At 57.4% G+C, this 57,671-nt stretch carries 47 protein-coding genes (1 of these 47 running past the window's edge); 14 read left to right on the top strand and 33 right to left on the bottom strand.

Features of this window, described 5'->3' with window-relative positions; all coding sequences use genetic code 11:
* Positions 1-146 precede the first annotated feature (146 nt).
* Together envZ and ompR are read right to left on the bottom strand one after the other, a co-directional pair.
* Positions 147-1,493, bottom strand: coding sequence for a two-component system sensor histidine kinase EnvZ (gene envZ / locus ACNQ0T_RS16310; protein WP_003861615.1), 1,347 nt, complete (start codon positions 1,491-1,493; stop codon positions 147-149).
* Positions 1,490-2,209 (bottom strand): two-component system response regulator OmpR, encoded by a 720-nt coding sequence (gene ompR / locus ACNQ0T_RS16315; RefSeq protein WP_001157751.1) that lies wholly within the window; start codon positions 2,207-2,209, stop codon positions 1,490-1,492. The genes envZ and ompR overlap by 4 nt, the downstream gene beginning before the upstream one ends.
* Before the next feature lie 228 nt (positions 2,210-2,437).
* On the opposite strand from ompR, the gene greB reads away from it, so the two are divergent.
* The 5 genes from greB (at position 2,438) to feoC (ending at position 8,489) form a co-directional block, all read left to right on the top strand.
* Positions 2,438-2,911 carry a transcription elongation factor GreB gene (gene greB, locus ACNQ0T_RS16320; RefSeq protein ID WP_022649631.1) on the top strand — a complete coding sequence of 158 codons (474 nt, stop codon included), beginning with the start codon at positions 2,438-2,440 and terminating at the stop codon, positions 2,909-2,911.
* Positions 2,912-2,998: 87 nt separating this feature from the next.
* Complete coding sequence (locus ACNQ0T_RS16325) at positions 2,999-5,329, top strand: Tex family protein (protein WP_022649632.1); 2,331 nt, start codon at positions 2,999-3,001, stop codon at positions 5,327-5,329.
* Positions 5,330-5,665: 336 nt separating this feature from the next.
* The gene (gene feoA, locus ACNQ0T_RS16330) at positions 5,666-5,893 is read left to right on the top strand and encodes a ferrous iron transporter A (RefSeq protein ID WP_022649633.1); all 228 of its coding nucleotides are present in this window, start codon (positions 5,666-5,668) and stop codon (positions 5,891-5,893) included.
* A 30-nt stretch (positions 5,894-5,923) separates the two neighbouring features.
* Positions 5,924-8,242: a Fe(2+) transporter permease subunit FeoB gene (gene feoB / locus ACNQ0T_RS16335; RefSeq protein ID WP_022649634.1), complete on the top strand. Its 2,319-nt coding sequence runs from the start codon at positions 5,924-5,926 to the stop codon at positions 8,240-8,242.
* A 10-nt stretch (positions 8,243-8,252) separates the two neighbouring features.
* Entirely contained in the window at positions 8,253-8,489 is a 237-nt protein-coding gene (gene feoC, locus ACNQ0T_RS16340) for a [Fe-S]-dependent transcriptional repressor FeoC (RefSeq protein ID WP_063138080.1), read from the top strand.
* On the opposite strand, the gene bioH is transcribed toward feoC, so the two are convergent.
* A complete protein-coding gene (gene bioH / locus ACNQ0T_RS16345) occupies positions 8,464-9,246 on the bottom strand; it encodes a pimeloyl-ACP methyl ester esterase BioH (protein ID WP_280005253.1) in 783 nt (260 codons plus the stop codon). The two genes, feoC and bioH, sit on opposite strands and share 26 nt — an antisense overlap.
* Positions 9,247-9,282: 36 nt before the next feature.
* Here bioH and gntX point away from each other — a divergent pair, with 36 nt between their 5' ends.
* The 3 genes from gntX (at position 9,283) to gntT (ending at position 12,222) form a co-directional block, all read left to right on the top strand.
* Positions 9,283-9,963: a DNA utilization protein GntX gene (gene gntX, locus ACNQ0T_RS16350; protein ID WP_023298787.1), complete on the top strand. Its 681-nt coding sequence runs from the start codon at positions 9,283-9,285 to the stop codon at positions 9,961-9,963.
* Between the two features lie 61 nt (positions 9,964-10,024).
* Positions 10,025-10,600 (top strand): Fe-S biogenesis protein NfuA, encoded by a 576-nt coding sequence (nfuA, locus tag ACNQ0T_RS16355; protein ID WP_003861601.1) that lies wholly within the window; start codon positions 10,025-10,027, stop codon positions 10,598-10,600.
* Between the two features lie 305 nt (positions 10,601-10,905).
* Positions 10,906-12,222 (top strand): gluconate transporter, encoded by a 1,317-nt coding sequence (gntT, locus tag ACNQ0T_RS16360; RefSeq protein WP_022649637.1) that lies wholly within the window; start codon positions 10,906-10,908, stop codon positions 12,220-12,222.
* A gap of 87 nt (positions 12,223-12,309) precedes the next feature.
* Here the strand turns inward: gntT and malQ are convergent, their stop codons facing one another.
* Positions 12,310-14,388: a 4-alpha-glucanotransferase gene (gene malQ / locus ACNQ0T_RS16365; RefSeq protein ID WP_417930242.1), complete on the bottom strand. Its 2,079-nt coding sequence runs from the start codon at positions 14,386-14,388 to the stop codon at positions 12,310-12,312.
* A 9-nt stretch (positions 14,389-14,397) separates the two neighbouring features.
* Entirely contained in the window at positions 14,398-16,791 is a 2,394-nt protein-coding gene (malP, locus tag ACNQ0T_RS16370) for a maltodextrin phosphorylase (RefSeq protein WP_417930243.1), read from the bottom strand.
* A 573-nt stretch (positions 16,792-17,364) separates the two neighbouring features.
* Here malP and malT point away from each other — a divergent pair.
* Positions 17,365-20,070, top strand: coding sequence for an HTH-type transcriptional regulator MalT (gene malT / locus ACNQ0T_RS16375; RefSeq protein WP_022649640.1), 2,706 nt, complete (start codon positions 17,365-17,367; stop codon positions 20,068-20,070).
* 97 nt (positions 20,071-20,167) lie between these two features.
* Here malT and ACNQ0T_RS16380 read toward each other — a convergent pair whose 3' ends face one another.
* Genes ACNQ0T_RS16380 through glpE form a run of 3 tightly spaced genes read right to left on the bottom strand, consistent with a single transcriptional unit; the run spans position 20,168 to position 22,153 of the window.
* Positions 20,168-20,926, bottom strand: a complete 759-nt coding sequence (locus tag ACNQ0T_RS16380; protein ID WP_022649641.1) for a DeoR/GlpR family transcriptional regulator — start codon at positions 20,924-20,926, stop codon at positions 20,168-20,170.
* Positions 20,927-20,942: 16 nt separating this feature from the next.
* Positions 20,943-21,773 carry a rhomboid family intramembrane serine protease GlpG gene (glpG, locus tag ACNQ0T_RS16385; RefSeq protein ID WP_022649642.1) on the bottom strand — a complete coding sequence of 277 codons (831 nt, stop codon included), beginning with the start codon at positions 21,771-21,773 and terminating at the stop codon, positions 20,943-20,945.
* A gap of 47 nt (positions 21,774-21,820) precedes the next feature.
* Positions 21,821-22,153, bottom strand: a complete 333-nt coding sequence (gene glpE / locus ACNQ0T_RS16390) for a thiosulfate sulfurtransferase GlpE (protein ID WP_022649643.1) — start codon at positions 22,151-22,153, stop codon at positions 21,821-21,823.
* A 285-nt stretch (positions 22,154-22,438) separates the two neighbouring features.
* On the opposite strand from glpE, the gene glpD reads away from it, so the two are divergent.
* A complete protein-coding gene (gene glpD / locus ACNQ0T_RS16395) occupies positions 22,439-23,947 on the top strand; it encodes a glycerol-3-phosphate dehydrogenase (RefSeq protein ID WP_023298790.1) in 1,509 nt (502 codons plus the stop codon).
* A gap of 90 nt (positions 23,948-24,037) precedes the next feature.
* Here glpD and glgP read toward each other — a convergent pair whose 3' ends face one another.
* From glgP to asd, 6 genes are all read right to left on the bottom strand, one after another.
* A complete protein-coding gene (gene glgP, locus ACNQ0T_RS16400) occupies positions 24,038-26,485 on the bottom strand; it encodes a glycogen phosphorylase (RefSeq protein WP_023307123.1) in 2,448 nt (815 codons plus the stop codon).
* A gap of 18 nt (positions 26,486-26,503) precedes the next feature.
* Positions 26,504-27,937 carry a glycogen synthase GlgA gene (gene glgA / locus ACNQ0T_RS16405; RefSeq protein ID WP_022649646.1) on the bottom strand — a complete coding sequence of 478 codons (1,434 nt, stop codon included), beginning with the start codon at positions 27,935-27,937 and terminating at the stop codon, positions 26,504-26,506.
* On the bottom strand, positions 27,937-29,232 hold the full coding sequence (gene glgC, locus ACNQ0T_RS16410; RefSeq protein WP_003861582.1) for a glucose-1-phosphate adenylyltransferase: 1,296 nt from the start codon (positions 29,230-29,232) through the stop codon (positions 27,937-27,939). Before glgC ends, glgA begins: the two co-directional genes overlap by 1 nt.
* Positions 29,233-29,249: 17 nt before the next feature.
* A complete protein-coding gene (glgX, locus tag ACNQ0T_RS16415; protein WP_155024854.1) occupies positions 29,250-31,223 on the bottom strand; it encodes a glycogen debranching protein GlgX in 1,974 nt (657 codons plus the stop codon).
* Positions 31,220-33,406 (bottom strand): 1,4-alpha-glucan branching enzyme, encoded by a 2,187-nt coding sequence (gene glgB, locus ACNQ0T_RS16420; protein ID WP_023298793.1) that lies wholly within the window; start codon positions 33,404-33,406, stop codon positions 31,220-31,222. Before glgB ends, glgX begins: the two co-directional genes overlap by 4 nt.
* Positions 33,407-33,645: 239 nt before the next feature.
* Positions 33,646-34,749 carry an aspartate-semialdehyde dehydrogenase gene (gene asd / locus ACNQ0T_RS16425; RefSeq protein WP_038416860.1) on the bottom strand — a complete coding sequence of 368 codons (1,104 nt, stop codon included), beginning with the start codon at positions 34,747-34,749 and terminating at the stop codon, positions 33,646-33,648.
* 178 nt (positions 34,750-34,927) lie between these two features.
* Between asd and yhgN the strand changes: the two genes are divergently transcribed.
* Positions 34,928-35,521: an NAAT family transporter YhgN gene (gene yhgN, locus ACNQ0T_RS16430; protein ID WP_003861574.1), complete on the top strand. Its 594-nt coding sequence runs from the start codon at positions 34,928-34,930 to the stop codon at positions 35,519-35,521.
* A 105-nt stretch (positions 35,522-35,626) separates the two neighbouring features.
* On the opposite strand, the gene gntU is transcribed toward yhgN, so the two are convergent.
* From gntU to ACNQ0T_RS16455, 5 genes are all read right to left on the bottom strand, one after another.
* Positions 35,627-36,967: a gluconate transporter gene (gene gntU / locus ACNQ0T_RS16435; protein ID WP_017693851.1), complete on the bottom strand. Its 1,341-nt coding sequence runs from the start codon at positions 36,965-36,967 to the stop codon at positions 35,627-35,629.
* Positions 36,968-36,970: 3 nt separating this feature from the next.
* Positions 36,971-37,498 carry a gluconokinase gene (gene gntK, locus ACNQ0T_RS16440; protein ID WP_003861569.1) on the bottom strand — a complete coding sequence of 176 codons (528 nt, stop codon included), beginning with the start codon at positions 37,496-37,498 and terminating at the stop codon, positions 36,971-36,973.
* A 126-nt stretch (positions 37,499-37,624) separates the two neighbouring features.
* Positions 37,625-38,620: a gluconate operon transcriptional repressor GntR gene (gene gntR, locus ACNQ0T_RS16445; protein ID WP_003861567.1), complete on the bottom strand. Its 996-nt coding sequence runs from the start codon at positions 38,618-38,620 to the stop codon at positions 37,625-37,627.
* A gap of 91 nt (positions 38,621-38,711) precedes the next feature.
* Complete coding sequence (locus ACNQ0T_RS16450; protein WP_003861565.1) at positions 38,712-39,407, bottom strand: pirin family protein; 696 nt, start codon at positions 39,405-39,407, stop codon at positions 38,712-38,714.
* 123 nt (positions 39,408-39,530) lie between these two features.
* A complete protein-coding gene (locus ACNQ0T_RS16455; protein ID WP_417930244.1) occupies positions 39,531-40,568 on the bottom strand; it encodes an oxidoreductase in 1,038 nt (345 codons plus the stop codon).
* Between the two features lie 257 nt (positions 40,569-40,825).
* On the opposite strand from ACNQ0T_RS16455, the gene yhhY reads away from it, so the two are divergent.
* Positions 40,826-41,314 (top strand): N-acetyltransferase, encoded by a 489-nt coding sequence (gene yhhY, locus ACNQ0T_RS16460; RefSeq protein ID WP_023298796.1) that lies wholly within the window; start codon positions 40,826-40,828, stop codon positions 41,312-41,314.
* Positions 41,315-41,401: 87 nt separating this feature from the next.
* Here yhhY and ggt read toward each other — a convergent pair whose 3' ends face one another.
* Entirely contained in the window at positions 41,402-43,147 is a 1,746-nt protein-coding gene (ggt, locus tag ACNQ0T_RS16465) for a gamma-glutamyltransferase (RefSeq protein ID WP_072201895.1), read from the bottom strand.
* A gap of 122 nt (positions 43,148-43,269) precedes the next feature.
* On the opposite strand from ggt, the gene ACNQ0T_RS16470 reads away from it, so the two are divergent.
* Positions 43,270-43,641: a DUF2756 family protein gene (locus ACNQ0T_RS16470; protein WP_069597024.1), complete on the top strand. Its 372-nt coding sequence runs from the start codon at positions 43,270-43,272 to the stop codon at positions 43,639-43,641.
* Here ACNQ0T_RS16470 and ugpQ read toward each other — a convergent pair.
* The 10 genes from ugpQ to livK all read right to left on the bottom strand — a co-directional run bounded on the left by ugpQ (position 43,631) and on the right by livK (position 53,674).
* The gene (ugpQ, locus tag ACNQ0T_RS16475; RefSeq protein ID WP_038416862.1) at positions 43,631-44,371 is read right to left on the bottom strand and encodes a glycerophosphodiester phosphodiesterase; all 741 of its coding nucleotides are present in this window, start codon (positions 44,369-44,371) and stop codon (positions 43,631-43,633) included. The genes ACNQ0T_RS16470 and ugpQ overlap by 11 nt on opposite strands.
* Positions 44,368-45,438 carry a sn-glycerol-3-phosphate import ATP-binding protein UgpC gene (locus ACNQ0T_RS16480; protein ID WP_022649656.1) on the bottom strand — a complete coding sequence of 357 codons (1,071 nt, stop codon included), beginning with the start codon at positions 45,436-45,438 and terminating at the stop codon, positions 44,368-44,370. The genes ugpQ and ACNQ0T_RS16480 overlap by 4 nt, the downstream gene beginning before the upstream one ends.
* A gap of 1 nt (position 45,439) precedes the next feature.
* Positions 45,440-46,285 carry a sn-glycerol-3-phosphate ABC transporter permease UgpE gene (gene ugpE / locus ACNQ0T_RS16485; protein WP_023298800.1) on the bottom strand — a complete coding sequence of 282 codons (846 nt, stop codon included), beginning with the start codon at positions 46,283-46,285 and terminating at the stop codon, positions 45,440-45,442.
* A complete protein-coding gene (gene ugpA / locus ACNQ0T_RS16490) occupies positions 46,282-47,169 on the bottom strand; it encodes a sn-glycerol-3-phosphate ABC transporter permease UgpA (RefSeq protein ID WP_003861551.1) in 888 nt (295 codons plus the stop codon). Before ugpA ends, ugpE begins: the two co-directional genes overlap by 4 nt.
* Positions 47,170-47,275: 106 nt before the next feature.
* Entirely contained in the window at positions 47,276-48,592 is a 1,317-nt protein-coding gene (ugpB, locus tag ACNQ0T_RS16495; RefSeq protein WP_155024856.1) for a sn-glycerol-3-phosphate ABC transporter substrate-binding protein UgpB, read from the bottom strand.
* 246 nt (positions 48,593-48,838) lie between these two features.
* On the bottom strand, positions 48,839-49,552 hold the full coding sequence (gene livF / locus ACNQ0T_RS16500) for a high-affinity branched-chain amino acid ABC transporter ATP-binding protein LivF (RefSeq protein ID WP_023298801.1): 714 nt from the start codon (positions 49,550-49,552) through the stop codon (positions 48,839-48,841).
* Between the two features lies 1 nt (position 49,553).
* On the bottom strand, positions 49,554-50,321 hold the full coding sequence (gene livG / locus ACNQ0T_RS16505; protein ID WP_022649661.1) for a high-affinity branched-chain amino acid ABC transporter ATP-binding protein LivG: 768 nt from the start codon (positions 50,319-50,321) through the stop codon (positions 49,554-49,556).
* Positions 50,318-51,595 (bottom strand): high-affinity branched-chain amino acid ABC transporter permease LivM, encoded by a 1,278-nt coding sequence (locus tag ACNQ0T_RS16510; protein ID WP_006812275.1) that lies wholly within the window; start codon positions 51,593-51,595, stop codon positions 50,318-50,320. The genes livG and ACNQ0T_RS16510 overlap by 4 nt, the downstream gene beginning before the upstream one ends.
* The gene (livH, locus tag ACNQ0T_RS16515) at positions 51,592-52,518 is read right to left on the bottom strand and encodes a high-affinity branched-chain amino acid ABC transporter permease LivH (protein ID WP_417930245.1); all 927 of its coding nucleotides are present in this window, start codon (positions 52,516-52,518) and stop codon (positions 51,592-51,594) included. The genes ACNQ0T_RS16510 and livH overlap by 4 nt, the downstream gene beginning before the upstream one ends.
* Before the next feature lie 46 nt (positions 52,519-52,564).
* Entirely contained in the window at positions 52,565-53,674 is a 1,110-nt protein-coding gene (livK, locus tag ACNQ0T_RS16520) for a high-affinity branched-chain amino acid ABC transporter substrate-binding protein LivK (RefSeq protein WP_022649663.1), read from the bottom strand.
* Positions 53,675-54,098: 424 nt separating this feature from the next.
* Here livK and panM point away from each other — a divergent pair, with 424 nt between their 5' ends.
* Entirely contained in the window at positions 54,099-54,482 is a 384-nt protein-coding gene (gene panM, locus ACNQ0T_RS16525; RefSeq protein WP_022649664.1) for an aspartate 1-decarboxylase autocleavage activator PanM, read from the top strand.
* Between the two features lie 163 nt (positions 54,483-54,645).
* On the opposite strand, the gene livJ is transcribed toward panM, so the two are convergent.
* The 3 genes from livJ to rpoH all read right to left on the bottom strand — a co-directional run.
* Positions 54,646-55,746, bottom strand: coding sequence for a branched chain amino acid ABC transporter substrate-binding protein LivJ (gene livJ, locus ACNQ0T_RS16530; RefSeq protein WP_015571474.1), 1,101 nt, complete (start codon positions 55,744-55,746; stop codon positions 54,646-54,648).
* Between the two features lie 197 nt (positions 55,747-55,943).
* Entirely contained in the window at positions 55,944-57,209 is a 1,266-nt protein-coding gene (locus ACNQ0T_RS16535) for a 4-aminobutyrate--2-oxoglutarate transaminase (RefSeq protein ID WP_063150760.1), read from the bottom strand.
* Positions 57,210-57,345: 136 nt separating this feature from the next.
* Positions 57,346-57,671 carry the 3' end of an RNA polymerase sigma factor RpoH gene (rpoH, locus tag ACNQ0T_RS16540; protein WP_000159624.1) on the bottom strand. Its footprint extends 532 nt past the window's final position, so the window shows 326 of its 858 coding nt (coding positions 533-858); the start codon falls outside the window, past its right edge; its stop codon occupies positions 57,346-57,348.

Genomic DNA, 57,671 nt, shown 5'->3' on the forward strand with positions numbered 1-57,671 from the left:
TCAGCGATTTACAGCCGGACCAGGGCATCGCTGACAGCCCTCAGTCATTTAGAAAGCAACTTTATTGCTTCTGCATAAAAAAATTACTGGGGATCCCTCTCCCCGTGGGAGAGGGCCGGGGTGAGGGCATCAGGCCCCACCCTTTTTTAACTCTCTTTCACCTGCCCCCGTAAAACCGGCACCGGTAACCATGCGCGAATGCTCAAACCACCCCGTTCGCTGGTGCCAATTTCCAACAGTCCGTTATGGTTATCAACAATACGCTGCACAATCGCCAGGCCTAAGCCGGTTCCGCTGGTGCTGCGCGCGCTGTCGCCGCGCACAAACGGCTGGAACAAGTGCTTACGCTGCTCAGGCTTGATGCCCGGGCCATCGTCTTCCACCTGGAACCAGGCGCGGTTGAGTTCCGTACCGCTGCTGACTTTGATCCAACCGTTGCCGTAGCGCGCCGCGTTGACCACCATATTCGCCACCGCGCGTTTGATGGAGAGCGGGTGCATACGTACCTGAATCTCGCCCGCCTGAAGGTCGGTCGCAATTTCACGTTCATAACCGCTTTCGGCGGCAACAACTTCGCCCAGAACCGCGTTCAGATCCGCCATCTCCATCGGCATCTCCTGCCCGGTGCGCAGGTAGTCGATAAACTGCTCGATGATGGCGTTACACTCTTCGATATCCTTGTTGATGGACTCTGCAAGATAACCATCCTGCTCGCCCATCATCTCTGTTGCCAGCCGGATACGTGTCAGCGGGGTGCGAAGGTCATGGCTAACCCCCGCCATCAGCAGCGTACGGTCGTCAGCCAGCTGTTTAACGCCTGCCGCCATGTGGTTAAAAGCACGCGTTACCGAGCGCACTTCCGATGCGCCATACTCGCGCAGCGGCGGTGGGATAATACCTTTACCAACCTGCAATGCCGCATGCTCCAGGTCGACCAGCGGTCGGTTCTGGATACGAATAAACAGCCATGCGCCACCGATGGCCAGCAGCATGATCGCCAGGGTGTATCGGAACAGCGGTGAGAAGTCGCCCTGATGAATCTCGGTGAGCGGAACACGCACCCAGATGTTGGGTGACAGCCAGGTTTTCAGCCAGACAACCGGCGAGCTTTTATTGACCTCAACGCGCACTTCCGTCGGGCCGCCAAGCTGCTGCGCCATCTGCTGGCTAAGGAATTCATAGTGCTGCGCCCAGCGCAGGCCGGCATCTTCCGCCGCTTCGTTCGAATAGAGAGAAATGCCCAACTCACGGTAGATTTCCCGACGGAATGCCGGGGGAACAACCAACTGCGTGCCGTCCTCCAGTTGCAGTTTGTCGGTCATCAGCATACGCACTTCGTATGCCAGCACCTTATTAAACTGCTGAAGGCTCGGCAGGATCGCAAAGTTCAGCACCACCAGGTAGGTCGTCACCAGGCTGACAAACAGCAGGGTGACGATCAATAACAGCGTGCGGGCAAACGAACTTCGCGGCGAGAAGCGCATTCGCCTCATGCTTTAGAGCCGTCCGGGACAAACACGTAGCCCAGACCCCACACGGTCTGAATATAACGAGGATGCGCCGGATCTTCTTCCACCATGCGGCGCAGACGAGAGATCTGCACGTCGATAGAACGTTCCATTGCGGAGTATTCACGGCCGCGCGCCAGGTTCATCAGCTTGTCACGTGAAAGCGGTTCACGCGGGTGGCTGACCAGCGCTTTCAGTACCGCAAACTCGCCGCTGGTGAGCGGCATTGGCTCATCTTCACGGAACATTTCACGGGTGCCGAGGTTCAGCTTGAACTTACCGAATGCAATGACGGCCTCTTCCTGAGACGGCGCGCCCGGCAGCTCGTTCGCCTGACGACGCAGCACGGCGCGAATACGCGCCAGCAGTTCACGCGGGTTAAACGGCTTAGGAATGTAGTCATCAGCGCCAATCTCAAGGCCGACGATACGGTCAACTTCTTCACCCTTCGCCGTCACCATGATGATTGGCATCGGGTTGCTCTGGCTACGCAGACGACGGCAAATAGAGAGCCCATCTTCGCCAGGCAGCATCAGGTCCAACACCATCAGGTGGAAGGATTCACGCGTCAGCAGACGATCCATCTGTTCCGCGTTCGCGACGCTACGAACCTGGAAGCCCTGCTCGGTCAGATAACGTTCCAGCAGCGCACGCAGGCGCATGTCGTCATCTACGACCAGAATTTTGTAGTTCTCTTGCATTGTGTGTACTCCCAAAGGTTCGGATAAGCCTGGAACAGCGTATTCTAAAAAAGTGCACGGGTTCGACCAGCAAATTCTGGTATAAATTCTAGACGAAATTGTTACAAAGCATATTTAACAGCAGCTTATCTGTTCATTTCATCACATAAATCATTATTAATCTTGTCTGTTACACTGTGCGCTACGTATTGTGCGCAAAGACAGTTAACCGGCATTAAAGGCAGCACCATGAAAACGCCTCTGATCACCCGCGAAGGGTACGAGAAACTCAAAAAAGAGATGGATTACCTGTGGCGCGAAGAGCGTCCAGAAGTGACCAAAAAAGTCACCTGGGCCGCAAGTCTGGGCGACCGCAGCGAGAATGCGGACTATCAGTACAATAAAAAGCGACTGCGCGAAATCGATCGCCGGGTACGCTACCTGACGAAATGCCTCGAGAATCTCAAAATTGTCGATTACTCCCCGCAGCAGGAAGGTAAAGTGTTTTTCGGCGCGTGGGTCGAAATTGAAAACGACAACGGCGACACCCTGCGTTTTCGTATCGTTGGCTATGATGAAATTTTCGGTCGTAAGGATTACATTTCTATCGATTCACCCATGGCCCGCGCCCTGCTGAAAAAAGAGGTGGGCGATTTAGCCGTTGTCCAGACGCCCGCGGGTGAAGCAAGCTGGTACGTCAACGAAATCGAGTATGTTAAATAGTCCGAGAGCGCCCTCCCCGGCTGGCTTTTTTTGGTGTCAGCCCGTATAACTATCCCCCTGATTTTCGATCCACAAGATGAACTGACCATGATGAAAGAGTCGCTCTGCCGCATTATTGCGGGTGATATTCAGGCCAGAGCCGAACAGGTAGAAGCTGCCGTTCGTCTGCTTGATGAAGGGAACACCGTGCCGTTTATTGCACGTTATCGTAAGGAAGTCACCGGCGGTCTGGATGACACGCAGCTGCGTAACCTTGAGACCCGTCTGGGCTATCTGCGCGAGCTGGAAGACCGACGTCAGGCGATCCTCAAATCTATCGGCGAGCAGGGCAAGCTGACCAGTGACCTGGAAAAAGCCATTAACGGTACCCTGAGCAAAACCGAACTTGAAGATCTCTATCTGCCGTACAAACCGAAGCGCCGCACGCGCGGGCAGATTGCGATCGAAGCCGGCCTTGAGCCGCTGGCCGACCTGCTGTGGAACGAGCCGTCTCACGATCCGGAAACCGAAGCCGCCAGATTTATCGACGCCGAAAAAGGCGTAGCGGACACCAAAGCCGCGCTGGACGGCGCTCGCTACATTCTGATGGAGCGCTTCGCCGAAGACGCGGCGCTGCTGGCCAAAGTGCGTGATTACCTGTGGAAGAACGCCCATATCGTCTCCACCGTGGTGTCCGGCAAAGAGGACGAAGGCGCGAAATTCCGCGACTACTTCGATCACCACGAACCCATTTCTACCGCGCCGTCTCACCGCGCGCTGGCGATGTTCCGCGGTCGTAACGAAGGCGTGCTGCAACTCTCCCTGAATGCCGATCCGCAGTTTGACGAGCCGCCTAAAGAGAGCCACTGTGAGCAGATCATAATCGACCATCTGGGCCTGCGCCTGAACAACGCCCCGGCGGACAGCTGGCGCAAAGGCGTGGTGAGCTGGACCTGGCGCATCAAGGTGCTCATGCACCTCGAAACCGAGCTGATGGGCACCGTGCGCGAGCGCGCCGAAGACGAAGCGATCAACGTCTTCGCCCGTAACCTGCACGACCTGCTGATGGCTGCGCCGGCTGGCCTGCGCGCCACCATGGGTCTCGATCCGGGTCTGCGCACCGGCGTGAAGGTGGCCGTGGTTGACGGCACCGGCAAGCTGGTTGCCACCGACACCATTTACCCGCACACCGGTCAGGCAGCGAAAGCGGCTGTCGTGGTCGCCGCGCTGTGCGAGAAGTACAACGTTGAGCTGGTTGCCATCGGTAACGGTACGGCGTCCCGCGAAACCGAACGTTTCTATCTCGACGTGCAGAAGCAGTTCCCGAAAGTGACGGCGCAGAAAGTGATCGTCAGCGAAGCGGGGGCATCTGTCTATTCCGCCTCTGAGCTGGCAGCGCAGGAGTTCCCGGAACTGGACGTTTCCCTGCGCGGTGCGGTCTCTATCGCCCGTCGTTTGCAGGATCCGCTGGCGGAGCTGGTGAAAATTGACCCGAAATCCATCGGCGTGGGCCAGTATCAGCACGACGTGAGCCAGACGCAGCTGGCGCGCAAGCTGGATGCGGTGGTGGAAGACTGCGTTAACGCCGTCGGCGTGGACCTGAATACCGCTTCCGTTCCGCTGTTGACCCGCGTAGCAGGCCTGACCCGTATGATGGCGCAGAATATCGTCGCCTGGCGTGATGAGAACGGTCAGTTCCAGAACCGCCAGCAGCTGCTGAAGGTGAGCCGTCTGGGGCCGAAAGCTTTTGAGCAGTGCGCGGGCTTCCTGCGCATCAACCACGGCGATAACCCGCTGGATGCCTCTACCGTTCACCCGGAAGCCTATCCGGTTGTCGAGCGTATCCTGGCCGCCACCCAGCAGGCGCTGAAAGACCTGATGGGCGACAGCAGCGCGCTGCGTAACCTGAAAGCGGTGGATTTTACCGACGAACAGTTCGGCGTGCCGACGGTCACTGACATCATCAAAGAGCTGGAAAAACCGGGCCGCGATCCGCGTCCTGAGTTTAAAACCGCGACCTTTGCTGACGGCGTGGAAACCATGAACGACCTGCTGCCGGGCATGGTGCTGGAAGGGGCGGTAACCAACGTCACCAACTTTGGCGCGTTTGTGGATATCGGCGTGCATCAGGACGGTCTGGTGCATATCTCTTCCCTCGCCGACAAGTTCGTTGAAGATCCGCACACCGTGGTCAAAGCGGGCGACATCGTGAAGGTGAAAGTGCTGGAAGTGGATCTTCAGCGTAAGCGTATCGCCCTGACCATGCGTCTGGACGAGCAGCCGGGCGACACTAACGCGCGCCGTGGCGGTAATGGCGGTGGCCGTGAACAGCAGCGTCCGGCAGCGAAAGCCGCGAAGCCACGCGGACGTGACGCACAGCCAGCAGGCAACAGCGCGATGATGGATGCGCTGGCAGCGGCGATGGGTAAGAAACGCTAATCCTGTAAATGCCCCTCACCCTAACCCTCTCCCCAAAGGGGAGAGGGAACTTGAACACCCTCGCCCCTTTGGGGAGAGGGCCGGGGTGAGGGGAAAAATTATATCGTAAAATATGAAACCGATTGCATATCCATATTTAAACCGCTATTTATCACTCCATTAACAAATACGCTTTTTATTCCTTCCCGGGTATTCCCGCAAATATTGAGCAAGGTCAAGCAGACCGCAAATTAATACGATTAACAACATCCCGTCACATTTTTATTATTGCTGATAAAAACTATTCTCATTATCATCGCAGTGTTGATTATTTAACCTCTCGTGGAATCAGGCGCTATGCAATTCACTCCAGAAAGTGCGTGGAAAATTATCGGTTTTACCCGTGAGATAAGCCCGGCCTATCGGCAGAAGCTACTGTCACTGGGCATGCTACCCGGCTCATCATTCCAGGTGGTGCGCGTGGCGCCGTTGGGCGATCCTGTTCATATCGAAACCCGACGCGTTAATCTGGTTCTGCGTAAAAAAGACCTCGCATTAATTGAAGTTGAATCTTTATCCCGTTAACAAGCCAGCGGTTTCAGTGAGTCTAAAACAATGAAAAAATTAACTATTGGCTTAATTGGCAATCCTAATTCCGGCAAGACAACCTTATTTAATCAGTTAACCGGCGCACGCCAGCGTGTGGGAAATTGGGCAGGCGTAACGGTTGAACGCAAAGAAGGCCAGTTCACAACGACAGATAATCAGGTCACGCTGGTTGATTTACCGGGGACCTATTCACTCACCACAATTTCATCTCAGACCTCTCTCGATGAGCAAATTGCCTGCCACTATATTCTGAGCGGCGACGCGGATCTGCTCATCAATGTGGTGGATGCCTCCAATCTCGAACGAAATCTTTACCTCACGCTACAGCTGCTGGAGCTGGGGATCCCCTGCATCGTAGCGCTTAACATGCTCGACATTGCCGAGAAGCAAAAGCTGCGCATCGACGTCGACGCCCTCTCCGCCCGTCTGGGCTGCCCGGTGGTTCCGCTGGTTTCTACCCGCGCGCGCGGCATTGACGCCCTGAAGCTGGCAATTGACCGCCACACGGGCAATGCCGACGTCGAACTGGTGCACTACGCCCAGCCGCTGCTGCGCGAGGCCGGGCAGCTGGCGCAGGAGATGGACAACGCCATGCCCGCCAGACAGCGCCTGTGGCTTGGCCTGCAAATGCTGGAAGGCGATATCTACAGCCGCGCCTACGCAGGCGATGCGGCGGATAAGCTGAGCGTTGCACAGGCTCGCCTGAGCGACGAGCTGGATGACCCGGCCCTGCACATTGCGGATGCGCGCTATCAGGCCATCGCCGCTATCTGTGACGTGGTCAGCAATGCATTAACCGCTGAACCCAGCCGCTTCACCGCCGCCGTGGATAAGATTGTGCTCAACCGCTTCCTCGGTTTGCCAATCTTTTTACTGGTGATGTACGTAATGTTCCTGCTCGCTATAAACATCGGCGGTGCATTACAACCCATCTTTGATGGCGGCTCTGTCGCTATCTTCGTGCACGGTATTCAGTGGCTGGGCTACACCCTCCACTTCCCGGAATGGTTGACCATCTTCCTTGCGCAGGGGATCGGCGGCGGGATCAATACCGTCCTGCCGCTGGTACCGCAGATCGGCATGATGTACCTGTTCCTCTCCTTCCTTGAAGATTCCGGTTACATGGCACGCGCCGCCTTCGTGATGGACCGCCTGATGCAGGCGCTGGGGCTGCCGGGGAAATCCTTCGTGCCGCTGATTGTCGGTTTTGGCTGTAACGTGCCGTCAGTCATGGGCGCGCGTACGCTGGACGCACCGCGCGAACGCCTGATGACCATCATGATGGCGCCGTTCATGTCCTGCGGCGCACGTCTGGCGATCTTCGCGGTCTTTGCCGCGGCGTTCTTTGGTCAGGAAGGGGCGCTGGCCGTCTTCTCCCTGTATGTGCTGGGTATCGTGATGGCTATTCTCACCGGCCTGATGCTGAAGCACACCATCATGCGTGGCGAAGCGTCGCCGTTCGTGATGGAACTGCCGGTTTATCACGTTCCGCATCTGAAAAGCCTGATTATTCAAACCTGGCAGCGCCTGAAGGGCTTTGTTCTGCGCGCCGGTAAGGTGATTGTAGTGGTCAGCATTTTCCTGAGCGCCCTGAACAGCTTCACCCTGAGCGGCCAGGCAGCGGACAACATTAATGACTCTGCCCTTGCCTCCGTCAGCCGGATCATTACGCCGGTCTTCAAACCGATTGGCGTACAGGAAGACAACTGGCAGGCAACCGTGGGCCTGTTCACCGGCGCGATGGCAAAAGAGGTGGTTGTCGGCACCCTGAACACGCTCTACACCGCGGAAAACATCCAGGAAGAGGAGTTCAACCCGGCAGAGTTCAGCCTCGGTGACGAACTTCTGGGTGCAGTAGAAGAGACCTGGCAGAGCCTGAAAGACACCTTCAGCCTGAGCGTGCTGGCGAACCCGATTGAAGCCAGCAAAGGCGACGGCGTAATGGCGACCGGAGCAATGGGCGTGATGGGTCAGAAATTTGGCAGCGCGTCGGCGGCCTACAGCTACCTGATCTTCGTCCTGCTCTATATTCCGTGCATCTCGGTCATGGGCGCCATTGCCCGTGAGTCCAGCCGCGGCTGGATGGGCTTCTCCATTCTGTGGGGGCTGAACATTGCCTACTCGCTGGCGACCGTGTTTTATCAAACCGTCAATTACAGCCAGCATCCGCGCTACAGCCTGGTCTGTATCCTCGCGGTGATCCTGTTTAACGTGATGGTGATTGGCCTGCTGCGCCGGGCACGTAGCCGCGTTGACGTTAACCTGCTGGCAACGCGCAAAACCCCAACGACCTGCTGTAGTAGCCCTGCGGGCGACTGTCACTGAGGGGAAAAAGATGGCATCGTTGATTCAGGTCCGTGACTTACTGGCGTTACAGGGACGAATGGAGGCGAAGCAGCTCAGCCTCAGCCTGCATACGCCGCAGCCGATGATCGATGCTATGCTGGAAAGGCTGGAGGCGATGGGGAAAGCCGTGCGCATTCAGGAAGAGCCGGACAGTTGTCTGTCCGGCAGTTGTAAAAGTTGTCCGGAAGGTAAAGCCTGCCTCAGGGAGTGGTGGGCGCTTCGCTGATAAAATTGGACAGCGCCGAACAAAACTCAGCAGGATGAGAGATGAACGGCGCATGTGCCGCTTTGGCAACCACCATTGATTCACTCTCCGGCCACAGCGCATCCAGCAGCGGAACCACCTTGCGCGGGACCAGCCCATCCAGATAGCCATAAATACGCAGATGCGGCACCGTCAGTGACGCCAGCGGCTCACGCAAATCGGCCGTTTTCAGGATCTCCAGTCCACCGTTCAGCACCTCAACCTCCGGCATCGGCAGGGAAAGCACCGTCTGCTTCAGCATTCGCGCGTCCTGACGGGCGGTTTCTGTTCCCATCGTCTGCAACGCCAGGAAACGCTCCACCGTCCGCTGGAAATCTTCGCTCAACTGGTGCTGGAACCCGGCCAGCACCTCAGGTTTGATGCCCGGCCACGCCTCGCGGGCGCTGAAACAGGGTGATGAGGCAACGGTGATCAGCGCCTGGACCCGCTCAGGATGGCGCAGCGCAATCTGGCTTGCCACCAGCCCGCCCAGGCTCCAGCCGAGCCAGACGGCTTTTTGCGGCGCCGCTTCCAGAACCTGCTCCGCTATGTCGTCGAGCGTCATCGCGCCGTAGCCGTGGCTGCGGCCATACCCCGGCAGATCCACCAGGTGTACCGTAAATTGCGAGGCCAGTTCCTCACTTATGCAACGCCACACTTCGGCGTTCAGTCCCCATCCGTGCAGCAGCACAAGATGACAATTTCCCGTTCCAACGGTCTGCCACCACAGCGTCTTCATCAGTTAACGTTCTCTTTTTTCACATGGAGGTTGCGTATGCTAACAGTGCCGGGCTTGTGCTGGCTATGCCGAATGCCACTTGCGCTGAGCGCGTGGGGCGTCTGTTCCGTTTGCACGGGAGCGCTGGGTTACCTGAAGGGCTGTCCGCAATGCGGCTTGCCTGCCGTAAGCCAGACGCTCCCCTGTGGTCGATGCCTGAAAAAAGCGCCGCCGTGGAGCGCGCTGGTGGCGGTGGATGATTACGTTTTGCCGCTGAGTCGTCTGGTTCATCAGTTTAAGTTTTCCAGCCAGTTCGCGCTGGCGCAGCCACTGGCACGCCTGTTATTACTGGCGGTATTGCAGGCGCGAAGAACGCGTGGGCTACCGTCGGTCGACACGCTCGTGAACGTGCCACTCTTTCAGCGTCGGCACTGGCGGCGGGGATACAATCAGAGCGACCTGCTGTGCCGTCCGCTCGCCCGCTGGCTGGGTTGCCGGTACCCCGCCTCTGCGCTGAAACGTATTCATGCCACTGCCGTTCAGCACCGGCTCAACGCCCGGTCGCGCAAAAGAAACCTGAAAAACGCCTTTCGCCTTGAATTGCCGGTCAACGGTCTCCATATCGCGATTGTGGATGATGTCGTCACCACGGGCAGTACCGTGGCTGAACTTTCCCGACTGCTTTTGCAAAGCGGCGCCGCGTCAGTTCAGGTATGGTGTCTGTGCCGTACCTTGTAGCCCTTCTTCAATGGGCGTATGATTATACCCAGGTAATTTAGTCAACTATTAGGCCAAAGCTATGATCCGTATTTCCGATTCTGCACAAGCGCACTTTGCCAAACTGCTGGCAAATCAGGAAGAAGGGACGCAGATCCGCGTGTTTGTGATCAATCCAGGCACTCCGAATGCAGAATGTGGTGTCTCTTATTGTCCTCCGGATGCTGTGGAAGCAACTGACACTGCCCTTAAATTTGAACAGCTCACCGCGTACGTTGACGAGCTGAGCGCGCCGTATCTTGAAGATGCGGAGATTGATTTCGTCACCGACCAGCTGGGTTCTCAGCTGACGCTGAAGGCGCCAAACGCGAAGATGCGTAAAGTCTCTGACGATGCCCCGCTGATGGAGCGTGTGGAATATCTGCTGCAATCGCAGATCAACCCGCAGCTGGCCGGCCACGGTGGACGTGTTTCCCTGATGGAAATCACCGAAGATGGTCTGGCGATCCTGCAATTCGGCGGCGGCTGTAACGGCTGCTCCATGGTCGATGTAACCCTGAAAGAAGGGATCGAGAAGCAGCTGCTGAACGAATTCCCGGAACTGAAAGGCGTGCGCGATCTGACCGAACACCAGCGCGGCGAGCACTCTTACTACTAATTCAGTGCCCGTCTGTATTGCCCGGTGGCGCTGCGCTTACCGGGCCTGCTTTTTCTTGCCTCCCCCTCTATATGTTGACCTGCGTCTCATAATTCAAATTTTGCCTCCCTGGGTGATTCTCAATCACGCCATGTTACCCGTATCATTCCCATGGGCACTCAACACCCTTATAACAGCCGACTAAACTTATCGTTTTCGCAGGCATCAGTATGAGTGCCGTTAATACTCTGTTCCCAGTTGGGACAACCGGAATTTGTCGTTGAAACAATGACGTTACCCATAACAATTCAAAGGCCAGGTCAATCATGCCATTAGTCATCGTCGCTATCGGTGTTGTGTTATTACTGCTCTTGATGATCCGCTTCAAAATGAACGGATTTATCGCTCTGGTTCTGGTGGCACTTGCAGTCGGTCTGATGCAGGGAATGCCGCTGGTTAAAGTTATCAGCTCCATTAAAGCCGGTGTCGGCGGTACGCTCGGCAGCCTGGCGCTGATCATGGGCTTCGGCGCCATGCTCGGTAAAATGCTCGCGGACTGCGGTGGCGCGCAGCGTATTGCCACTACCCTTATCGATAAATTTGGCAAGCAGCACATCCAGTGGGCGGTGGTGTTAACCGGTTTTACCGTCGGTTTCGCACTGTTCTATGAAGTGGGCTTCGTCCTGATGCTGCCGCTGGTGTTCACCATCGCCGCTGCCGCCAACATCCCGCTGCTGTTCGTAGGCGTACCGATGGCTGCGGCGCTGTCCGTCACCCACGGCTTCCTGCCGCCGCATCCGGGTCCAACGGCTATCGCCACCATCTTCCATGCCGACATGGGTAAAACCCTGCTGTTCGGTACGATTCTGGCGATCCCAACGGTTATCCTGGCCGGTCCTGTTTATGCGCGCTTCCTGAAAGGCATTGATAAGCCCATCCCGGAAGGCCTGTACAGCGCCAAAACCTTCACAGATGCAGAGATGCCTGGCTTTGGCGTCAGCGTCTGGACCTCTCTGGTGCCGGTGATCCTGATGGCAATGCGTGCCGTAGCAGAGATGGTTCTGCCGAAAGGTCACGCGTTCCTGTCCGTTGCGGAGTTCCTGGGCGACCCGGTGATGGCAACGCTGATTGCGGTCCTGATCGCCATGTTCACCTTCGGTCTTAACCGTGGTCGTTCCATGGATCAGATCAACGACACGCTGACCTCTTCCATCAAAATCATTGCCATGATGCTGCTGATCATCGGCGGTGGCGGCGCGTTTAAGCAGGTGCTGGTCGACAGCGGCGTGGATAAATACATTGCTGCCATGATGCATGAAACCAACGTATCGCCGCTCCTGATGGCATGGTCTATTGCCGCGGTGCTGCGTATCGCGCTGGGCTCTGCAACCGTTGCGGCGATTACCGCGGGTGGTATCGTTGCGCCGCTGATTGCCACGACGGGCGTCAGCCCTGAGCTGATGGTTATCGCGGTCGGTTCCGGTAGCGTGATTTTCTCCCACGTGAACGATCCGGGCTTCTGGCTGTTCAAGGAGTACTTCAACCTGACCATCGGTGAAACCATCAAGTCCTGGTCCGCGCTGGAGACCATTATTTCGGTGTGTGGCCTGGTCGGGGTGCTGCTGTTGAATATGGTGGTCTGATGCCCTAAGTCGGGTGGCGGCTACGCCTTACCCGACCTACATGAGCACGACCTGATAATAAAAAACCCGCCACTGGCGGGTTTTTTATTACTTCTTACCGGCTGCTTTTCGCCGTTTATCCAAATCCTTAATCAACCTATTCACGCCGTCATCCGCAAACATCTTCTCAAGCGTAGTGGACAGCTTGCGACGCCAGTTTTTGTACTGATAGCTGGTGCCGGGAATGTTTACCGGCTCCGCCATATCAATCCAGTCTTCCGGTTGCAGACCGAGCAACGCGCTGTTGCTGTCGGCAATATAGCGCTGTAAGCCACGGTTAAGCGTTGGCGTCATCGACATCAGCGACGCCTTATGCCCGGCGCGCTTCGGCAGACAGCCATGCTTATGCAGCGCATCCAGCAGCCCCTGTTTCGCCAGCTCGCGATCCTGATACAACCCACGCAGAACCTCTTCATCCGGGTAGAGGCCCAGCGTTTTGCCGAGCGTCAGGTCGCCGCTTTCCCAGTAGCCTCTGAGCGTAGGAAGATCATGCGTCGTCGCGACTGCCATTGACTGTTCAGGGTACGCTTTCGGCGCGCGGAAGGTTTTCTCATGGTCGTTTTCAAAATAGAGCACTTTGTAGGAGTAAACCCCGCTGTCGCGGAGCTTGCTGACAATCTCAACCGGCACGGTACCGAGATCTTCGCCAATCACCATGCACTGATGACGTTTACTCTCCAGCGCGAGGATTGAGAGCAGATCGTCCACCGGATACTGCACGTACGCCCCGTGATCGGCCGTTTCACCGTACGGGATCCACCACAGACGCAGCACAGACATGACATGGTCGATACGCAACGCGCCGCAGTTCTGCATGTTAGCGCGCAGCAGATCGATAAACGGCTCGTAGGCACGCGCCGCCATCACGTGTGGATCCATCGGCGGCAAGCCCCAGTTCTGACCAAGCGGGCCCAGAATATCCGGCGGCGCACCGACGGAGGCTTTCAGACAGTAAAGTTCACGGTCACACCAGGTCTCCGCCCCACCTTCCGCCACGCCGACGGCCAGATCGCGATACAGACCGATCGGCATGTTATAGCCCTGGCTCACCTGCCAGCAGGCAGCAAACTGGCTGTACGCCAGCCACTGCAACCAGAGATAGAAATCCACCTCGTCGGCATGCGTCTCACAAAACGCCTTCACTTCCGGGGTATCCACGGACTGATACGCTTCCGGCCACACCGGCCAGCCCCAGCGCATCTCATCCTCCTGGACCTGATACGCATGCAGCGCATCAAACGCCGCCTGCCAGTAAAGGCTCTCGCCTTCCTGCATCACAAACTGGCGGAAGGCTGCCATCTGCTCGTCGTCACGCTTCGCAAAGCCCTTCCAGGCCAGACGCAGCGCCGCCATTTTCAGCGCGGTCACGGAGGCATAATCGACCCAGTCCGCATCGCGGGCCTGTTTCAGCATCTGTTGGGTGGTCTCAAGCTTCCACCACGCCTGCGCCTCTTTGCTGTTTTTGAAATCGTCTAACGCGTTAACGTCGATGTAGATCACGTTCAGCCAGCGGCGGGAAGACGGGCTGTACGGGCTGGCGCTTTCCGGATTCGCCGGATAGAGGGCGTGGATCGGGTTGAGACCGATAAATGCCCCGCCGCGCTCACCAACAGATGCCAGCATCTTTTTCAGGTCGCCAAAATCGCCAATGCCCCAGTTGCTGTCTGAACGCAAGGTGTAAAGCTGCACACAGGCGCCCCACAGCTTTTTGCCTTCGAGTAGCGCCTGCGGCTCATAGCAGCGCTTCGGCGCGACGATCACCCGACAGTGGAAGCGGCTGTCATTCTGGGTGAGCGTCAGGCTGTGATAGCCCTCCGGCAGCTTCGCCGGAAGGGTGAGGGTTTTGCCGCCGGTGGCATGGCCTTTATGCTGATGCCCCTCTTCGGTGGTGAGCAGCCAGCTGAACTCGCCGCGTCCTTCCACCGCCAGCGGCATCTTTTTGCCCGCGGTAAAGACCTTCACGTTCGGCACCGGCGCTCCCGACGCTTTCGCGTCGGTTTTGTGCATGGCATCCAGCAAACGTCTTTTGGTGTCCGCACCAATAGACTGCGGTTTGCCGTGCGCATTGATGTAACTGAGGCTAATTCCCGCCGCCTGCGCGGCACTGTCCAGACGTTTACTCTCCATCGCGCTTCCTTAGCGTTTTGCCTGCCAGATACGAGCCTGATAATCACGGATTGAGCGGTCAGAGCTGAACATACCGCAGCGCGCGGTGTTCAGGATACACGCGCGGGTCCAGGCATCCTGGTCACGGTACAGCACGTCGACCTGCTTCTGCGCTTCAACGTAAGCGGTGAAGTCCGCCATCACCAGGTACGGGTCGCCGCCCTGTTTGTCCATGCTGTGCAGCATCTGGTCAAACGCGTGCTTGTCGCCGTCGCTGTACTTTCCGCTTTCCAGCTCTTTCAACACCGCATCCAGCACTTTGTCTTTTTTACGCCATTTCACCGGGTCGTACCCTTTGGCTTTGATGGCTTTCACTTCTTCAACAGTATGGCCGAAGATAAAGATATTCTCTTCACCGACCTTCTCGGCGATTTCAACGTTCGCACCGTCCAGCGTGCCGACGGTCAGCGCGCCGTTCAGGGCCAGCTTCATGTTGCCGGTGCCGGACGCTTCTTTACCGGCGGTAGAGATCTGCTCGGAAATATCCGCCGCCGGGATCAGCATTTCAGCCGCAGAGACGCAGTAGTCCGGCAGGAACACCACCTTCAGCTTGTCGCCCACTTTCGGATCGTTGTTGACCGCCGCCGCCACTTTATTAATGGCAAGGATAATGTTTTTCGCCAGGTAGTAGCCCGGCGCCGCTTTCGCACCGAACAGGAACACGCGCGGGACGCGGTCGGCCTGAGGGTTCTCGCGGATCTCTTTGTACAGCGCCAGAATGTGCAGCAGGTTCAGGTGCTGACGTTTGTACTCGTGCAGGCGTTTGATCTGGATATCGAAAATCGCATTTGGGTTAATTTCAATTCCGGTACGCATTTTCACGAACTCGGCCAGACGTACCTTGTTCTCCAGCTTAATGGCGCGGTACTGCTCGCGGAACTTCGCGTCTTCAGCGTATTTTTCCAGGTTGATGAGCTGGTCCAGATCGTTGGCCCACTCTTTCTTCAGGGTCTTGTCCAGCAGGCCGGCCAGCAGCGGGTTGCACTGTTTGATCCAGCGACGCGGCGTAATGCCGTTGGTCACGTTGTGGAATTTGGTCGGCCACAGCTGGTGGTATTCCGGGAAGAGATCTTTCACCACCAGATCCGAGTGCAGCGCGGCCACGCCGTTCACCGCAAAGCCGCTTACCACGCACATGTTCGCCATGCGCACCTGTTTGTTGTGTACCACGGCCAGCTTCGCCCAAACGGCCTTATCGCCCGGCCAGGTTTTCTCCACCAGCGTTTTGAACTGGTCGTTAATCTTATTGATGATCTGCATATGGCGCGGCAGCAGCGTTTTCACCAGCTTCTCATCCCAGCATTCCAGCGCTTCCGGCATCAGGGTGTGGTTGGTGTAGGCGAAGGTGCGGCTGGTGATGGCCCAGGCGTCGTCCCAGCTCAGCTGATGCTCGTCGATCAGCACGCGCAGAAGTTCCGGGATGGCAATGGTTGGGTGCGTGTCGTTGAGCTGAATAACTTCGAAGTCCGGCAGCTGCGCCAGCTTGCGGCCCGCCAGGTGGTGGCGGCGCAGAATGTCCGCCACGGAGCAGGCGCACTGGAAGTATTGCTGCATCAGGCGCAGCTTTTTACCCGCCAGATGGTTGTCGTTCGGGTAGAGCACTTTGGTCAGCTTCTCGGCGTCGATACCCTGCTGCTCGGCGCGCAGGAAATCACCGTCATTGAATTTAGTCAGGTTGAATGGATGCGCGTGCTTCGCCTGCCACAGACGCAGCGGCTGCGCCACGCCGTTACGGTAGCCGAGCACCGGCAGATCCCAGGCTTCACCGGTAATGGTGAACGCTGGTTCCCAGAGCCCCTGCTTCGTGACTTTCCCGCCAATCCCGACCTGCACATCCAGCTGTGCGTTGTGGCGGAACCACGGGTAAGTATTACGATGCCAGTCGTCCGGCGCTTCCATCTGGTGGCCGTCAGCGAACGACTGGCGGAACAGACCGTACTGGTAGTTCAGACCATAGCCAATGGCCGACTGGCCCACGGTTGCCATGGAATCCAGGAAGCAGGCTGCCAGACGTCCCAGACCGCCGTTACCCAGCGCCGGATCAATCTCTTCTTCCAGCAGATCGGTCAGGTTGATGTCGTGTTCTTTCAGCACATCGCCGACGTCCTGATACCAGCCAAGGTTCAGCAGATTGTTACCCGTCAGACGGCCAATCAGGAACTCCATCGAAATGTAGTTGACGTGACGCTGGCCTTTCACAGGCTTCGTCGCGGGCTGAGCGTCCAGCTGCTCTGCGAGCGCCCCGCTCACCGCCTGCCACCACTGGTGAAGCGTCATCTCGTTTGCAGCATGAAGGCCAAAACGCTGCCACTGACGCGTCAGGGCAGCCTGGAATTGAGCTTTGTTGAAAGTAGGCTGTGACATAGGGAATCGGCATCCTGTAGAGAGAAAACACATTTGGCGCTAGTGTGCCTGGCTCATTGCGCCTCTTCCTCCTCCTGTCGGGGATTAGGCAGGGAGGAGTAGCGGGGATGAGCATAAAAGTGTGATCGAGGCCACTGTGTAAGTGTGCGCTTCGCTGAAAAAGCGATCCCGGAAGAGCGTCAAAGAAATGAAATGCAGTTTCGGAGGAAATTAATCATCGCTGAAATGATTACTTACGTAGAATAATATTTCTCACGTACAGCGGCTTTCCAGCAACACTATTAAGCCAGAGCAACTTTCCCCAAAGTTAATTAACTTCACCGTCATTATCTCTTTCTGAAACCAGTTTCAGCGCAACCGCGCGCCATGCAGACAAGCCAGTAACAGCGCGGCATCCAGCCATTTATGAAAAGTTCCACCAATGATGAGAATGTTTTGTGACAGAGTGCAAATTCAGAGCCTCCAAACCCAGACATAACTTGCAATAGTTCCTCTATTGGCCGAACTTATAGATATTAATTACGAAGCGCAAAAAAAATAAATTCTCTCGTTCCCCACAGTGAAGTGAAAACTATGTTGATTCCGTCCAAATTAAGTCGCCCGGTTCGTCTTGACCATACTGTGGTCCGCGAGCGCCTGCTGGCTAAACTTTCCGGTGCGCATAATTTCCGACTGGCGCTGGTTACGAGCCCTGCGGGTTATGGAAAAACAACGCTCATTTCGCAATGGGCGGCAGGTAAAAGCGATCTTGGCTGGTACTCCCTGGATGAAGGTGATAACCAGCAGGAGCGTTTTGCCAGCTATTTAATTGCCGCGATTCAGCAGGCAACCAACGGACACTGCGTCACCAGCGAGGTGATGGTGCAAAAGCGCCAGTACGCCAGCCTGTCCTCTCTGTTCTCCCAGCTGTTTATCGAACTGGCCGAATGGCATCGCCCGCTGTATGTGGTGATTGATGATTATCATCTGATCACCAACCCGGTTATTCACGAGTCCATGCGGTTCTTCCTGCGCCATCAGCCGGAAAACCTGACGCTGGTCGTCCTGTCGCGCAACCTTCCGCAGCTGGGCATTGCCAACCTGCGGGTGCGCGATCAGCTACTGGAAATTGGCAGTCAGCAGCTGGCCTTTACCCATCAGGAAGCGAAACAGTTCTTTGACTGCCGTCTGACTTCTCCGATTGAGGCGTCGGAAAGCAGCCGCCTGTGTGATGACGTTGCAGGCTGGGCCACGGCGCTTCAGCTGATTGCCCTTTCCGCGCGGCAAAACAATAGCCCAACGCACCAGTCCGCGCGCCGCCTGGCGGGCATCAACGCCAGCCACCTGTCGGATTATCTGGTGGATGAGGTACTCAACAGCGTAGACCTCACTACCCGCCATTTCCTGCTGAAAAGCTCCCTGCTACGTTCGATGAACGATGCGCTGATTGTGCGCGTCACCGGTATTGAAAACGGGCAGCTTCAGCTCGAAGAGATTGAACGTCAGGGTTTGTTCCTGACGCGAATGGACGATCCCGGCGAATGGTTTAGCTACCATCCGCTGTTTGGCAGCTTCCTGCGCCAGCGTTGCCAGTGGGAGATGGCCGCAGAGCTGCCAGAAATTCACCGCGCCGCCGCCGAAAGCTGGATGGCGCAAGGTTTCCCGAGCGAGGCTATCCACCATGCGCTGGCCGCCGGAGATGCCGGTATGCTGCGCGATATTCTGCTCAACCACGCGTGGGGACTGTTCAACCACAGCGAACTGACGCTGCTGGAAGAGTCGTTAAAAGCGCTGCCGTGGGAGAGCCTGCTGGAGAATCCGCGTCTGGTGCTGCTCCAGGCCTGGCTGATGCAGAGCCAGCATCGCTACAGCGAAGTGAACACCCTGCTGGCGCGCGCCGAGCAGGAGATGGAAAGCGAGATGGATGCCACCCTGCACGGCGAATTTAACGCCCTGCGTGCGCAGGTGGCGATTAACGACGGCGACCCGGAAGAAGCCGAACGGCTGGCGATGGTCGCGCTGGATGAGCTGCCGCTGGCGAATTTCTACAGCCGTATTGTGGCCACCTCGGTACACGGCGAAGTGCTGCACTGTAAGGGCGACCTCACGCGTTCGCTTTCGCTCATGCAGCAAACCGAACAGATGGCCCGCCGCCACGATGTCTGGCATTACGCCCTCTGGAGCCTGATCCAGCAAAGCGAGATTTTATTTGCTCAGGGGTTCCTGCAGGCCGCCTGGGAAAACCAGGAGAAAGCGTTCCAGCTGATCCGTGAACAGCATCTGGAACAGTTGCCGATGCACGAGTTCCTGTTGCGTATTCGCGCTCAGCTGCTCTGGGCATGGTCGCGTCTGGATGAAGCAGAAAGCTGCGCCCGCCAGGGCCTGAATGTGCTTTCGAGCTTCCAGCCGCAGCAGCAACTCCAGTGCCTGGCCCTGCTGGTGCAGTGCTCGCTGGCACGCGGCGACCTGGATAATGCCCGCAACCACCTTAACCGCCTGGAAAACCTGCTTGGCAACGGACAGTACCATAGCGACTGGGTCTCCAACGCCGATAAGGTCCGGGTGATTTACTGGCAGATGACCGGCGATAAAAAGTCCGCCGCCAACTGGCTGCGTCACACGCCTAAACCAGAATTTGCCAATAACCACTTCCTGCAAAGCCAGTGGCGCAATATTGCCCGCGTGCAGATCCTGCTGGGTGACTTCGAGCCTGCCGAAATCGTGCTGGAAGAGTTAAACGAAAACGCCCGTAGCCTGCGCCTGATGAGCGATTTAAACCGCAACCTGCTGCTGTTAAACCAGCTTTACTGGCAGGCGGGACGTAAAAACGATGCCCAGCGCGTGCTGCTGGAAGCGTTGCAGCTGGCGAACCGCACCGGGTTTATCAGCCACTTTGTGATTGAGGGTGAAGTGATGGCCCAGCAGTTGCGCCAGCTGATTCAGCTCAACACGCTGCCGGAACTCGATCAGCATCGCGCCCAGCGCATTCTGCGCGAGATCAACCAGCACCATCGCCACAAGTTTGCGCACTTCGATGAGAACTTTGTTGAACGTCTGCTGAACCATCCGGAAGTACCGGAGCTTATCCGCACCAGCCCGCTCACACAGCGTGAATGGCAGGTGCTGGGGCTGATCTATTCAGGCTACAGCAACGAGCAGATAGCCGGTGAGCTGGCGGTGGCGGCAACCACCATCAAAACGCACATTCGCAATCTGTATCAGAAGCTGGGCGTGGCGCACCGTCAGGACGCGGTGCAGCATGCGCAGCAGTTGTTGAAGATGATGGGGTACGGAGTTTAGTTTTGTGCGGCCTGATGCCCTCACCCCGGCCCTCTCCCACAGGGAGAGGGAGTACAATTTGTAGGTCGGGTAAGCGCAGCGCCACCCGACACAACCGCTAGCACAACTCCAGCTGCAAATTGTTATCCTTAATCACCTGCAACACGCCCGCCGGCGGCATCTCGTCGGTGTAGACCGCATTCACCATGCTAATGCTGCCCATGTTGACCATCGCATTGCGGCCAAATTTCGAGTGATCCACCACCAGCATCACGTGGCGCGAGTTCTCAATAATCGCGCGCTTGGTGCGCACCTCGTGGTAATCAAACTCCAGCAGCGAGCCGTCGGTGTCGATGCCGCTGATCCCCAGAATGCCGAAATCGAGGCGGAACTGAGAGATAAAATCGAGCGTCGCTTCGCCGATAATGCCCCCGTCGCGGCTGCGCAGTTCGCCGCCCGCGAGGATGATGCGGAAATCGTCTTTCTGCATCAACGTGTTGGCCACGTTCAGGTTGTTGGTCACCACGCGGAGGTTCTCATGGTTCAGCAGCGCATGGGCGACCGCTTCCGGCGTGGTGCCGATATCAATAAACAGCGTCGCGCCGTTCGGGATCTGGCTCGCCACTTTACGGGCGATACGCTCTTTCTCTGCCGTTTGCGTCGCCTTACGGTCATGCCATGAGGTGTTCACCGAGCTGGACGGCAGCGCCGCGCCGCCGTGATGGCGCAGAATACGGTTCTGATCGGCCAGGTCGTTGAGGTCACGACGGATGGTTTGCGGGCTGACGGCAAACTGCTCCACCAGCTCTTCAGTACTGACGTATCCCTGTTTTTTTACCAGTTCGATAATGGCGTCATGACGTTGTGTTTGTTTCATGAAATATCCCTGGGAATTATGTTCGTTTTCGCGCATGGAGCGTATCGGCCAGCGCCATCGCCAGCCCGACCGCCAGGCCGGTAACGTGCGCACCATTGGCGATAGACATACCAAACAGATCAAACCATCCGGCAATAAGCCATATTAACGCAAAGGTTATTAATCCACGTTGTAAATAGATGCCGCTTTCCGGGTCGCGCTCGCCTCTGAGCCAGGCGTAACCCATCAGGGCGTACACCACGCCGGATAACCCGCCAAACCACGGACCGCTGAATTTATGCTGCACATAGCCGCTTAACAGGGCGCTGATAAGGGTGATCACAATCAGCTTGCCGCTGCCGAGCCGCTTCTCCACTGCTCCGCCGAGATACCACCACCACAGCAGGTTAAAGAGGATATGCATCACCGAGAAGTGCATCAGCGCATGCGTGAAGTAGCGCCAGACGTCAAATTGCAGGGAGGGATCGTACGGCCATGCGAGGGCAATCATCACGCTCTGATCGCCCACCACGCTCATAATAATGAAGACGATGATGCAGGCTGCCATCAAAAGCAGCGTAAACGGTCCTGCGCGCTCGCGGAGGGTGGCGAGAAACGGAAAACGTTGATAGTGCAGGCCACTGTCGGTCTGGCCGGATTGCCAGCTTGCTGCCAGATAACGCGGGTCGCCCGGGTTTTCCAGGAAACGCGCCAGCTCGGCGTTCACGCGCCCAGCCTGGCTTTCGTCTGCCAGCCAGACATCCGTCTGTGTATGCTGCTGAATAGTCAGGATAATGCCCTGCGTCGCCATATAGTCGACAAACGCCTGGGCGACGCGCGGGTTGCTAAAAGAGGTGATCATCAACATGGGCAGCGGTCGCTTATTTCCACACAAAAGGGGACAGTATAGCGGGATCAGCGCTCAAACGCGTATTCAACTTCTGCCGGGAAATGACGATGCCATGCATCGAAGCCGCCATCGACGCTGTATACCGCGTCGTAACCCTGCTGGAGCAGATACTGCGCCGCGCCTTTACTGCTGTTGCCGTGATAGCACATCACCATCACCGGCGTGTCGAAGTCGTTATCGCGCATAAACGCGCCCAGCGTGTCGTTGGTGAGATGGAACGCGCCCGGCGTGTGGCCCATCGCAAAGCTCTGCGGATCGCGGATATCCACCAGCACCGCGGTTTTCTGGTGCATCTTCTGATGGGCTTCTTCTACGTTAATACATTCAAACTGATCCATGGTGTTCTCAACTTATATTCAGGTGTGGTGCGGTTTTCCCCTCACCCTACCCTCTCCCGGAGGGAGAAGGAAACGGATCACCCTCTCCCCGTGGGAGAGGGCTGGGGTGAGGGCATCAGACCGCACCATTTTACCCCGTAGTGTACGTCCTGGCGGCGGGTAAACGCCATTATGTTATCCATATCACTCTAAATTGTTTTTTTGATGTTACCAAAAGCGCGTTCCTTTGCTATTATGAGCGATATCGAACATTTTTGAGCTTTAACGAAAGTGCATGAGGGTGTTATGGAAACCAAAGATCTGATTGTGATAGGCGGGGGCATCAACGGTGCCGGTATTGCGGTTGATGCCGCAGGACGCGGTTTATCCGTGCTGATGCTGGAAGCTAACGATCTCGCCTGCGCGACGTCGTCCGCCAGCTCCAAGCTGATCCACGGAGGCCTGCGCTACCTGGAACACTACGAATTCCGCCTGGTCAGCGAAGCGCTGGCCGAACGCGAAGTGCTGCTGAAAATGGCTCCGCATCTGGCGATCCCGATGCGCTTCCGCCTGCCTCACCGCCCGCACCTGCGTCCGGCGTGGATGATCCGCATCGGCCTGTTCATGTACGATCATCTGGGTAAACGCACCAGCCTGCCGGGTTCGACCGGTTTGCGTTTTGGCTCAGAATCGGTCCTTAAGCCTGAAATCGTGCGCGGTTTCGAATATTCTGACTGCTGGGTGGACGATGCGCGTCTGGTGCTGGCTAACGCGCAGATGGTCGAGAAGAAAGGCGGCGAGGTGAAAACCCGTACCCGCGCGACCGCCGCGCGCCGCGAAAACGGCCTGTGGATTGTGGAAGCGGAAGACGTAGATACCGGTGAGAAGTTTAGCTGGAAAGCGCGCGGCCTGGTGAACGCCACCGGCCCGTGGGTGAAACAGTTCTTCGATGACGGTATGCACCTGCCTTCTCCGTACGGCATCCGCCTGATCAAGGGCAGCCACATTGTGGTGCCGCGCGTGCATACCCAGAAGCAGGCTTATATCCTGCAAAACGAAGACAAGCGCATCGTGTTTGTGATCCCGTGGATGGACGAGTTCTCCATCATCGGCACCACTGACGTGGAGTACAAGGGCGATCCGAAAAACGTTGAGATTGAAGAGAGCGAAGTCAGCTACCTGCTGAAAGTGTACAACGCACACTTTAAGAAACAGCTGGCGCGCGATGACGTGGTCTGGACCTACTCCGGCGTGCGTCCGCTGTGTGATGACGAGTCTGACTCACCGCAGGCCATCACCCGTGACTATACGCTTGATATTCATGACGTAGACGGTCAGGCGCCGCTGCTGTCGGTGTTTGGCGGTAAGCTTACCACCTACCGTAAACTGGCGGAGCATGCGCTGGAGAAACTGGCGCCGTATTACAAAGGCATCGGCCCGGCGTGGACGAAAGGCGCCGTGCTGCCTGGCGGCGATATCGGCAATAACCGCGACGATTACGCCGCGAAGCTGCGTCGCCGCTTCCCGTTCATTACCGAAGGAATGGCGCGCCACTACGCCCGCACCTACGGCAGCAATACCGAACTGTTCCTCGGCGACGCAAAAGAGATTGCCGATCTGGGCGAGCATTTTGGCCATGAGCTGTACGAAGCGGAACTGCGCTACTTGGTGGAACACGAATGGGTGCGCCGTCTGGACGATGCCATCTGGCGTCGTACTAAAGAAGGGATGTGGCTGAATGCCGAGCAGCAGTCTCGCGTGGCGCAGTGGTTGCAACAACATGCGGGAAAGCGTGAATTGTCACTGGCGTCCTGAGGGTGACAAAAAATGCCCGGTGGCGCTGCGCTTACCGGGCCTACAGGATCGAGTAGGCCGGGTAAGGCGGAGCCGCCACCCGGCTTTGTTTTACAACCTCACCGGATCAATATGCCAGATATTCTCGGCATACTCTTTGATGGTCCTGTCTGACGAGAAGTATCCCATGTTGGCGATGTTATGCATCGCGGCGCTGGTCCACTTCTCCTGCTGACGGTACAGTTCGTCCACCTTATCCTGACAATCCACGTAGCTGCGGTAATCCGCCAGCACCTGATAGTGATCGCCAAAGTTAATCAGCGAGTCCACCAGGTCACGATAGCGCCCAGGCTCCTCAGGGTTAAACACCCCGGTGGCGATTTGCGTCAGCACCTGGCGTAACTCTTCATCCTCTTCATAATACTCACGCGGCGAGTAGCCCTGCTTGCGAAGCGCCTCCACCTCTTCCGCCGTATTCCCGAAGATAAAGATATTCTCCGCGCCCACATGCTCCAGCATTTCGACATTTGCGCCGTCCAGCGTGCCGATGGTCAGCGCGCCGTTCAGGGCAAACTTCATGTTGCTGGTGCCGGATGCTTCCGTCCCCGCCGTGGAAATCTGCTCTGAGAGATCCGCCGCCGGAATAATCAGCTGCGCCAGGCTTACGCTGTAGTTCGGGATAAACACCACTTTCAGCTTGTCACCAATGTCCGGATCCTGGTTCACTACCTTCGCCACATCGTTGATAAGATGAATGATGTGCTTCGCCATGTAGTACGCGGAGGCCGCCTTACCGGCAAAAATTTTCACGCGCGGCACCCACTCCGCCGTCGGGTCAGCCTTAATGCGGTTGTAGTGAGTGATGACGTGCAGGACGTTCATCAGCTGACGCTTGTACTCGTGGATACGTTTGATCTGCACGTCGAACAGCGCTTTCGGGTTCGCCACCACGTTGAGATGCATCGCCAGCCAGACTGACAGCCGTTTCTTGTTCAGCAGCTTGGCTTCCCGTACGGCTTTGTTCACCGTCGGAAAATCAATGTGTTGCTCAAGCTCGCTCAGCTGGCTCAAATCGGTGCGCCAGGTGCGGCCGATATTTTCGTCCAGCACGTCAGACAGCGGCTGGTTCGCCAGCGCCAGCCAGCGGCGCGGGGTGACGCCGTTGGTCACGTTGCAGAAACGCGTCGGGAAGATCTTCGCAAAGTCTGCAAACAGCGACTGCACCATCAGGTTCGAATGCAGCTCTGAAACCCCGTTAACCTTATGGCTGATCACCACCGCCAGCCAGGCCATGCGTACGCGACGCCCGTTGGATTCATCAATGATCGAGGCGCGGCTCAGCAGACCGGTATCGTTCGGGTACTGCTCCTGCAAGGTCTTGAGGAAGTAGTCGTTGATCTCGAAGATGATTTGCAGGTGGCGCGGCAGAATTTTGCCGAGCATATCCACAGGCCACGTCTCCAGCGCTTCACTCATCAGCGTATGGTTGGTGTACGAGAACACCTGGCAGGTTACTTCAAACGCGTCATCCCAGCTGAACTTATGCTCGTCAATCAGCAGGCGCATCAGCTCAGGGATCGACAGCACCGGATGGGTATCGTTGAGGTGAATAGCGGTTTTTTCCGCCAGATTCGCATAGGTTTTGTGCAGCTGATAGTGACGGCTAAGGATATCCTGAATCGTTGCCGAGACGAGGAAATACTCCTGACGCAGACGCAGCTCGCGGCCCGAGTAGGTCGAGTCATCCGGATACAGGACGCGGGACACGTTCTCAGAGTGGTTTTTATCTTCCACCGCCGCGAAGTAGTCGCCCTGATTGAATTTACCGAGGTTGATTTCGCTACTGGCCTGCGCGTTCCACAGACGCAGCGTGTTGGTCGCATCGGTGTCGTAGCCGGGGATAATCTGGTCATAGGCCACGGCGAGGATCTCTTCGGTTTCCACCCAGCGGGATTTTTTCCCTTCCTGCTGAATACGCCCGCCAAAACGCACCTTGTAGCGCGTGTTGTGGCGCTTGAACTCCCACGGGTTACCGTACTCCAGCCAGTAGTCCGGCGACTCTTTCTGACGGCCATCAACGATGTTCTGCTTGAACATGCCGTAGTCGTAGCGAATACCGTACCCGCGTCCCGGCAGCGCCAGCGTCGCCAGTGAATCGAGGAAGCAGGCGGCAAGACGCCCGAGACCACCGTTACCCAGCCCCGGGTCGTTCTCTTCGTCAATCAGCTCTTCTAAGTCCAGCCCCATCTCTTCCAGTGCGTTTTTGACGTCGTCATAAATCCCGAGCGATAACAGCGCATTGGAGAGGGTGCGACCAATCAAAAACTCCATCGACAGGTAATACACCTGTCGCGTCTCCTGCGAGAGCTGGGCGCGGTTGGAGCGCAGCCAGCGTTCGACCATACGGTCACGCACCGCAAACAGCGTGGCGTTTAGCCACTCATGTTTGTTGGCAATAACGGGATCTTTCCCAATAGTAAACATCAGCTTATAGGCGATGGAGTGTTTCAACGCCTCAACGCTGAGCGTGGGGGAAGAGTAGCTAAATGGAGCATTCATATCAGTAACTTCGCCTCGTTACATCAAGCGTTGATAAAGGTCGCGGTAGGACTGCGCCGCAACGTGCCAGCCAAAGTCCATGGACATCGCCTGACGTTGTACGTAACGCCACAGGGATGGACGGGACCACAAGACGAAAGCACGCCGGATCGCCCGAAGCAGCGACCAGGCATTACTGTCCTCGAAAACAAATCCGCTGGCGATACCATCCGCCAGGTTTTCCAGGGAGCTGTCAGACACCGTATCCGCCAGCCCGCCCGTGCGGCGTACCAGCGGCAGCGTGCCGTATTTCAGACCATAGAGCTGCGTCAGCCCGCAGGGCTCGAAACGGCTCGGCACCAGAATCACGTCCGCGCCGCCCATGATGCGGTGCGAGAACGCTTCGTGATAGCCAATCTGCACGCCCACCTGCCCCGGATGTTCCGCCGCGGCCGCGAGGAAACCTTCCTGCAATACCGGGTCGCCCGCGCCGAGCAGCGCCAGCTGCCCACCCTGCTCCAGTAATCCCGGCAGCGCTTCCAGCACCAGATCCAGCCCTTTCTGGCTGGTCAGGCGGCTGACCACCGCAAACAGCGGTACCTTGTCGTTGACCTTCAGCCCCATCGCAATCTGTAGCTGACGCTTGTTCTCCGCTTTGTCCTCCACGGAGTCGCGACCATAGCGCGCTGCCAGCAGGAGGTCCGTTTCCGGATTCCAGATCTGTTCATCCACGCCGTTCAGAATGCCCGACAGACGACCTTCACGGTGGCGCTGTTGCAGCAGCCCTTCCATACCGTAACCGAACTCCGGCTGGGTAATTTCCCGCGCGTAGGTTGGGCTGACCGCCGTGATGTGGTCGGCGTAGTACAGACCGGCCTTCAGGAACGAAATCTGTCCGTTAAACTCCAGTCCGTGCATGTTAAAGAACGACCATGGCAGATCGATGTCATTCATATGATGCGCGTAATACATGCCCTGATACGCCAGGTTGTGCACCGTAAACACCGATTTCGCCGGGTGTCCTTTCGCCGCCAGATACGCAGGAGCCAGCCCCGCATGCCAGTCGTGCGCGTGCACCACGTTCGGACGCCAGAACGGATCCAGCCCGACGGCCATCTCCGCCCCCACCCAGCCGAGCAGGGCAAAGCGCAGCACGTTATCGGTATAGGCGTACAGGTTGGTATCGTGATACGGGCTGCCGGGTCGGTCGTATAAATGCGGCGCATCAATCAGGTAAATCCCTACGCCATTGTAATGTCCAAACAGCAGGGTGATACGTCCCGCGAAGGTCTCGCGGCGGGTAACAACCTTCGCATCGGGAATACCACGCCGGATATCCGGAAAAGCGGGTAACAACACGCGGGTATCCACCCCTCCGGCAATTTGCGCCGCCGGTAATGCACCAAGAACATCCGCCAGTCCGCCCGTTTTTAACAACGGGAACATCTCAGAACATACGTGTAAAACCTGCATCATCGCTCCTGTTTGATTTGCAGCTTCCGCAACATTTCCCGTGTTACTAACACGATCCCCTCTTCCGATCGGTAGAAACGACGTGCATCTTCTTCCGCGTTTTCCCCAATCACCATCCCTTCGGGAATGACGCAGGCACGGTCGATAACGCAGCGACGCAGACGACATGAGCGCCCTACCCAGACATCCGGCAGCAGGACTGCCGAATCGATATTACAGAATGAGTTTATACGCACGCGCGGGAACAGCACGGACTGCACCACCACCGAACCGGAGATAATGCACCCGCCAGAGACCAGCGAGTTCAGCGTCATACCGTGGCTGCCGGAGCGATCCTGGACGAACTTCGCCGGCGGCAGCGATTCCATATGGGTGCGAATCGGCCAGTTCTGGTCGTACATATCCAGTTCAGGCGTCACGGACGCCAGATCGAGGTTGGCTTTCCAGTAGGCTTCCAGCGTGCCGACGTCGCGCCAGTAAGGTTCCGCATTCGGATCGGACTGCACGCAGGACAACGGGAAAGGATGTGCATACGCCATGCCAGCTTTGGTAATTTTCGGGATGATGTCTTTACCGAAGTCGTGGCTGGAGTTTTCGTCTTTGTCGTCTTCTTCCAGCAGCTCATAAAGATAATCGGCATCAAAGACATAGATCCCCATGCTGGCGAGCGATTTGGTGTCGTCTCCCGGCATGGTTGGCGGATTCGCCGGTTTTTCGACAAAGTCGATAATCTTGTCGTCGCCATCTACATGCATCACGCCAAACGCGGTTGCTTCTGCAACAGGCACCGGCAGACACGCCACGGTGCAGCGCGCACCTTTTTCGACGTGGTCGATCAGCATGTGGGAGTAATCTTGCTTGTAGATGTGGTCCCCGGCGAGGATAACGATGTATTCCGCGTTGTAGCGGCGAATGATGTCGAGGTTCTGGGTCACGGCATCCGCCGTGCCGCGGTACCAGTTCTCCCCGTGAACGCGCTGCTGCGCCGGGAGCAGATCGACAAACTCGTTCATCTCTTCGCTGAAGAATGACCAGCCGCGCTGAATGTGCTGCACCAGCGTGTGCGACTGATACTGGGTAATGACGCCAATACGGCGAATGCCTGAGTTCAGGCAGTTGGAGAGTGCAAAATCGATAATACGGAACTTACCACCAAAGTGAACGGCCGGTTTGGCGCGCTTGATGGTCAAATCTTTCAGACGGGTACCACGCCCGCCCGCGAGGATCAGGGCAACTGTTTTTAATGGTAGCTGGCGCGCCAACATTAACGGATCGTTCTTCTCTAATCTAACCATGACTAACTCCTTTTTTATCATCTTTGGAATACGCACACTCCGTGCGCAGGCCCGTGCCAGACAGCCATAACAACCGGATTATCCGCTCCGGCAAAGGGAGGAATGGCTCGCCATTCCCCGTCAGGTAAAACAATCTCTGCGACGTCATCCGTCGCGTTCAGCGTCACCAGCCACGCATCCGAAAGCAGGATTTGCAGACAGGGTATGCCGTGTTGCCACTCTTGCGCGCTTAACGGTTGCGCGTCTTTATTCAGCCAGCGAACGTTGCCGTCGCCCTCTTCCCACCAGCAGTCGGCGGTGAGCGCGGGGATGTGCTGGCGAAGATGGATCAGCGCCGCGGTGAAATGGGTCAACCCGCTGTTCGCTTCTTCCCAGTTGAGCCAGGTCAGGGTGTTGTCCTGGCAATAGGCGTTGTTGTTGCCGTGCTGGCTGTGACCGTGCTCATCGCCCGCCAGCAGCATCGGCGTGCCCTGCGACAACAAAAGCGTCGTCAGCAGCGCATGAACGCTGGCGCGTCGCCGCTCGATCACATCCAGACTTCCGCCTAACCCTTCTATACCATGGTTAAAGCTATGGTTGTTGTTAGTCCCATCGCGATTCTCTTCGCCGTTTGCCTCATTGTGTTTCTGATTGAAACAAACGCAGTCGCGCAGCGTAAAACCGTCGTGCGCCGTCACCAGATTAATGGTGGCCGACGGACGTTTGCCGTCACGCTTAAAGAGATCGCTGGAGCCGGCAAAGCGACCGGCAAACTCCCCCAGCGACAGATCGCGCGTCAGCCAGAAGCGGCGGACGGCATCGCGGAAGTGGTCGTTCCACTCGGCAAACAGCGGCGGGAAGTTCCCCACCTGATAACCGCCCTCGCCGATGTCCCAGGGCTCCGCAATCAGCTTCACCTTTGAAAGCACCGGACAGTTTTTGATGGCCTCAAACAGCGGCGCCTGCTGGCTGAACGCCGGGGTGCGCCCCATTACCGGCGCCAGGTCGAAACGAAAACCGTCCACGTGGAACGTCTCAACCCAGTATTTCAGGCACGCGTACGCGTAATGCGTAACGGCCGGATGACTGAGGTTGAGGGTGTTACCGCACCCGGTCCAGTTCTCGTAATCGCCGTCGTCCCTGATCCAATAATAGCTACGGTTATCGATTCCGCGCTGTGAGAGCGTCGGGCCATCAAGATCGCTTTCTGCACTGTGGTTCAACACCACGTCCAGAATGACCTCGATACCCGCCGCGTGAAGCGCCTTCACCGCATCGCGAAACTCATCCCGCGCCTTCTCCGGATGCACCGCGTAGCGCGGGTCGAGGGCGAACATCGCCAGCGGGTTGTAGCCCCAGTAGTTGCTTAACCCAAGACGCTGCAGCCGCGGCTCGCTGGCAAAATGCGCCACGGGCAACAGCTCCAGGGCGGTGATCCCTAAGTGCTTCAGGTACGCGACCATCGTCGGATGCCCAAGCGCTTTGTAGGTGCCGCGCATCTCTTTGGGGATTGACGGATGCAGATACGTCAGCCCTTTGACGTGGGCTTCATAAATAACGGTGTTGCCCCACGGCGTGCGCGGCGGGGCATCGTCTTCCCAGTCGTAGAGATCGTGTACCACCACGCTTTTGGGCGCGACGGGTGCGCTGTCGCGGTGGTCTGGTTCGCCGTAGCCAACGTGGAACAGCGGGTCGTCTTTAAACTCGCCGTCCACGCGGTGCGCACATGGGTCAATCAGCAGCTTCGCCGGGTTAAACCAGTGCCCCTGAGAGGGCTCCCAGGGGCCGTGAACGCGAAAACCGTAGTGCATCCCCGACCGTCCTCCGGGCAGGTAGCCATGCCAGGTATCCCCCGTGCGCGCCGGTAAATCGTAACGGTGTTCGTTACCTTCCCCGTCAAACACACAGAGTTCCACCCGCTCAGCGTGGGCAGAAAAGAGCGTAAAGTTCACCCCCTTTCCGTCAAAACTCGCCCCGAGCGGTTCGGGTTTACCTGCCGAGAGCTGCGTCATTCTCCCTCCCGCACCAGCCAGATTGTGCTCAGCGGCGGCAGCGTCAGGCCAAGGGAGTTCGGACGACCGTGGCTTTCGATGGCGTCGCTCTGTACCAGGCCACCGTTACCGGCGTTGCTGCCGTGGTAGTGCATGGAGTCGGTGTTAAGGATTTCGCGCCATTTGCCCGGCTGGTTTATGCCGAAGCGGTAGTGTTCGCGCGGTATCGGCGTGAAGTTGCTGGCGACGATGATCTCGTTACCGGCTTTATCACGTCGTACAAAGACAAACACCGAGCGCTCGTGGTCGTCCACCACCAGCCACTCAAAGCCGTACGGATCGAAGTCCAGCTCGTGCAGCGCTTTGTGGTGACGATAGGTCAGGTTCAGGTCGCGAACCAGACGCTGCACGCCGTGGTGCCAGTTGTCCGCGCCTTCCAGCAGATGCCAGTCAAGGCTGGTGTCGTGGTTCCATTCGCGCCCTTGCGCAAATTCGTTGCCCATAAACAGCAGCTTTTTGCCCGGGAAGGCGAACATCCAGCCGTAATAGGCGCGCAGGTTGGCAAACTTCTGCCACGCGTCCCCCGGCATGCGGTCGAGAACGGATTTCTTGCCGTGTACCACTTCATCGTGCGACAGCGGCAGCATGAAGTTTTCGGTGTAGTTGTAGAGTAGCCCGAAGGTGAGCTTATCGTGGTGATACTGACGATAAACCGGGTCAAGCTTCATGTAGTCGAGCGTGTCGTGCATCCAGCCGAGGTTCCACTTGTACCAGAAGCCCAGGCCGCCCATTGCCGGTGGACGGGAAACGCCCGGGAAGTCTGTTGACTCTTCCGCCATGGTCACGGCGCCTTCCACCTGCTCGCCGATGATGCGGTTGGTGTTGCGCAGAAACTCAATCGCTTCGAGGTTTTCACGCCCGCCATACTCGTTTGGGATCCACTCACCCTCTTTGCGGCTGTAGTCGCGGTAGATCATCGACGCCACCGCATCGACGCGCAGGGCATCAATGCCGAAACGTTCGATCCAGTACAGCGCGTTCCCGACCAGGTAGTTTGACACTTCACGGCGACCGTAGTTGTAGATCAGCGTGTTCCAGTCCTGGTGATAGCCTTCGCGCGGATCGCTGTGCTCGTACAACTTCGTACCGTCAAACTCTGCCAGCGCAAAATCATCCGACGGGAAGTGGCCCGGCACCCAGTCGAGGATCACGTTCAGTCCGGCGGCGTGCGCGGCATCAATGAAATAGCGGAAGTCATCGCGCGTGCCGAAGCGGCGCGTAGGCGCATATAGCCCGGTCGGCTGATAGCCCCAGCTACCGTCGAACGGGTGTTCGTTGATTGGCAGCAGCTCCAGATGGGTAAAGCCCATCCATTTGGCGTACGGCACCAGCTGGTCCGCCAGCTCGCGATAGCTCAGCCAGAAGTTGTTATCGGTGTGGCGACGCCAGGAGCCGAGATGCACTTCATAGACGGAGATCGGCGCATCAAAGCGGTTGGCCTGCTTGCGCTCCTCGCTCTGGACAACCTTCTCCGGCAGGCCGCAAATCAGCGAGGCGGTATTCGGGCGCAGTTCGGCCTCAAAGGCGTACGGGTCGGATTTAATACGCAGCTTGCCGTTGGCATCGATCATCTCGAATTTGTAGAGCTGACCGTTGTGCGCGCCGGGGATAAACAGCTCCCAGATGCCGGTTTCCCGGCGCAGGCGCATGGGGTGACGACGACCGTCCCAGTAGTTGAACTGCCCGACGACGGAGACGCGCTGGGCGTTTGGCGCCCATACGGCAAAGCGCGTGCCGGTGATACCGTCCATGGTATCCGCATGGGCACCCAGCGTTTCGTAGGGGCGTAAATGGGTCCCTTCGGACAGCAGCCAGGCGTCCATCTCTTTTAAGAGCGGGCCGAAGCTATAGGGATCATCAATCAGGTTTTGCTGACCGTGCCAGATAACGGCAAGCTGATAACGAAAAGGATTTTTACGGCGGGGCATGACGCCCGAGAAGAAGCCACGCGAGTCGAGGCATTCCAGATTACCCACCTTGCGGCCGGTTTTGGGTTCGATAACCCACACTTCTGTTGCATCCGGTAACAGCGCCCGAACTTCCAGTCCGGCCTCTGTACGGTGCATCCCTAGCACAGAAAAGGGGTCGGCAAAGTGACCCGCAATAAGCGCATTAATCACGTCTCTCGAAATACGATCGGACATGGTATTCATCCTGTTTTTTTATGTCGCCCTTTTTACGCGCTCCGGGACGACTTTTAATGTGACCTAAACGGTGCAGTTAATCCTCTCTGCTCCGCCCTACCCTCAGGTGAGAAATAAATCTTCCTTAAAGCATAGCCAACGTCGTGGGCCCTCCTGATAAAAAATAAGACATCTGCGTTTTACTCCATGTAGTACGCAAAAAAAGGGGGTGACATTCACCCCCGGTGTTTAACAAATTATTACGCCAGCTGGCGCAGCATGCGGCGCAGCGGCTCGGCGGCACCCCACAGAAGCTGGTCGCCAACGGTGAACGCGGAGAGGTACTCCGGCCCCATGTTCAGCTTGCGCAGGCGGCCAACCGGGGTGGTCAGCGTGCCGGTAACGGCTGCCGGGGTCAGTTCGCGCATGGTGATATCGCGATCGTTTGGCACCACTTTCGCCCACGGGTTGTGCGCGGCCAGCAGCTCTTCCACGGTCGGAATAGACACATCTTTTTTCAGTTTAATGGTGAAAGCCTGGCTGTGACAGCGCAGCGCGCCGATACGCACGCACAGACCGTCAACCGGAATGGTGTTCGCGGTGGCGAGGATTTTGTTGGTCTCAGCCTGGCCCTTCCACTCTTCGCGGGTCTGGCCGTTATCCAGCTGTTTGTCGATCCACGGGATCAGGCCGCCGGCCAGCGGTACGCCAAAGTTATCCATCGGCAATTCGCCACTGCGGGTGAGCTGAGTGACTTTACGCTCGATATCGAGGATCGCGGACGCCGGGTTTGCCAGCTCGGTCGCGACGCTCTGGTGCAGCTGGCCCATCTGGGTCAGCAGCTCGCGCATATGACGCGCGCCGCCGCCGGACGCCGCCTGGTAGGTCGCTACGGAGACCCACTCCACCAGATCCTGTGCGAACAGGCCGCCGAGGGACATCAGCATCAGGCTGACGGTGCAGTTACCGCCAACAAACGTTTTCACGCCGTTGTTCAGGCCGTCGGTGATGACATCCTGGTTAACCGGGTCGAGAATGATGATGGCATCGTCTTTCATACGCAGCGAAGAGGCCGCGTCAATCCAGTAGCCCTGCCAGCCGCTTTCACGCAGCTTCGGATAAATTTCGTTGGTATAATCGCCGCCCTGGCAGGTCACAATAATGTCGAGTGCCTTCAGCGCTTCCAGATCGTAAGCATCCTGCAACGTGCCTGTGGTACCACCAAAGGACGGTGCAGCCTGGCCGAGCTGGGAAGTGGAGAAGAAGACCGGGCGGATGGCGTCGAAATCGCGCTCTTCAACCATGCGTTGCATGAGTACAGAGCCGACCATACCGCGCCAGCCGATAAAACCAACGTTTTTCATAGCATTTTTTTCCTGCAAGGGGTGTGTGCTGATTGTGCAAGCCAGTATTGAACTGGGATATGCTTCACATTACAAAATGCTGCCAAAGTCGCAAGCGAAATTAATCGATGATTGCCCGGCAATCAGTAAAAGTGCTAATCATCGCAATGACCACAATAAGTATCAGGGATAATTTAAGATGAGTGAAATCATTTCCGCAGCGGTTTTATTGATCCTGATTATGGATCCGCTCGGTAATCTGCCGATCTTCATGTCGGTGCTGAAGCACACCGAGCCGAAGCGCCGTCGGGCGATCATGATCCGCGAGCTGCTCATCGCCCTGCTGGTGATGTTTATCTTCCTGTTCGCCGGTGAAAAAATCCTCGCTTTCCTGAACTTACGTGCCGAAACGGTCTCCATTTCCGGCGGGATCATTTTGTTCCTGATTGCCATAAAGATGATTTTCCCGAGCGCGGAAGGCAGCAGCAGCGGCCTGCCTGCGGGTGAAGAACCGTTTATCGTGCCGCTGGCGATTCCGCTGGTCGCCGGGCCAACGATTCTGGCAACGCTGATGCTGTTGTCGCATCAGTATCCGAATCAGATGAGCCATCTGGTCATTGCCCTGCTGATCGCCTGGGGCGGGACATTTATTATCCTGTTGCAGTCGTCGCTGTTCCTGCGCCTGCTGGGCGAGAAAGGGGTGAACGCCCTTGAGCGCCTGATGGGGCTGATTCTGGTGATGATGGCGACGCAGATGTTCCTGGATGGGATCCGGGCATGGATGAAAGGGTGAAGATGTAAAAAAGCCGGGTGGCGCTTACGCTTACCCGGCCTACGGGACCTGATTTTTTTGTAGGTCGGGTAAGGCGAAGCCGCCACCCGACAAAATACGGTCTCGTTAGCTCAGCAGCGTAAACGCAATCATCCCGACAACCGCACCCGTCGTGCCAAGGATGGTTTCCATCAGCGTCCAGGTTTTCAGGGTTTGCGCTTCGGTTGCGCCGGTAAATTTACCGAACAGCCAGAAGCCTGCGTCGTTCACGTGAGATACCACAATCGAGCCGCCCGCGATACAGATAGAGAGCGCCGCCATCTGCGCGCCGGAGTAGTTCAGCTGTTCAATCACCGGCATCACCAGCCCCACCGCGGTTAAGCACGCCACGGTCGCGGAGCCCTGAATGATACGCACCGCCGCGGCCAGCACGAAGCAGGTGACCGCAATCGGCAGGCCCATTCCGGTCAGCGCTTCGCCCAGCGCCGGACCCACACCGGAATCCACCAGCACCTGCTTGAACACGCCGCCCGCCCCGATCACCAGCAGAATAATCCCCGCAGGTTGTAGCGCGGCACCGCATATCTCCATCACGCGATCTTTTGGCATGCCCTGACGCATCGCCAGGCCGTAAATCGCGACCAGACACGCCACCAGGATCGCAGTGAACGGATGACCAATAAATTCGAACCATTCGTAAGCGGTTGACCCCACCGGCACAAAACGCGCAGCGATGGTTTTCAGGCCCACCAGCACCAGCGGCAGCAGGATCAGCGACAGACTGAAGCCGAAGGACGGCATTTTGCCCTCGCCCAGGTGCGGCTCGGAGATGTCATCCGGAATGTGCAGCTCAACGTAACGGCTAATGAAGTTGCCCCACAGCGGACCGGCGATAATCATCCCCGGGATCGCCGCACACAGGCCAATCAGGATCATCCAGCCAAAGTCAGCATGCATCTGGGAAGCCAGCAGCATCGGCGCAGGCCCCGGCAGCAGAAACGCCGCCGCCGCCGCCACGCCCGCAAACAGCGGAATGACCAGCTTCACGAGGTTCGTACCGGTATGGCGTGCCATGGAGAACGCCACGCTAATCAGCAGCACCACCGCCACTTCAAAGAACAGCGGCAGCGCGCAAATCAGACCAGCCAGACCAATCGCGTAGTGCGCACGGCTGTGTCCGAAGGATTTCAGCATCTTGACGGCAATCTGATCGACCGCGCCCGTCTCGTGCAAAATCTTGCCAAACATCGCGCCGAGCGCGACTACGATGGCCAGGAAGCCGAGCGTGCCGCCCATCCCTTTTTCCATCGTCGCCGCAATTTTGTCGAGCGGCATTCCGGAAAAGAGACCGGCACCAATAGAAACCACCATCAAAGCAACGAAGGCGTGCATACGTGCCTTCATCACTAAAAACAGCAGCAGCAATACGGAACCCACTGCTGTCAAAACTAGCGTTAATGTACTCAAAACTTACTGCCTTTTATTAATAACCTCGATGGTGCTGGCAACAACACCTTCCAGCGGCTGATCGATATCAACCACTAAGACATCCTGTTCGTCAGCCCCAGGCTCCTGCAACGCTTCGAACTGCGTTACCAGCATCTGGGTTTTGAAGAAGTGGCCTTTACGCGCCTTCAGGCGACTTTCAATTACCCCGAAATCGCCTTTCAGGTAGATGAAAGAGAGGTTCGGGTTGCCATCGCGCAGCAGGTCGCGATAGGTTTTTTTCAGCGCGGAACAGACTATCAGGGAGACTTTATTGGTGCGCTGCATCGCGAACGCGGCATCATTCAGCGCCTGCAACCAGGGTTTGCGGTCGTCGTCATTCAGCGGCTCGCCGGAAGCCATTTTCATGATGTTGCTGCGCGGATGGAGGAAGTCACCATCAAGAAACGCAGCCTGGAGTTGATGCGCCACTTCGCTCGCCACGGCAGATTTACCGCTACCGGACACGCCCATCAGGACGTAAACGTGGTGATCGTGATTAGTCGTGCTCAAAGGGTGTCCCTCAGTCAATTGTTACGGGTAACAGTTATCGGTAACATTGTCCTGCCGGGGCATAAGAGAAGCAATATCCAAACGTGCGCGAAGTGAATAAGTGTGAGCTACTTCAAATTTGTCGGATTAAATAGATCCACCCGGTGACAAGGTGAAACCTAAATCTAACATTTTAGGGGTAACTGCCTCACCACGAATGCGCGCCAGCAGGCGTTCTGCACCAATGCGGCCCATGCGTTCACGCGGGGTCAGGACGCTTGCCAGACGCGGCTCCATCACCTGGCCAATGTCGTGGCCGTGGAAGCCGGCAATCGCCATATCATCCGGGATTTTTAAACCCAGACGCTGACACTCAAACGCGGCGCCGACCGCAAGGTCATCGTTGGTACAGAAAATACCGTCCAGTTGCGGATACTCGCGTCGCGCCTGACGCATCAGCTCAATACCCGACGTATAAGAGGAAGATTGCTCCACCATCACGCTGTACGGGGTTAAACCGGCGTCGAGCATCGCCTGCTCGTATCCCTTCTGTTTGATGATAGTACGTTCATCCAGACGCGCACCCAGATAGGCCACATGGCGATGACCGCGGGCGATGATCGCCGCCGTCATCTGACGCGCCGCTTCAAAGTTATCGAACCCCACGGCGATGTCGAGGCACGGCGACTGGCTGTCCATCAACTCCACCACCGGAATGCCTGCCACTTCAATCATTTTCAGCGTGCGCGGGGTGTGAGTACGTTCCGTTAAAATCAGGCCGTCGATGTTCCAGGAAAGCATCGATTCAAGACGTTCCTCTTCCAGTTCCGGCTTGTACCCATAGTGGGCGAGCATGGTCTGATAACCAAAGGCATCGGTCACGCTTTCGATGCCACGCAGCACTTCAGCGAAAACCTGGTTGGTTAAGGAAGGAAGCAGGACGCCCACCGCACGGCTGGTCGCATTAGAGAGAATATCGGGCGCGCGGTTGGGGATATAACCCAGTTCATCAAGGGCGGCGGCAATCTTGCCACGCAACGCCACGGAAACCTGCTCCGGGTTACGTAAAAAACGGCTGACCGTCATTTTGGTCACACCGACGCGATCGGCGACATCCTGAAGTACGGGGCGTTTCTTTTTCATCGTCCTGAGAAATCTTGAAGTGAGAGATTTGCTCAGTTTATCACGGACAAAGCTCAACCTTCCCCGTTTAAAGGGAAGGTTGAGAAATTATTTAGACCGGCGGCAGATCAAACAGCAGAATTTCACTTTCGCTGTCGGCATGCACGGAGAGCGCCTGCTCATCCCAGACTGCCAGGCCATCGGCGGTGGTGGCTTTGGTGCCGTTGATGGACACCTCGCCTTTCACCACCTGGATCCACACGCGGCGGTTGGCGGCGATCTGGTGCACAGACTGCTCATCTTTCGCCAGCGCCCAGCGGTACAGCTCCATATCCTGATGCACTTTCAGGGAACCTTCACGCGCATCCGGGGAGAGCACCAGCTGTTTACCCTGTTTCGCATCGAAGCGGCGCTGTTCGTAGCGTGGCGTGATGCCGGTCTCTTCTGGAATGATCCAGATTTGATACAGGTGCAGTTTTTCCGTTTTGCTCGGGTTGTACTCAGAGTGACGCACCCCGGTCCCCGCGCTCATAATCTGGAACTCGCCCGCCGGAACCTGCTCTTTATTGCCCATGCTGTCCTGGTGCTCAACCGCCCCTTCCAGCACATAGGTCAGGATTTCCATGTCCTTGTGCGGGTGGGTACCGAAGCCCTGGCCTGCATCAATCACGTCGTCGTTAATGACGCGCAGCGCGGAGAAGCCCATGAAGTTCGGGTCGTAGTAGTCGGCAAACGAGAATGAATGCCATGAGTCCAGCCAGCCATGATTCGCGTGACCACGTTCGTTTGCTTTGCGTAAGTAGATCATTGTTTTCACCCTCAGTTCGTTTCGATGGAGTAAGTGTGGACGCAAACGCTCAGGGATCATAGAGGGTGAAAATTGACTCCTCTGTTCAAAAATTTAGAACAAGCACAAAGGAGCCATTTTTGCTTATCTGGCGAGGGTTACCGTGGCAGGGGAAGCCTGTTCGAAGGCCCGTTCAAGGATTTCCAGGTTCGTCAGAACGTCAGATTCATTGACGTAATTCGGCGTGCCGCTGGAGAGGGTTTCATACAGCGCATCGTAGACGCGTCCATAATCGCCCGTTTCCGGCTTCAGCTCTTCCCTGACCGTCAGGCCCTCGTCGTTCACGTACTCCAGCACGCCCACGGAATCATCTGCCGCAAAGCCCGGTTCGCCCGGCATGATGTTGGCCTTCAGGCTGGTCTCCTGCTGGTCAATGCCGTACTTGATAAAGGAGCCTTTCTTGCCGTGAACGATAAATTTCGGGTAGTCGATTTTCACCAGATGACTGGTTTTGACTATGGCTTTCAGGTCGCCGTAGAACAGCTGTGCTTCGAAGGTATCGTCCGGATTGGCCTTATTGCGCAGGCTGCGGATGTCGTACGCCACGTGGTCCGGGCGGCCAAACAGGGAGATGATCTGGTCCATGGTGTGTACGCCCAGACCGTAGAACGAACCGTCCTGCGGCAGGCCGGGTTTGGTTTCTGCCACAGGGCGGTAGTAATCGAAGTGGCTTTCGATCTCCACGATCTCGCCGAGCTTGCCGCTTTCGATTGCCTTTTTTGCCGTCAGGAAGCAGCTGTCAAAGCGACGGTTCTGGTAGGGCGTGACTGTCAGCCCTTTGCTTTTCGCCAGCGCAAAGAGTTCCTTCGCTTCGGCGATGGTCGGGGTGAACGGTTTTTCCAGCAGCACGTTTTTACCCGCTTCCAGCGCGCGTTTCGCGTAGTCAAAGTGGCTGTCGGCGTGGGTACAGACCACCACCAGCTTCACCTGCGGATCATTTAACACTTCATCAAGATCGCTGGTGAAATGAATATGGGAATACTGCGGAGACTGCTCTTCTGGCTTCGCGCGGCGGCGATAGATATGGGCCACGTGCCAGGTCTCTTTTCGGTTAAGAACATACGGAAGGTGGTAACGCGTGGTGCTTTTGCCAAATCCAATAAATGCACAATGTAGTGTCATGGCTCAGTCCTTTTGGAAGGTTACTGAGTCTAACCATAACAAAAAAAAAGCCAGCGAGAAGCTGGCTAAAGTAATACTGGAAGCAATGTGAGCAATGTCGTGCTTTCAGGTTCCCGTAGGAGGTCTTCCTGAATGCAGAGCAATAATAATCATTCTCATTCGCACTTGTCCAACACTTTTTGCAAAAAATAGCGATTGACTCAACTTTTAAAGTCACTGATGTTGGAAGGGACTTTAAACTGACTGAGGAACAAGGAATGAGTGAGATAGTGATACGCCACGCTGAACCGAAAGATTACGACGCCATTCGTCAGATCCACGCCCAGCCGGAGGTGTACCACAACACGCTACAGGTTCCTCATCCCTCAGAGCAGATGTGGCATGACCGGCTAACCGATCAGCCCGGTATCAAGCAGTTGGTCGCCTGTATTGATGATACCGTCGCCGGGCATCTGTGCATTGCCGTAGCCCAGCGTCCGCGCCGCAGCCATGTTGCCGATTTTGGAATTTGTGTGGGTGCGCAGTGGCAAAACCGGGGCGTCGCCAGCGCGCTGATACGCACCATGATTGATATGTGCGACAACTGGCTGCGCGTCGACCGCATCGAGTTAACGGTGTTTGTCGATAACGCACCGGCAATCGCGGTGTACAAAAAGCACGGGTTTGAGATTGAAGGCACCGGCAGGCGCTACGCCCTGCGCAACGGCGAGTACGTGGATGCGTATTATATGGCGCGTATGAAGTAGTTTGTTGCCGGGTGACGGCTTCGCCTTACCCGGCCTACGTTCGTGCCGTTGTAGGCCCGGTAAGCGCAGCGCCACCGGGCAAAAAAATCAATACCCCGCCGTTAAATCATCCACCGATCGTGGGTCCGACGCGCCAAACAGTGCCCCGTCCGGCCCGACCATAATGCTCTGGGTGCTGCCCATCGCCTCCTTCACCGCCACCTTCTGCCCGCGCTGCTCAAGCAGCTTGAGGGTATCCGGGCTAAAGCCCTTCTCCACGCGCAACTCGTCCGGCAGCCACTGGTGATGGAAACGCGGCGCATTGGTCGCTTCGGCGACGTTCATCCCAAAGTCGATGCTGTTCACTACCATTTGCAGCACGGTGGTGATAATCCGGCTCCCGCCCGGGCTGCCGGTCACCAGCCAGGTTTTGCCGTCTTTCACCACGATGGTGGGCGACATGGACGACAGCGGGCGCTTCTTCGGCCCGACCGCATTTGCATCGCCGCCGACCAGCCCGTAGACGTTCGGCACGCCCGGCTTGGCCGAGAAGTCATCCATCTCGTTATTCAGCAAAATACCGCTGTTGCCCGCCACAATCCCGGTGCCGAAGGTGGTGTTGAGCGTGTATGTCACCGCCACCGCGTTTCCGTCTTTGTCCACGACCGAGAAGTGGGTGGTCTGGTTACTTTCATACGGCGCCAGCTTGCCCGGGCGGATCTCGCTGGACGGTTTAGCCTTGTTGATGTCGATCTCATCGGCAATCGATTTGGCATAGGCTTTGTTGGTCAGCGCCTGCCACGGCACCTTCACGAAATCCGGATCGCCAAGGTATTCCGAGCGGTCCGCGTAGGCGCGCTTTTCCGCCTCCGCCATCACCTGCATGGCATCGGCACTACCGAAGCCGAACTTGTGCATATCGAAGTTTTCCAGAATATTGAGGATCTGCACAATGTGAATGCCCCCGGAGGACGGCGGCGGCATGGAGAAGACCTCGTAGCCGCGATAGGTGCCGCTAATCGGCTCGCGCTCCACCGCCTTATATTCCGCCAGATCCGCTTTGGTGATCAGCCCGCCGTTCTTCTGCATCTCATCGGCAATCTGATCGGCAATCGGCCCCTTATAGAAGGCGTCCGGACCGTTTTCGGCAATCAGTTCGAGACTTTTTGCGAGGTTCTTCTGCACCAGCTTATCGCCCTTTTTCAGCGGCTCGCCGTCTTTCCAGAAGATAGCCTTGCTGTTTTCATGATTGGGAATAACTTCGCTGCCGTAGGTTTTGAGGTCGTCCGCCAGCGCGTCGTTGACGACGAAGCCGTCGCGCGCCAGCCTGATGGCAGGCTGTACCACTTTATTCAGCGGCAGCGTGCCGTATTTTTCCAGCGCCAGCGAGAACCCCGCAACGGTGCCCGGCGTGCCGGAGGCAAGGTGCGAGGTCAGGGATTTTTTACTGTCCGGATTGCCCTGATCGTCGAGGAACATATCGCGGGAGGCCTGATTCGGTGCCATCTCACGAAAGTCGATGGCCGTAGTTTTACCGTCTTTCGTGCGCAGCATCATAAACCCGCCGCCGCCCAGGTTCCCCGCCTGTGGATGCGTCACCGCCAGCGCGTACCCGACCGCGACCGCCGCATCCACCGCGTTACCGCCCTGTTTAAGAATATCGACGCCCACCTGAGTTGCCAGCGCGTCAACCGAGGCCACCATGCCGTGCGTCGCCCGCACGGGATGAAAAACATCCTCCTCCACGCCGTAAGAGACCGGAGGAGCGGCGGGCGGGTTGGCCGCCACGGTAAATGTGCCGCCTGCCATCAGCGCAGCGATGGCGACCCAGCGCAAAAAGGTTGGTTTCATCATTATTGTTCTCCAGGTGAAGGGGCCTATATTCCCCGCTTAAGCCTGGTTCACAACTCTTAAAAAATCATCGTTATGCCGGAATCAGGATAAACTTAAGAGAAGCCTCAAAGGAGGAGATAACCATGAAACGATTACCGATCCTGATCGCGCTGCTTCCGTTCGCCGCGCTCGCACAGCCGATAAACACGCTGAACAACCCGAACCAGCAGGGCTATGTCATTCCGAGCCAGCAGCGTATGCAGACGGAGATGATGAGCCAGCAACAGCAGCAGAAAGGGATGCTTAATCAGCAGTTAAAGACGCAGACCCAGGTGCAGCAGCAGCACCTGCAAAACCAGATGAACGCTAATACCCAGCGCGTGCAGCAGGGCCAGATGCGCGAGCAGCCGCTGTCAAACTCAAACGGTGGGATGTTAGGGGGCGGGATGTCGCAAAGCAGCGGTCAGCAGCATATGCTGCCGACCCAGCAGAACGGCAGTATGCTTAATAAATAAAGTTCGGCCCGATCTGGTCAATCGCATCGGTACAGATGCTGTCCACGCCCCAGCGCAGCAGCTCGGCTGCACGCTGGGGTTTGTTGACGGTGTAGACCAGTATATGCAGACCGGCCTCTTTCAACAGCGTCACGCGCGCTTCATCCAGCAGCTTATGGTTGAGGTGGATCGACACGCAACCTAAGCGGGCAGTCAGCGCGCGCCAGTCTTCTCGCCACTCATCCAGCAGCAGCCCGCGCGGCAGCTCTGGTACGGCCGCCTGTGCCGCTTCCAGCGCGTCGATGTCAAACGACGACAGCAGCGGTACCGTCATCCCTTCCCACAGCTCACGCGCGGCCAGCGCGATGACTTTGCCCGTCAGCGGCCCGGTGCCGGTGGTCGGTTTGATTTCAATGTTGGCCATCATGCCGTGCTGGCGGCAGCGGTCCGCCACTTCCGCCAGCAGCGGCAGCGGTTCACCTTTGAATTCCCCGCTGAACCAGCTTCCGGCATCCACCTTCAGCAGATCGCGCCACGGCAGTTCGCCCGCCACGCCCCAGCCGTTGCTGGTGCGTTCAAGGTTGTCGTCATGCAGCAGGAAAATTTCGCCGTCCTTCGACAGCTTGGCATCGAACTCGATCATCGTGTGGCCGTAGCGCGCGCCAGCGTCAATTGCCGCCAGGGTGTTTTCCGGCGCCAGTTTACCGCCGCCACGGTGGGCGACAATGTGGGGGTAAGGCCAGTTGCTCATACTCGTTGTCCTGTTTCACCGTCAAATAAGTGCAGGTGATTTTCCGGCATATGCAGCCACAGCGTGCTGCCTGCCTTCGGGCGCTCCTGATGCGGCAGGCGCACCACCAGCTTTTGTTCGCCCCAGCGTCCGTGCGCCAGGTTGTCTGCGCCCAGCATCTCCAGCGTGTCCATCACCAGCGGCACGCCGCCGTCCGCCTGAGACGTCAAACCAATATGCTCCGGGCGGATACCGAGCGTCATCTTACGCCCGGCGTAGCCACGATAGTACCAGTTGATCGGCAACGCCATCCCGCTTTCCAGCTCAAAATGGGTTCCTGCAGCATTGATCCGCCCGTCCAGCAGGTTCATCGCCGGGCTGCCGATAAAACTCGCCACAAAACGGCTGGCCGGTTTTTCGTAGACTTCCACCGGGGTGCCAATCTGCTCGGCGATGCCTTTGTTCATCACCATCACGCGCTGGGCGAGAGTCATGGCCTCTACCTGATCGTGGGTCACGTAGAGGGACGTGGTTTTCAGGCGGCGATGCAGCTGCTGTAGCTCAAGGCGCATCTGCACGCGCAGCTTGGCGTCGAGGTTTGACAGCGGTTCGTCGAACAGAAAGACCGCCGGGTCGCGCACGATGGCGCGCCCCATCGCCACGCGCTGACGCTGGCCGCCGGAAAGCTCACGCGGGCGACGCTTGAGCAGGCCGTCAAGCTCCAGAATGCGCGCGGCTTCTTTCACGCGCTCCTCGATATGGCCTTTGCCCATGCCGCGAATTTTCAGCCCCCAGGCCATGTTCTCTTCCACGCTCATGTGCGGATAGAGGGCGTAGTTCTGGAACACCATCGCAATGCCGCGATCTTTGGGTTCCATCTCGGTAACGCGCTGGCGGTCAATCCAGATATCCCCGGACGTCACGCGTTCCAGCCCCGCCACCATGCGCAGCAGCGTGGATTTCCCACAGCCGGACGGACCGACCATGACGATAAATTCCCCGTCCGCCACGTCGAGCGTCAGCGGCTGAATGACCTGGGTTTTGCCGTCCCAGCTTTTGGTTACTGCCTGTAATTTTAAACCTGCCATCTTATTTCTCACTGTCCACTAAACCACGCACAAACGCACGCTGCATGGCTAAAACGATAACGACCGGGGGGATAAGGGTGAGCAGCATCGCCGCCATCACCTGGTTCCAGAGGGTGGTGCCTTCGCCGGTGGCGATCATGCCTTTGATGCCCGCCACGGCGGTGCCGAGGTTGACGTCCTGAACGATCAGCAGCGGCCACAGGTACTGGTTCCAGCCGTAGATAAAGGTGATCACAAACAGCGCCGCAAGGTTGGTTTTCGACAGCGGCAGCACGATGTCGCGGAAGAAGCGCATCGGCGAGGCGCCGTCAATACGCGCGGCTTCAATCAGCTCATCCGGCAGGGTCATAAAGAACTGGCGGAACAGGAAGGTGGCGGTCGCCGAGGCCATCAGCGGCAGGGTTAAGCCCGCGTAGCTGTCGAGCATCTTCAGGTTGGCGATCACCTCCACCGTCGGGAAGATACGCACCTCCACAGGCAGCATCAGAGTGATGAAAATCATCCAGAAAAACAGGTTACGCAGCGGAAAGCGGAACCAGACGATGGCAAACGCCGAGAGCATCGACACCGTGATTTTGCCGACGGTGATGCCGAACGCCATGATGAAACTGTTGAGCATCATCAGCCAGAACGGCGCGCTGTTGGCCCCCACGCCCTGGGTCCAGATAGTTTTCATGTTCTCGAAAAGATGCCCGCCGGGGACGAGCGTCATCGGCGTGTCGAACACCGCTTTGGTGTCCAGCGTGGCGGCGACGAAGGCCACGTACAGTGGGAACAGGATGACGAGGATGCCCAGGATCAGCAGGGTATGGCTGAAAATCGTCAGCCCGCGACGGTTCTCAATCATTGGTAGCGCACCTTACTTTCGACATAGCGGAATTGCACCACCGTGAGGATGATGACGAGGAACATCAGCACCACGGACTGGGCGGCAGAGGCAGAGAGATCAAGCCCGGCAAAGCCTTCGCGGTAAATTTTATAAATCAGCGTGGTCGTCGCCTGTACCGGACCGCCCGCAGTGGCGGCATCGATCACCGGGAAGGTGTCGAAGAAGGCGTACACCAGGTTTACCACCAGCAGGAAGAAACTCACCGGGGCGATCAGCGGCAGCGACAGCCGGAAGAAGCGGCGCACTGGCCCTGCGCCGTCAATCGCGGCGGCCTCCACCAGCGAACGCGGGATAGACTGTAGCGCGGCGAAGAAAAACAGGAAGTTATAGCTGATCTGCTTCCACACCGAGGCGAACACCACCAGGAACATGGCCTGACCGCTGTTCTGGGCGTGGTTCCAGTCATAGCCAAACTCGCCCAGGAAGTGGGTAATCAGCCCGCGCCCCGGGTTAAACAAGAAGATCCACAGCACGGCGGCCACGGCGGGAGCCACAGCGTAAGGCAGCAGCATCAGGGTCTGATACAGACGGCTGCCGCGCACTACGTAATCCACCAGCGCGGCGAAGAACAGCGACGCGACAAGACCGCTGACGGTGACCAGCGCGCTGAATTTGATCGTCGTCCAGAAGGAGTCCAGGTAGTAGCTGTCATGGAACAGCGCGGTAAAGTTGTCCAGCCCGACAAACTGGCTGGAAAGCCCGAACGGATCGACGCTTTGTACCGAGTACCACAGCGCTTCGCCCGCAGGCCAGATAAAGAAGATAACGGTGATGACCAGCTGCGGCGCGACCAGCAGGTACGGCAGCCAGCGGGAACGGAACACCGGACGGGATGAGGACATGGAGATTTGATTCCTGAACAATGCCGGGTGGCGGCTGTGCCTTACCCGGCCTACATGGGGCACATCGTAGGCCCGGTAAGCGAAGCGCCACCGGGCGTTTCAGCGATTACGATTTCGTCGACTGCTCAAAGCGGCGCAGCAGCTGATTGCCGCGCTCTACCGCAGAGTCCAGCGCCTGCTGCGGGGTTTTCTTCCCGGTCCACACGCTTTCCAGCTCTTCATCCACGATGGTGCGGATCTGCGGCATGTTGCCCAGACGCAGGCCTTTGGTGAACGGCAACGGCGGCTTGTTCAGCATCTGACGCGTCGCGATGTCCGCGCCCGGGTTCTTGCTGTAGAAGCCCTGCTCCCGGGTCAGGTCGTACGCGGCTTTGGTGATCGGCAGGTAGCCGGTCTTCTGGTGCCACTCGGCGGCGTTTTCCGGCTTGGCCAGGAAGTCGAGGAACTCGGCCACGCCTTTGTAGGTGCCGTTGTCTTTACCCTGCATCACCCACAGGCTCGCCCCGCCGATGATGGCGTTCTGCGGCGCGCCTTTTACATCAGCGTCGTACGGCATCATGCCCACGCCGTAGTTGAATTTGGCGTAGTGACGGATGTCCGCCAGCGAACCGGAAGACGCGGTAGTAATGGCGCAGTCACCGTTGTAGAACTTCTCGGTGGATTCGTCTTTGCGCCCGAAATAGCTGAAGTCGCCCTTCTTGTTCAGATCGGCCAGCAGCGCGATGTGCTTCACCTGCTCCGGCTTGTTAAATTCCAGAACCGCGTCGGTGCCATCGAAGCCGTTGTTTTTGGTGGCAACCGGCAGGCCGTGCCAGGCGCTGAAGTTTTCAATCTGGATCCAGCCCTGCCAGCCGCTGGCGTAGCCGCACTTCATCCCCGCCGCTTTCAGCTTCGCGGTGTACTCCGCCAGATCCTGCCAGGTTTTTGGCGGCTGTTCCGGATCTAAACCGGCTTTTTTGAAGGCATCTTTGTTGTAGTACAGCACCGGCGTGGAGCTGTTAAACGGTTGGGACAGCAGGTGGCCGGTTTTGGAATCGGTGTAGTAACCGGAGACGGTCGGCACGAACTGGGATTCGTCAAAGTTGATGCCCGCGTCTTTGAACACTTCATAGACCGGCTTGATGGCTTTGGAGGCCATCATGGTCGCGGTGCCGACTTCATAAACCTGTAACAGGGCTGGCGCATTGCCGGTACGGAAGGCGGCGATGCCCGCGCTCAGGCTCTGCTCGTAGTTACCTTTGTACACCGGCACAATTTTGTAATCCGGGTGGGTGTCGTTGAAACGTTGCGCCAGGGAGTCAACCTCTTTACCCAACTCCCCTTCCATAGAATGCCAGAACGGAATGGTGGTCACAGCCATTGCGTTCATCGCAAAAGCCAGACCGATTGCCAGACCCAAAGCTGTGTGTCGTAACGATGTCATTGTCATCTCTCTTATTATGCCGGATGCGCGATATCACGCGTTTTGTGCTCGCGAGGTAACATGACATGCTCGAATGACAGAAAAATAACTGTTTGTTTACAGATAGGTGACAGCCAGGCGTCAGAGGGATGATGGTTGTGTGAAGGGGTTAATATGAAAAAAAGCCGGGTGGCGGCTTCGCCTTACCCGGCCTACATGGTATCCGTAGGCCCGGTAAGCGCAGCGCCACCGGGCGATACAGACGGCTTAGCCGCCCAAATACGCGCTCCGCACCGCTTCGTTCGCCAGCAGCGCATCGCCGGTATCGGAGAGCACCACGCGGCCGTTCTCCAGCACGTAGCCACGGTCAGCGAGCTTCAGCGCCTGGTTGGCGTTCTGCTCGACGAGGAAGATGGTCATCCCCTCTTTGCGCAGCTGCTCGATGGTGTCGAAAATCTGCTGAATGATGATAGGCGCCAGCCCGAGCGACGGTTCATCCAGCAGCAGCAGACGCGGCTGGCTCATCAGCGCGCGGCCAATCGCCAGCATCTGTTGCTCCCCGCCGGACATGGTGCCCGCGCGCTGAATTCGCCGCTCCCACAGGCGCGGGAAGAGTTCGTATACCCATTTGATGCGGGTCTGGTATTCATCCCGGTGGGCGAAGAAACCGCCCATCGCCAGGTTCTCTTCGACCGTCATGCGCGAGAACACGCGACGCCCTTCCGGGACGATCGCTACCGCTTCACGCATAATTTTAGCCGTCTGCCAGTCGGTAATATCTTTGCCGTCAAACACAATCCGCCCGCTGGTGGCGCGCGGATCGCCGCACAAGGTGCCGAGCAGCGTGGTTTTCCCCGCGCCGTTGGCGCCAATCAGGGTGACGATTTCGCCCTGATTGATATGCAGGCTGACGTCGTGCAGCGCCTGGATCTTACCGTAGTGCGCATTGACCTTGTCGAACGTTAACATCGCTTTTTCCATCTTATGCCTCACCAAGGTATGCGCGGATCACGTCCGGGTTGCTGCGGATCTCTTCCGGCGTGCCGTTTGCCAGCGGCGTGCCCTGGTTTACCACGTAGATACGGTCCGAAATGCCCATCACCAGCTTCATGTCGTGCTCAATCAGCAGGATGGTGGTGTCGTGATGATCGCGAAGCTCGGCAATCAGCTCGTCCAGCTCTTTGGTCTCTTTCGGGTTAAGGCCCGCCGCCGGTTCGTCGAGCATCAGGATCTCCGGCTGGGTCACCATGCAGCGCACGATCTCAAGGCGACGCTGGTCACCGTAGGCGAGGTTGCTCGCCTGACGGTTGGCGTGCTGGAGCAGGCCGATACGGTCGAGCCAGGTGGCGGCGCGATCGAGCGCCTCCTCCTGCGCGCGGCGGAAGGCCGGGGTTTTCAGCAGGCCGGAAAAGAGGCCGGTTTTGAGTTGCTGATGTTGCGCCACCAGCAGGTTCTCAATCACCGTCATCTCCCGGAACAGACGCACGTGCTGGAAGGTACGCACCACGCCCATGCGGGCAATCTGCTGGCCCGGCAGCCCTTCGAGGTGCTGGTCGCGCAGCATGATGGTGCCACCTGTCGGCTTGTAAAAACCGGTCAGGCAGTTGAATACTGTGGTTTTCCCTGCGCCGTTCGGGCCAATCAGGGAGACAATCTCTTTCTTGTGCAGATCCAGATTCACATTGTTGACCGCCAGCAGGCCACCAAAACGCATCATCAGACCGTTAACGGATAATAATGGCTGACTCATGCCTGCTCTCCTTTCGCTTCCGCGCTCTTAAGCTTCAGCTGTGGACGCGTCATCGGCAGCAGGCCCTGCGGACGCCAGATCATCATCAGCACCATCAAGCCACCCAGCATCAGCATGCTGTATTCGTTAAAGTCGCGCATCAGCTCGCGCGAGACCACCAGCAGGATGGCCGCGAGGATCACGGCGAACTGGGAACCCATCCCGCCGAGCACCACAATCGCCAGCACGAAGGCCGATTCGGCAAAGGTGAACGATTCCGGGCTGACGAAGCCCTGACGCGCGGCAAACAGCGTTCCGGCGAAACCGGCAAACGCGGCGCTGATGGTAAACGCGGTCAGCTTGATACGGGTCGGATTCAGGCCCAGGGAGCGGCAGGCGATCTCATCCTCACGCAGCGCTTCCCATGCGCGGCCCAGCGGCATGCGCAGCAGACGGTTGATCACAAACAGGGTAATCACCACCAGCAGCAGCGCCACCAGGTAGAGCCAGATCACGCGGTCGGACGGGTCGTATTTGATGCCAAAGAAGTTGCTGAAGGTATCCCAGCCGCCTTCGCGGGCGGTACGGCTGAACTCCAGGCCGAAGAAGGTCGGTTTCGGGATCTGGCTGATGCCGTTCGGACCGCCGGTCACTTCGGTATTGTTGAGCAGCAGGATACGGACGATTTCGCCGAAGCCTAAGGTCACAATCGCCAGGTAGTCACCGCGCAGGCGCAGCACCGGGAAGCCGAGCAGGAAGCCCGCGGCGGCAGAGACCAGCCCCGCCAGCGGCAAACAGGTCCAGAAGCCGAGGCCGTAATAATGGTTCAGCAGCGCGAAGGTGTACGCGCCGATGGCGTAGAACCCGCCGTAGCCCAGCACCAGCAGGCCAGACAGCCCCACCACCACGTTCAGACCCAGCCCCAGAATCACGTAGATCATGGTCAGGGTGGCAATATCCACCGTCCCGCGCGATACCATAAACGGCCACGCCACGGCAGCCACCAGCAGCGCCACAAGGAACAGCTTCTGCTTCACGGTTGTACCGTCGATCGCCGGCAGGACGAATTTCGGCCCGGAGACGTTCTTCAGCGTCTTCTGGAACAGCGGACGCAGCAGCTGGAACAGGAACACCACGCCAGTACCGATAAACACCCACTGCCAGCGGATATCGGGGGCGGTATCCACCACCAGCTTCGTGCCGTCCAGCCCTAACTGGACGCCCATAAAGACGCCCGCCAGGACGAAGAACATGGCGGCAGAAAGCAGCGCCATCGCAAAATGCATCGGTTTCATACTTTCTCTACCTCCGGACGGCCAAGAATACCGGTAGGCATCACCAGCAGAACCAGAATCAGCAGGGCAAACGACACCACATCTTTATATTCGGTGCTCAGGTACGCCGAGGAGAGCGCTTCGGCCACGCCCAAAATCAGGCCGCCAATCATCGCGCCCGGAATGCTGCCGATACCGCCCAGTACCGCGGCGGTGAAGGCTTTCATCCCGGCCATAAAGCCGATGTACGGGTTGATTACGCCGTAGAACTGGCCGAGCAACACGCCCGCCACCGCCGCCATCGCTGCACCGATCACGAAGGTCAGGGCAATCACGCGGTCGGTGTTGATCCCGAGCAAGCTCGCCATCTTCAGGTCTTCCGCGCAGGCGCGGCAGGCGCGTCCCATGCGGGAGTAGCGGATGAACAGGGTCAGGGCCAGCATGGCAATAAAGGTCACAACCCAGATAACCAGCTGCATGGTGGTGATGGTGGCAGAGAAGTTTTCGCTGGCCCCCACAATCCACTGGCCGTTAAACAGGCTTGGCAGCGCTACGTCGCGTGAACCTTCGGACAGGCTGACGTAGTTTTGCAGGAAAATGGACATACCGATGGCGGAGATCAGCGCGATCAGGCGCTTGGAGCTGCGCACCGGCCGGTAGGCCACCCGTTCGATGCTCCAGCCGTAGGCGCTGGCAATCACAATCGCGCCGACAAACCCGGCGGCCACCAGCAGCCAGCTGCTGTCGATGCCCATCATCATCAGCGCGGCGATGATCATAAAGGAGACGTAGCTACCGATCATGTACACCTCGCCGTGGGCGAAGTTGATCATGCCGATAATGCCGTAAACCATCGTGTAGCCGATGGCGATCAGCGCGTAGGTGCTTCCCAGCGTGACGCCGTTAAACATCTGCTGCAAAAAGTAGAGAAACTGCTCGGACATATGCAAACCTTTTTATATCCGCCCGGTAAACCGGGCGGTGGGATTATTATTTGGCGACCGAGGACGAACCGTCGGCGTGCCACTTAAAGACACCAAATTCAAATCCCTTCAGATCGCCTTTCTCATCCCAGTTCAGCGGCCCAATCACGGTGTTCGCCCCGTGTGCTTTTAAATCTTTCACCAGATCCAGCGGCTCTTTGCTGCCGGTGCGATCCATGGCCGTGGCCAGCGACTGCACGGCCGCGTAGGTGATCCAGACGTATGGGCCACTCGGATCTTTCTTCTGTGCCTTGAGCGCATCCACGATAGCTTTATTCGCCGGATCCTGGTCATAGCGTTTTGGCATCGTCACCAGCATGCCTTCGGCAGAATCGCCCGCGATGTTCGACAGGGAGGCATTACCGACGCCCTCAGGCCCCATAAACTGGGTTTTCAGACCGGTGGCGCGCGCCTGGCGCAACATCTGCCCCATTTCCGGGTAGTAGCCGCCGTAGTAAACGAAGTCGATATTCTCTTTTTGCAGGCGGGCGATCAGCGCGGAGAAGTCTTTCTCACCGGCGGTAATGCCGTCGAAGAAGACGATATTCGCCCCGCCTTTTTTCAGGCCGTCCTGTACGGAGCGCGCCAGGCCTTCACCGTACTGCTGTTTGTCATGAATGATGGCAATGCGCTGTGGCTTAACGGTTTCGAGGATGTATTTGGCGGCGGTTGGCCCCTGCGAGGAGTCCAGACCGGCGGTACGCATAATGTGCTGGTAACCCCGCTGGGTCAGTTCCGGGTTGGTGGCGCCCGGGGTGATCATCAGGATGCCTTCGTCTTCGTAGATATCAGACGCAGGCTGCGTGGAGGAGGAACACAGGTGCCCGATGACGTACTGGATACCGTCGTTAACGATTTTGTTGGCGACCGCGACGGCCTGTTTTGGATCGCAGGCGTCGTCATACTCCACGCCCACCAGCTTGTCGCCTTTGATGCCGCCTTTAGCATTGATATCTTTGATGGCCTGACGCGCGCCGTTGAACTCCATATCGCCCCACTGGGCAACGGGGCCGGACATCGCACCCACTACCGCAACTTTAATGTCGTCTGCCATAGCGGCATGCGAGATCGACAGTGCGACCATCCCCGCGATTAACGTCTTCGCGTTCCTTTTCATCTCAGAATCCCCATTCGTGAAGTGATGTTTATATTTTGTTTTATTATGGTTAAAAAGCATTCTGTACTTTTAATGAACAACGCTATTTTTACCAGTGCCTTTAATGGTTTAGCGCAGGTTTTTAACAAAAACCAGACTAATATCTCTATTTTTCAGGCGATTAAGCAAAGATAATATTCTGAAATCAGACGGAGATAAACAAATAAAAGCGCAGTTTGCAGCATAAAATAACGGTACAAAGCGCCGAATAAATCACTACCATTCAGGTTAAAATTCTGCTTATTTTTCGATCCATGTGTTTTCAAACTGCCCATCGCGTTGCCAAAAAACTAATCACCTGGTAAATGGGAAGAAAAAGAGAAAGTGCCTGAGCAATTAAATTGAGTACACTGGCCGTACTCTTTTTGATTTGGACAAGCAGCTAATGAAACTGACTATCGTGCGTCTGGTGACCTTTAGCGACCAGGATCATATCGACCTGGGCAAGATCTGGCCGGAATATTCCTCTTCATCGCTGGCCGTCGATGAGAACCACCGCATCTATGCCGCGCGCTTTAACGAGCGCCTGCTGGCCGCCGTCCGCGTAACGCTGAGCGGCACGGAAGGGGCGCTGGACTCCCTGCGCGTGCGCGACGTGACCCGTCGTCGCGGGGTCGGGCAGTATTTGATTGAAGAGGTGATCCGCGAAAACCCGAGCGTGACCTCCTGGTGGATGGCCGACGTGGGCGTAGAGGATCGCGGCGTAATGGCGGCGTTTATGCAGGCGTTAGGGTTTACGGCGCAGGCGAACGGGTGGGAGAAGCGCTAAAAGAAAGCCGGGTGGCGGCTGCGAGGTGCTCATTGTAGGCTCGGTAAGCGAAGCGCCACCGGGCAAAAGCGGGGCTCTGCGGCCTGATGCCCTCACCCCGGCCCTCTCCCACGGGGAGAGGGAGAAAACATTAAAAAAGGCAACTTACGTTGCCTTTTTGCTTTTATTTGGCGTCTGTCGCCGTGCCGTTGGCATGCCAGTCAAACACGCCGAACTCGAAGCCCTTCAGGTCACCCTTCTCATCCCAGGACAGCGGCCCCATCACGGTTTCCACCGAGTTCGCTTTCAGCCAGGTGGCAATCTCCGCCGGATCGGCTGACTGGTTCAGGCCCGCTTGCAGAGACTGCAACGCTGCGTAAGTGGTCCAGACGAACGCACCGCTTGGATCCTGTTTCTTCGCCTTGATGGCATCTACAACAGGTTTGTTCGCAGGCACCTGGTCGTAGTTTTTCGGTTTGGTCACCAGCAGCCCTTCAGCAGACTCACCCGCGATGTTAGACAGGGAAACGTTCGCCACGCCTTCTGGCCCCATGAACTGTGTCTTCAGACCCGCCGCACGCGCCTGACGCAGGATCTGCCCCATTTCCGGGTGGTAGCCGCCGTAATAAACGAAATCGATATTCTCTTTCTTCAGACGCGCTACCAGAGTCGAGAAGTCTTTCTCACCGGCGGTGATACCGTCAAAGAACACCACGTTGGCATTCGCTTTTTTCAGGTTATCCTGCACCGCACGGGCCAGGCCTTCGCCGTACTGCTGTTTGTCATGAACAATCGCGATGCGCTGCGGCTTCACTTTTTCCACGATGTATTTCGCGGCGGTTGGCCCCTGATCGGAGTCCAGACCGGTGGTACGCAGGATCAGCTTATAGCCGCGCGCGGTCAGCTCTGGTGCCGTCGCAGCCGGCGTGATCATCAGAATGCCTTCGTCTTCGTAGATGTCAGACGCGGGCTGGGTGGAAGAGGAGCACAGGTGACCGATAACGTATTTGATCCCGTCGTTTACCACTTTGTTCGCCACCGCGACCGCCTGTTTCGGGTCACAGGCATCGTCATATTTTACGATTTGCAGCTTTTCGCCCTTGATGCCGCCCTTAGCATTAATGTCTGCAACCGCCTGTTCCGCGCCCGTAAATTCCTGGTCGCCGTACTGTGCTACCGGACCGGACATCGCGCCCACCACGGCCACTTTAATATCGGCCTGCGCCATAGTGCTGAATGCCAACGCGATACATCCTGCCAGTAACGCTTTACCCTTCATGTTCATCCTGAGATTCCCCATTATTATGGTTATAACGATTGTTGTGATGTTGTTGTGTAGCGCTTTATTTCAATTATAGGCGTGCTGTTCGCGCTTTTTCAGCATACTCTGCTAAAACATACCCCATTTTTATGATTTTGGAATAGCTAATTTGAAATGAAAATATGATAAGCCCGACTGTCATTTGAGCCGGGCTTTTGGCTTTATCGTGTCAGCGAGGCGGAAATAATATCCAGCGCTTTACGGAACTGCGCTTCGGGGATGGTGAGCGGGTAGAGGAAGCGGATAACGTTGCCGTAGACGCCGCAACTCAAAAGCAGCAGCCCTTCGTTTAACGCGCGTTCCTGAACCTGACGGGTAAATTCCGGCGACGGCAGTCCGGTTTGCGGATCGGTAAATTCCACCGCCACCATCGAGCCCTGCCCACGGATATCGGCGATCCAGGGACAGCCATCCTTCGCTTTATTCAGCACCTCGACAAGATGATGGCCGAGATGAGACGCGCGCGTGCAGAGATCTTCCTCGTCAATCACGTCCAGCACCGCATGGGCCGCCGCAATCGCCAGCGGGTTACCCGCGTAGGTGCCGCCCAGTCCGCCCGGAGCGGGCGCGTCCATCACCTCTGCCCGGCCAGAGACGGCAGAGAGCGGCATTCCGCCCGCCAGGCTTTTCGCCATGGTGATCAGATCGGGCTTCACGCAGTGGTTTTCCATGGAGAATAGCTTGCCGGTACGGGCGAAGCCGGTTTGCACTTCGTCGGCAATCAGTAAAATCCCGTGGGTATCGCACAGGGCACGCAGCGCCTGCATAAAATCAGCGGGCGCGACGTTGAATCCGCCCTCGCCCTGAACCGGTTCAATAATGATTGCCGCCACCTGATCGGGCGCGATATCGGCTTTGAAGATGCGCTCCAGGCTTTTTAACGCTTCGGCGGTACTGACGCCGTGCAGGTTGTTGGGGAATTGCGCGTGGTACACCGAGCCGGGGAACGGGCCGAAGCCGAGCTTATAGGGCGCCACTTTGCCGGTCAGCGCCATGGTCATAAAGGTACGGCCGTGGAACGCGCCGCCGAAGGTGATAAGGCCGGGACGTCTGGTGTACGCCCGGGCAATTTTCACCGCGTTTTCGACCGCTTCTGCACCCGTTGAGAAGAAGGCGGTTTTGGCTGGCCCCTCTATGGGTACGCGCTGGTTGATGCGCTCGGCAAGCGCCACATAACCTTCATAGGGGACGATCTGGTAAGCGGTATGGGTAAAGGCATGAAGCTGTTTTTCGATGGCGGCGATAACTTTAGGATGGCGATGCCCGGTATTCAGCACGGCGATCCCGGCGGCAAAATCAATATACTCGTTACCTTCTACGTCCCACACCGTGGCGTTTTCGGCTTTATCGGCATAGAAGTTACACATGACGCCGATACCGCGCGGCGTTGCCTGTAAACGCCGGTCGTTCAGTTCGTTATTTTTCACCCTGTCACCCTCTGAATGTCGCCTGCTTAGCGCACCAGTAAGTGTTTGCCAGGGGGAAGAAATTCGCCAGAGCGGGCGCTAAAAAAACAAAACCCCCAGACTCTCATCCAGGGGTTCTCGGTGTACTTCGCGGAAATTACGCTTCGATAGCGGCGCGAAGTTTTTTCATGGCGTTCTTCTCAAGCTGACGCACACGTTCAGCGGAGACGCCGTAGCGGTCGGCCAGTTCCTGCAACGTGGACTTGTTATCTTCGTCCAGCCAGCGGGCACGGATGATATCCTGGCTACGCTCGTCGAGGCCTTCCATCGCGAAGGTCAGCTTGTTTGCCGCCTGGTCTTCCCAGTTATCCTCTTCAATGCCGTCAGCAAAGTTAGAGGTTTTATCCTGCAGATACAGGACCGGGGCCATCGGCTGGCTGTCGGAGGCATCGTCGTCGGCAGACATATCAAACGTCATGTCCT

The sequence above is a fragment of the Enterobacter cloacae complex sp.6700776 genome (genome assembly GCF_048284255.1).
GTDB lineage: Bacteria > Pseudomonadota > Gammaproteobacteria > Enterobacterales > Enterobacteriaceae > Enterobacter > Enterobacter intestinihominis.

Bases quoted from the DNA above. Each gene is read 5' to 3' on its own strand.
- gntX (WP_023298787.1), top strand. From the start codon at position 9,283: ATGCTAACAGTGCCGGGCTTGTGCTGGCTATGCCGAATGCCACTTGCG.
- glgP (WP_023307123.1), bottom strand. From the start codon at position 26,485: ATGAATGCTCCATTTAGCTACTCTTCCCCCACGCTCAGCGTTGAGGCG.
- ugpE (WP_023298800.1), bottom strand. From the start codon at position 46,285: ATGATTGAGAACCGTCGCGGGCTGACGATTTTCAGCCATACCCTGCTG.
- ugpQ (WP_038416862.1), bottom strand. From the start codon at position 44,371: ATGAGCAACTGGCCTTACCCCCACATTGTCGCCCACCGTGGCGGCGGT.
- feoC (WP_063138080.1), top strand. From the start codon at position 8,253: ATGGCATCGTTGATTCAGGTCCGTGACTTACTGGCGTTACAGGGACGA.
- panM (WP_022649664.1), top strand. From the start codon at position 54,099: ATGAAACTGACTATCGTGCGTCTGGTGACCTTTAGCGACCAGGATCAT.
- feoB (WP_022649634.1), top strand. From the start codon at position 5,924: ATGAAAAAATTAACTATTGGCTTAATTGGCAATCCTAATTCCGGCAAG.
- asd (WP_038416860.1), bottom strand. From the start codon at position 34,749: ATGAAAAACGTTGGTTTTATCGGCTGGCGCGGTATGGTCGGCTCTGTA.
- nfuA (WP_003861601.1), top strand. From the start codon at position 10,025: ATGATCCGTATTTCCGATTCTGCACAAGCGCACTTTGCCAAACTGCTG.
- ggt (WP_072201895.1), bottom strand. From the start codon at position 43,147: ATGATGAAACCAACCTTTTTGCGCTGGGTCGCCATCGCTGCGCTGATG.
- ACNQ0T_RS16380 (WP_022649641.1), bottom strand. From the start codon at position 20,926: ATGAAACAAACACAACGTCATGACGCCATTATCGAACTGGTAAAAAAA.
- ACNQ0T_RS16470 (WP_069597024.1), top strand. From the start codon at position 43,270: ATGAAACGATTACCGATCCTGATCGCGCTGCTTCCGTTCGCCGCGCTC.
- glgB (WP_023298793.1), bottom strand. From the start codon at position 33,406: ATGTCCGATCGTATTTCGAGAGACGTGATTAATGCGCTTATTGCGGGT.
- yhgN (WP_003861574.1), top strand. From the start codon at position 34,928: ATGAGTGAAATCATTTCCGCAGCGGTTTTATTGATCCTGATTATGGAT.
- livF (WP_023298801.1), bottom strand. From the start codon at position 49,552: ATGGAAAAAGCGATGTTAACGTTCGACAAGGTCAATGCGCACTACGGT.
- glgX (WP_155024854.1), bottom strand. From the start codon at position 31,223: ATGACGCAGCTCTCGGCAGGTAAACCCGAACCGCTCGGGGCGAGTTTT.
- ugpA (WP_003861551.1), bottom strand. From the start codon at position 47,169: ATGTCCTCATCCCGTCCGGTGTTCCGTTCCCGCTGGCTGCCGTACCTG.
- glpG (WP_022649642.1), bottom strand. From the start codon at position 21,773: ATGTTGATGATCACCTCTTTTAGCAACCCGCGCGTCGCCCAGGCGTTT.
- ACNQ0T_RS16455 (WP_417930244.1), bottom strand. From the start codon at position 40,568: ATGACACTACATTGTGCATTTATTGGATTTGGCAAAAGCACCACGCGT.
- malQ (WP_417930242.1), bottom strand. From the start codon at position 14,388: ATGGAGAGTAAACGTCTGGACAGTGCCGCGCAGGCGGCGGGAATTAGC.
- malT (WP_022649640.1), top strand. From the start codon at position 17,365: ATGTTGATTCCGTCCAAATTAAGTCGCCCGGTTCGTCTTGACCATACT.
- glpE (WP_022649643.1), bottom strand. From the start codon at position 22,153: ATGGATCAGTTTGAATGTATTAACGTAGAAGAAGCCCATCAGAAGATG.
- yhhY (WP_023298796.1), top strand. From the start codon at position 40,826: ATGAGTGAGATAGTGATACGCCACGCTGAACCGAAAGATTACGACGCC.
- glgA (WP_022649646.1), bottom strand. From the start codon at position 27,937: ATGCAGGTTTTACACGTATGTTCTGAGATGTTCCCGTTGTTAAAAACG.
- ACNQ0T_RS16450 (WP_003861565.1), bottom strand. From the start codon at position 39,407: ATGATCTACTTACGCAAAGCAAACGAACGTGGTCACGCGAATCATGGC.
- gntT (WP_022649637.1), top strand. From the start codon at position 10,906: ATGCCATTAGTCATCGTCGCTATCGGTGTTGTGTTATTACTGCTCTTG.
- bioH (WP_280005253.1), bottom strand. From the start codon at position 9,246: ATGAAGACGCTGTGGTGGCAGACCGTTGGAACGGGAAATTGTCATCTT.
- feoA (WP_022649633.1), top strand. From the start codon at position 5,666: ATGCAATTCACTCCAGAAAGTGCGTGGAAAATTATCGGTTTTACCCGT.
- envZ (WP_003861615.1), bottom strand. From the start codon at position 1,493: ATGAGGCGAATGCGCTTCTCGCCGCGAAGTTCGTTTGCCCGCACGCTG.
- greB (WP_022649631.1), top strand. From the start codon at position 2,438: ATGAAAACGCCTCTGATCACCCGCGAAGGGTACGAGAAACTCAAAAAA.
- malP (WP_417930243.1), bottom strand. From the start codon at position 16,791: ATGTCACAGCCTACTTTCAACAAAGCTCAATTCCAGGCTGCCCTGACG.
- livG (WP_022649661.1), bottom strand. From the start codon at position 50,321: ATGAGTCAGCCATTATTATCCGTTAACGGTCTGATGATGCGTTTTGGT.
- ompR (WP_001157751.1), bottom strand. From the start codon at position 2,209: ATGCAAGAGAACTACAAAATTCTGGTCGTAGATGACGACATGCGCCTG.
- livK (WP_022649663.1), bottom strand. From the start codon at position 53,674: ATGAAAAGGAACGCGAAGACGTTAATCGCGGGGATGGTCGCACTGTCG.
- livH (WP_417930245.1), bottom strand. From the start codon at position 52,518: ATGTCCGAGCAGTTTCTCTACTTTTTGCAGCAGATGTTTAACGGCGTC.
- glpD (WP_023298790.1), top strand. From the start codon at position 22,439: ATGGAAACCAAAGATCTGATTGTGATAGGCGGGGGCATCAACGGTGCC.
- ACNQ0T_RS16325 (WP_022649632.1), top strand. From the start codon at position 2,999: ATGATGAAAGAGTCGCTCTGCCGCATTATTGCGGGTGATATTCAGGCC.
- gntR (WP_003861567.1), bottom strand. From the start codon at position 38,620: ATGAAAAAGAAACGCCCCGTACTTCAGGATGTCGCCGATCGCGTCGGT.
- ACNQ0T_RS16480 (WP_022649656.1), bottom strand. From the start codon at position 45,438: ATGGCAGGTTTAAAATTACAGGCAGTAACCAAAAGCTGGGACGGCAAA.
- livJ (WP_015571474.1), bottom strand. From the start codon at position 55,746: ATGAACATGAAGGGTAAAGCGTTACTGGCAGGATGTATCGCGTTGGCA.
- ugpB (WP_155024856.1), bottom strand. From the start codon at position 48,592: ATGACATCGTTACGACACACAGCTTTGGGTCTGGCAATCGGTCTGGCT.
- glgC (WP_003861582.1), bottom strand. From the start codon at position 29,232: ATGGTTAGATTAGAGAAGAACGATCCGTTAATGTTGGCGCGCCAGCTA.
- ACNQ0T_RS16510 (WP_006812275.1), bottom strand. From the start codon at position 51,595: ATGAAACCGATGCATTTTGCGATGGCGCTGCTTTCTGCCGCCATGTTC.